Below are 56,566 nucleotides of genomic sequence, written 5' to 3' on the forward strand. Positions count from 1 at the left end.
CTCGTTGAAGGAACTCCATCGTCCGCCACCGCCTCCGCGGGACCAAACCTCAGCGCACGCGCGCTACCTCACCGCAAACTCCACTGCCGCGCAGCGGCTTCGTGCATTGGGCGCGAGCCGACCGACCGCTTTCGCGCCCGATAGCCGCCGTTCCGCTTTTGGGCGAGAGCGTGATGCGGCGGGCACCTAAACGGCGATAAGTGGTGGAAAGGGCCCAGTCTGCTTTTGCACCAAATCGTTTGAAACCAGACGTTGCTCGGCGTGCGTTAATGAGATGAATATCCGTCCCGGATCGATTGCGCTTGGCCCGCAATTGACGTCTACCTCCACGACACATCGCTGACTTCGCGCGCGGGTATTCCCACCGCCAAGCGATGCGCGCCGATGTCCCGCGTTACGATCGACCCCGCGCCGATCACCGCACCATCCCCGATCGTCACGCCCTTGAGCACGGTGACACCCGCGCCGATCCAAACGCTCGCACCGATGTGGATCGGCTGCGGCGCACTGTCGCGCCCGTCGATGCTATGCTGGTCCCAATCCATCGCGCGAAAATTCTCGCCGATGAACGTGCCGTCGCCGATCGTGATGGCGGAATAGCATTGCAGCCTCCCGCCAACGTTGATGTACCCGCTACCCAACGTCAACGCCGCACCCCGATACACGTCGATCCGGCAACCGGACAGGATGCTGAAGTTCCCTTCAAGCCGACACATCGCGTTGTCGTGCAGGATGAAATGGCCGGCGACGCTGGGGCTGTTTGGCAAGTTCGCCCCGATGTGGACACGTCCAGGCCCGTCGAACTGCGAACCGCTCGCCCGCATCGCGGTGCGTCGATAGGGAATGATCGAAAGGTTGCCGCGCCGGAGTGCAAGGTAAGCAGCCTTCGGCAAAGACACTGCTCCAACTAAGCCGAGCAGCCTACGAAGTTTCGGCTTTATGATGTCCTGCTGTAACACGCTTTCGACCAAACGCTTTCAGCGGCGTCACGATCCCGGATAGCGAGCCATAACGTCTATCAAATTCGCGGAAGCTGATGAAGCAAGGTTGACCGGCTACCTTCCGCACACTTGGAGATCATTTCGAATATGAGCGCGGCCCTGTCCGCTAAGCAGCGTGGTGGCAGCTTTCAGGTTTCGGCGGACGGACACGTGAACCTCTGAAAGTGGGCGCTTTCTGCCTGTCCGCTTTCCCCACGAATAGCTGCTGGTCGGCCTCCCCTGAAGAGGAGGAGGCAAACGTCCGGGTCACCGCTCTACAACCTACTTCGTAAACCCCACCGTCAAATCAAACCGGATCTTCACCCACGCCCCGATCATCGGCTTCCCCCCGATCCGCGGCGGGCGCACGCGGAATTGCCACGCCGCCAGCCGCAGCGCGCGCGACAGGCCACCACCCGGCGGCGATTCCTCGATCGAGCGGCAATTCTCGACGCGGAAATCGGGCGCGGTCTTGCACGCGATCAGCGCCCAGCCCGTCCCCTTGGCATAATCCTTCAGATACGGGGCCAGCTCGGCATCGCGCGGCTCGCGATACCATTCGGCATTGTACAGCGCGCCGCCGCCCGGCCCCTGCCCCGGCCCGTACGCGGCGACGCTGTCGCGGCCGGTTCCCTCGCCGTCGCCCTCACCCTGCGCCGACGGGATCTTGCCGATGTCGGACGCGGCAAAGTCCTGCGGGCTGAGCTGGATCAGCTTGGTCGGCGGTGCCTTGACCGGCGCTATCGGCGGCGCGACGGGCGGCGGCGGTGCCGCCGACGCGGTCTTGACCGGGTTGCGCTTGCTCGCGACCTTGGCCTTCTGCGCTTCCTTGGCGATCGGCGGGCCGACCGGGCGGACATCGAAGGTGCTCAGCCGCGGCTGCTTCACGACTTTCGTGAACATCCCGCTGCCCAGCGTCGTCAACAGCAGCAAAATCAGGCCTTCGACGATCAGCGCAAGCACGATCCCGCGCCAGCGCGGCCGGTCCGATGCGGAACTATACGAATCGGCGCTCATCGCCGGCTTGCCTAGGGCGCGCCGTGCCGCGCTGCAACAGACACGCGATGCCGCAATCGTGACCTTTTGTTCACGTCACCCGATTTCGGCCGATGCCGTGGTCCACCCCAGCGCCGGGACGGTGACCGAGCGCTTGCCCGCCAAGTCGATTCGCGTGACCAGCAGCCCACGCCCCTCGATATAGCCGAGCACACGCCGCGCCCGGCCGATCGACGACGTGCCATAGGTCCGCGCGAGTTCTGCATCGCTCGGGCACGGCTCCGCTTCGCGCGCGGCGCGGGCGACCAGCAGGAAGCAGCCGAGCATTTCGTCGGGCAGATCCTGCGCCGCTGCGATCACCTCGGCCCAATCGGTGTCGAGCCCATCGAAAATCCCCGCGCGCGCCGCCGCCAGCCGCCGCGAGAAGCCCGACGGATCGAGCGGCGCGGGATGCACCCCGACCATCCGGCAGCGCACCTGAAAGTCCTGATACAGCACCGCTGCCGGGCGCGCCGCGGCATCGGGATCGGCGACGATCGCGTGGAGCACGTCGCCGATCACCTGCGCCAGCTGCGCGGCGTCATAGCGTGGCTCGGGGGCTGCGCGATCGGGCGCGGCCACCGTTTCGATCCGGTCGAGCAGGTGCTCGGCCAGCGGCGGGCGCGGCGGCGGCGGTGGCGCGGGGCGCACCGGCTCCTCCATTTCGGCGAACAGAAATTGCCGCATTTCGCCCGCTTCCTGCTGCGGCAGCGGGGTCAGCGTCGGCCCGCCGCCGCGCGATCCCGTTTCGACCGGCCCGATCCGGATCGCCACCGGTCGCCGCGACACGGCCGGCCCGAGCGCGAGGAAGGTGCCGCGCGCCAGATCGCGGATTTGTTCGGCCTGGCGCCGCTCCATCCCGAGCAGATCGGCCGCACGCGCCATGTCGATGTCGAGGAAGGTCCGACCCATCAGGAAATTGGAGGCTTCGGCGGCGACGTTCTTGGCGAGCTTGGCAAGCCGCTGCGTTGCGATGATCCCGGCCAGACCACGCTTGCGCCCGCGGCACATCAGGTTGGTCATCGCGCCCAGCGACGCGCGCCGCACCTCCTCGGTCACTTCCGCGCCCATCGATGGCGCGAAGATTTGCGCTTCGTCGACCACGACGAGCGCGGGATACCAATGTTCGCGCGGGGCATCGAACAGCGCCGACAGAAACGCGGCGGCGCAGCGCATCTGCCCCTCCATTTCGAGGCCCTCCAAATCGAGCACGACCGAGGTGCGATGTTCGCGGATTCTGGCACCGAATTTTGCAACTTCGGCGATCGAATACTCCATTGCCGAAATCGCGATATGGCCATAGGCGTCGCCCAAAGTCACGAAATCGCCCTCGGGATCGATGATGATCTGCTGCACTTGCCCCGCGCTGCGTTCGAGCAAGCGCCTGAGAAGATGCGATTTTCCCGAGCCCGAATTGCCCTGGACGAGCAACCGCGTCGCGAGCAATTCCGCCAGATCGATCGGCACGGACTGGCCCGCGCCGTCGAGCCCCATGTCGACCTGAAACGTCATCCGGAGCGCATGAACGATGCCGGGGGCCGGGGGCAAGGGATAACGATATCCGGGGTCCTGGCATCGGCGCGGCTAGGTAGATTCCGGTCCTCCCGCGTGCCGTCATCGCTTGGTATTTCGACGATCATGCACGCACCGAGCCATCATCTCACCACCCGCACCGGGTTCGCGTTTCATGTCCGTCCGGCCCGACCCGAGGATGAGGGAACGGTTGCCGAGTTCTTCACCCACGTCACGCGCGAGGACCTGCGCTTCCGCTTCCTGACCGGCCTGTCCGAGGTCGGGCACGACCAGATCGTCGCGCTGACGCATGTCGATCATCGCTGGTCGGAGAATTTCCTCGCCTTCACCGGCGATGGATCGACGATGATCGCGACCGCGATGCTCGCCTGCGATGCGACGTTCGAGCATGGCGAGGTCGCGATCGCGCTGTCGAAGGATTACAAGCGCCACGGCATCGGCTGGGAATTGCTGGCGCATGTCGCGCGCTTTGCCGAGACCAAGGGTGTGCGTGTGCTCGAGGCGATCGAATCGCGCGAGAATCACGCCGCAATCGAACTGGAACGCGACATGGGCTTCACGGTCGAACCCTATCCGGGCGACCCGACCTTGCTGCTGGTCAGCCGCAAGCTGATGGCCGATGGCTTGCCGCCTGGAGCGCGTCCGCGCCCGATGTAAGGGCGGCGACGTGCTGCGCGATCTGCTGGCCCTCCTGCGAAGGCATGGTCCGCGAGACGATGGGACCCGCGAAACTCAGATCGGCACAGATCGCGGCGCGCACGACCGCGTCATGCTCGCCAATGCCGCCAGTAAAGACGATCAGATCGGCGCCCCCCAGCGTCGCCAGCATCCCCGCAATTGCCTTGGCAACGGAGCGACAGAAGATGCGGATCGCCAGATCAGCAGCGGCATCGCCGGCGGCATGCAGCGCCCGCAGATCCGCCGAGCGCCCCGACAGGCCGAGCAGCCCGGATTGCCGGTCGATCAGCGCCTCGAGCGCGACCGCGTCCATGCCGCGCTCGCGCAGCAGATAGAGCAGCACGCCGGGATCGATATCGCCGGTGCGCGTGCCCATCACCACCCCGCCCGACGGGGTCAGCCCCATGCTCGTATCAACCGAACGCCCGCCGCGCACCGCTGTCACGCTCGCACCATTGCCGAGATGCGCGATGATCAACCGATCGGGCACCGCATCGCCGAGCTGCGCCAGAATCGACTCGCACGACAGTCCGTGAAAGCCGTAGCGGTGGATCCCTTCCGCGCGCATCGAAGCGGGTAGCGGCAGGACCGCCGCCACATCGGGCATATCGGCGTGAAAGCCGGTATCGAAACACGCCACATGCGGCACGTCGGGATAGCGCGCCTGCGCGGCCGCGATCATCGCCAGCGCCGCCGGCCCATGGAGCGGCGCAAAGGCGCTCGCATGCTCCAGGCGGACAAGGATCGCTGGGTCGATCAGTACCGGCGCGAACAGATCGATGCCGCCGTGCACGATGCGGTGGCCGATCGCATCGGGGTGAACGTCGCCAATGCGGTCGAACAGGTCGGCGTCAATCCCGGCATGTTCGACCTCGCCCGCCGAGACCTCGACCACCGCTTCGCCTACGTCATACACGCCGAACTTCACCGACGACGACCCGCCGTTGAGCGCCAGCACGCGCATCACCGCGCCCATTGCCAATCGCGCACCTCGGGCAAATCCTCACCATGTTCGGCGATGTAGAGCTTGTGGCGCTCGATCGCGGTCCAATAGACCGCGCGGGCATTGGGGACCATGTGCGCCAGGCGCGGGATGCGCTCGATCGCATCGAGCGCGAGGCGATAGCGATCGAGATCGTTGAGCACGACCATGTCGAACGGCGTGGTCGTCGTCCCCTCCTCCTTATAGCCGCGCACATGGAAATTATCGTGGTTGGGCCGCCGATAGGTCAGCCGGTGGACCAAGGTCGGATAGCCGTGGAACGCGAACACCACGGGCTTGTCGGCGGTGAACAGCGCGCCGAACGCGCGGTCGTCGAGGCCGTGCGGATGCTCGCTCTGCGGTTGCAGCACCATCAAATCGACGACGTTCACCACCCGGATGCGGATATCGGGCACCTGTTCGCGCAGCAGCGTCACCGCCGCCATCGTCTCCAGCGTCGGCACATCGCCCGCGCACGCCATTACCACATCTGGCTCGCCCGCATCGCTGGCGAATTCCCAAATCCCTGCCCCGGTCGTGCAATGCCGCACCGCATCGTCCACGCCGAGCCACTGCCACTCGGGCTGCTTGCCCGCGACGATGACGTTCACATAGCCGCGGCTGCGCAGGCAGTGATCCGCCACCGACAACAGGCAGTTCGCATCGGCCGGCAGATAAATGCGCGCGATCTCGGCCTTCTTGTTGGCGACGTGGTCGAGAAACCCCGGATCCTGATGCGACAGGCCATTATGGTCCTGCCGCCAGACATGCGATGTGAGCAGGTAATTGAGCGACGCAATCGGCCGCCGCCACGGGATGCCGCGCGTCACCTTGAGCCACTTCGCATGCTGATTGACCATCGAATCGACGATGTGGACGAACGCTTCGTAGCAACTGAACAGCCCGTGCCGCCCGGTCAGCAAATAGCCCTCGAGCCAGCCCTGGCAGAGATGCTCGCTCAGCACCTCCATCACGCGACCGTCGCGGTCGAGATGCTCGTCGACCGCCTCGGTTTCTGCCATCCACGCCTTGCCGGTCACCTCATACACCGCCTGCAAGCGGTTCGAGGCGGTCTCGTCGGGGCCGAACAGGCGGAAATTGGCGGTGGCCAGGTTGAGCGCCATCACGTCGCGCAAGTAATGACCAAGCGTCGCGGTCGCCGCCGCCTTCACCGCGCCGGGGACGGGCACGGCGATAGCATGGTCGCGGAAATCGGGCAGGACGAGTGGCTTGAGCAGCTCGCCGCCATTGGCGTGCGGATTGGCGCCCATGCGCCGGTGGCCGGTGGGGCTGAGCGACGCATACTCCTCGCGGAATTTGCCGGTCTCGTCGAACAGTTCGTGCGCATCATAGCTTTTGAGCCACGCCTCGAGCTGGACGAGATGCTCGGGGTCCGTGAAATCGGCGATCGGCACTTGATGCGCGCGCCACGTGCCCTCGACGGGCTTGCCATCGACGATCTTCGGACCGGTCCAACCCTTGGGCGTCTGCAGTACGATCATCGGCCAGCGGCGCCGCGCCGGATCGCTCGCGCCACCCCGCGCCTCGGCCTGGATCGCCTGTATTTCCGTCAGCACACGGTCCATCGTCGCGGCGAGCGCTTGGTGCACCACCGCCGGATCGTCGCCGACCACGAAATGCGGCTCATGGCCGTAACCGCGCAGCAGGTCCGTCAACTCTTCGCGCCCGATCCGCGCGAGCACGGTCGGATTGGCGATCTTGAAGCCGTTGAGATGCAGGATCGGCAACACCGCGCCATCGCGCGCGGGGTTGAGGAACTTGTTGCTGTGCCAGCTCGTGGCGAGCGCGCCGGTCTCGGCCTCGCCATCACCGACCACGCACGCGACGATCAAGTCGGGATTGTCGAATACCGCACCGTAAGCATGGGCCAGCGCATAGCCGAGTTCGCCACCCTCATGGATCGACCCCGGCGTCTCGGGCGCGACATGGCTGGGGATGCCGCCCGGCCAGGAGAATTGCCGGAACAGCCGGTCCATCCCGCCCGTGCTGCGTTCGATCGCGGGATAGCGCTCGGTATAGGAGCCTTCGAGATAGGTATTGGCGACCAACCCCGGTCCGCCATGCCCCGGCCCGATCACCGCGATCATGTTGAGATCATGCTGCACGATCAGCCGGTTGAGGTGGACGTAGAGCAAGTTCAGCCCCGGTGTCGTGCCCCAATGCCCGAGCAAACGGGTCTTCACGTCGGCAAGCGTGAGGGGGCGATCGAGCAACGGATTGGACCGCAGATAGATTTGCCCGACCGACAGATAATTCGCCGCGCGCCAATAGCCGTGCATCCGCCGCAGCATCTCGGGCGACAGCGTTTCCGGCGGGAGCGGAGCGTCCGCTGGCAAGGCGGAAGCAATCGGTTCGGGCATGGGAATTCCTGTCACCGCGGGCGTGTCTATCCCATGCCCGCGAACGTTGGCGCGCGGGAGCATCGGAAACTACGCACGCCGCAGAGGGCAGTTGGCAGCGCGCGCAGTATGAGACGTCGGTTCAGCGCTTCGGCTTGATGAACCGGATCGTCATGCGGTCACTTTCCCCGATCGCGGCATATTTGGCGCGGTCGACATCGCCCAATTGATAGGTTGGGGGCAAGGTCCACACACCCTCGGCATAATCCGCTTTGTCTTTGGGATTCGCGTTGATTTCCGACATGGCCGCGACTTGGAAACCGGCCCGCTTGGCGAAGGCCACCACGCTCGACACCTTCATATAGCCGCTCTTTTCCTCGGCGGCGGCATCGCGTGCCTCGGGCAAGCGGTGCTCGACGATGCCCAGCGTCCCACCGGGCTTAAGCATGCGGTACATTTCGGCAAAGGCGGCCTGGGTCCGGTCGACCCCGGCAAAGCGCAGATTGTGGATATTGCGGAAGGTCAGGACCACATCGGCGCTGCCCGCCGGCACGACGGGTTCGCCGGCCGCCGCCGGAAAGGCGGCAAGTTTGACCTTGCCGTACACCGCAGGCTTGGCCGCCTGGAGCCGCTTGATTCCGTCGAGCCCCTTGGCCCAGCCGCCCGCCGCATAATAACTGCCGCGCGCGTTCAGATAGGGCGCCAGAATTTCGGTGTACCACCCGCCACCGGGGATGAGTTCGACGACGGTATCGGTCGGCTTCACCCCGAAAAAGGCCAGCGTCTGCGCCGGGTGGCGCGCAGGATCGCGCGCAACGTTGGCGGGCGTGCGTGAAGGTGCCGCGACCGCCTTGGCGAGATGGCTCGGCGCGGTGATCGCCTGGCCGACCGCGACGCTGGAGACGGCGATGGCAACCGCACCGACAGCAACCTTAATGATCCTCATATGCACCGCATCTCTTCTGGAAATTGATGACCGAACAGTGCGAGGCAATGCCGTCCGATGCAAGCGGGTTACGGTCATCGTGGGACGGTCGCGGGACCGGACCGCACCGATCGATCAACCGGCACGCGATCGACGATCCGGGCAAGCGTTGCCCGCAGCGCCGCAAACGCCGGCGTATCGTCCTGCGTCTTGCCCAGCCGCACCAGCACCATCCGCTGATCGGGCGAGGCGATGACGAATTGCCCGAGATGACCGAGGCACGATACGAGCGTATCGGGCCCGTGCCCGGGAAACAGCGCTGGCACCCGATCGGCCCCGCCCGCACGATTGAGCCATAGCTGACCGCCATATTCGCGATTGGTGGGGGACGGCGTCTTCATGAAGGCAAGCCAGTCGGGATCGACGATGCGTTGCCCGTCGCGACCCCGACCGTCGAGCAGCACGTGCCCCAAACGTCCATAATCATCGAGCGTCATATAGATCAGCGACCCGCCGATCTGCGTCCCGATCCCGTCGAAATCCAGCATCGCGCTCGTGATGCCGGCCGGACCGAACAAGCGACGCTGGGCGAAGGCGCGATAGCTCCGCGCGCGCTCCTTGGGGTCAGCGCTCGCGGTCAGCGTCCGGGTGATGATCTCACTCAGGATGAGTGTGGTCAGCGAGCTATATTCGAACGTCTTGCCCGGTTGCGCCTCGAGCGGAACGCCGATCGCACGCTGCGCCATTGCCTGCGTACCGCTGACGAACAGGACCTGATTGGTGTCCGATGCCTCGACCGGATCGCCGACTTCGGTATGCCGCAAACCCGATGACATGTTGAGCAGCATCCTGAGCGTGATCGCACGGCGCGGATCATTCGCGCCGTGCCATTCCGCGACGGGCGCGGGCGCGTCGAGCGACAGCTTTCGATCGGCGACGAGTGCGCCGACGAGCAGCGCAGTGACCGTCTTGGCCATCGACCAACTGACGAAGCGGTTCGCATCCGAATAGCCGGGTTCGTACACTTTCGCGACCACCCGCCCGTCGCGGATCATCAGCGCAGCCCGCGTCTCGCCCACGCCAGCGGAGAAGAGCGAATCCAGCGGCGCAGGGGTGGTGGCAGCGGGTGCGCTGCCCGCAACAAGCATGGCGGCGAGCATCATCCAATGGCTGTTCTTTTGCATGCACCAAGCCTAGGCTTGGCGGTGATGAATGCAAGGCACACCCTCTTCACCGCGATGATCGGCGCTGCGCTCGTAGCGGGCGGCGCGGGCTTCGTTTGGGTGGCCGCGCACCGTGCGCAACTGGAACTCGGCGTGGGCTATGCCGCGCGGGTGGCGTGCGGGTGCCGTTATGTCGATGGACGGTCGCTGGGCGATTGCCACAAGGATTTCGAACCCGGCATGGAGCCGATCCGGCTTTCGGAAAACCCCGCGACCAAGGTCGTTACGGCATCGGTCCCGCTGATCGCCAGCCGCAGCGTACGCTACGATCCCGTGCTCGGCTGCCAGCCCGAGCCGTTTCGGGGAACCGCGCTGATCGTCAAACACTGACGATCCGCCGCACCGCTTAACGGCGCAACGCCGCGCTTTTGTCGCGGATCGCCTTGAATTCCGAGGTCGGTTTCCAGCTCGGCCACGCCGCGGAATTCGCCACCTCGCGGCCGATCGTCAGCATCACGTCGATATCCTGCTTGGCGCCCGCCAAATTCCAGTCGGGCGACCAGGCATCGCACGTCTGGTGGTAGCATTTGCCGGTATAAGCATCGATCCACGCTTGCCCGGCCGCCACGCCGCCTGTCTCCAGATCGGAGGCCCCGGCGATTCCCATTTGCAGCAAAACGGGCACGCCACGCTTGGCCAGGCTGAAATGGTCGGCGCGGTAGAACAGCCCGCGCTCGGGCAGGCCCTCGGGCGTCACCCGCCGCCCCTGCGTCGCGGCGATCCGCGCCATATCGTCCTGCAGACTGTCTTGCCCGACGCCAACGAGGATCACGTCCTTCGCGCGCCCGGCGGTTTGCAGAATGTCGATCGTCAGGTTGGCCGCCGTCGTCTCGAGCGGATAGACCGGGTGCGTCGCATAATATTCCGACCCGAGCAGCCCGCGCTCCTCGGCAGTCCATACCGCGAAAGCAATCGTGCGCCGGGGGGCGGGTTCGGCCTTCAGAAGGCGCGCGATGTCGAGCAGCGCGGCGACGCCCAGGCCATCGTCATTGGCACCGGGGCGGATCGTCTTGCCGTCCTTATCGGCCGGGCCGACCCCGTACGCATCCCAATGCGCGCCGAACATCACCGTCTCACCGGGGGCGCCGGTGCCGGGGATTTTGGCAAGCACATTGTGGCTCTCGACCACTTCATGGCTGACCGGGATCGCGGCGGAGAAGGTTGCGCCCTGCAGCACCACCGGCTTGAAGCCGCTTTGCCGCGCGGCAGTGCGCAGCGTGGCAAGATCGAGCCCCGCGCCCATGAACAAAGCGGTCGCGGCATCGCCGTTCAGCCAGCCTTGCAAGCGCAGGCTGGTGATCTGCCCGGCCGGGCGCACGATGTCATAGGCTTCGCCCTGCCCGGAAACCACGACGTTCCAGCCATAGCCAGCACCCGGCGTATCGTGGATGATCAGCGCGCCAATCGCGCCGCGCCGCGCCATTTCTTCGAACTTATAGGTCCAGCGGCCATAATAGGTCATCGTCCGGCCGCCGAATTTGCCAAAGGCGGAATCGCCTTGCACCGCTTCGAAATCGGGATCGTTGACCAGGATGACCGCGACCTTGCCGTGCAGGTCGACGCCCTTGAAATCGTCCCAGCCGCGCTCGGGCGCGCTGACGCCATAGCCGACGAAGACCAGCGGCGCGTTCGCGATCACGGCCTTGTCGCTGGGTTGCAACGACCAGGCATAGGCTTGCGCGCCGCGCGTCCATGCCTGCCACGCGCCCTTGACCGAAACGCCGAATTTTTCGGGCTCCCCAAGTTTGGTGTGGAGCAGCGGCACCGTCTGCGTCCATGTCCCGTCCGGCCCACCCGGCTGCAGGCCGAGCGCCGCGAAGCGCTTGGTGAGATAGTCGATCGTCACGGCTTCACCGGGCCCGCCCGGCGCGCGGCCATGGAAGGCGTCGGATGATATGTCCTGCACGGTCTTGGTGATTGCGGCGGTATCGACGCCCTGCGCGAGAGCGGGTGTCGCGACGGCGAGCAAAGCGAGCGGGATCATGTGTTTCAGCATGGCCGCCACTTTAGCGTCAGGGGATCAACCGACAAGTCGTTGATCGCGTGCCGTTCTGCCTTATGGTCGACGCAGACCGATCCAGCCCCGGAGCCTGCCCGATGAAACATCCGTTCCTGCTCGCCGCCTCCATGGCGCTGCTCGCCGCGCCGATCGCCGCGCAGCAGACGTCGTTTCCCCCGAGCGACATCCCGAAGAGCTTCGCCACGCCGATCGAAGCGCGCGATTATGTGAAGCGCGAAGTGATGATCCCGATGCGCGACGGGACCAAGCTCTACACCGTCATCGTCTTTCCCAAGGGGCTTACCAACGCGCCGATCGTGCTGACGCGGACGCCCTACAACGCGAAGGCGCGCGCCAAGCGGATGGACAGCCCGTCGATCCTGTCGACGCTGCCGCTGGCCGACGAAATCTTCGTCAAGGGCGGCTATATCCGCGTCTATCAGGACATTCGCGGCAAATACGGGTCGGAGGGCGATTACATCGTCACGCGCCCGGTCCGCGGGCCGCTGAACGCAACCACGACCGATCATGTCACCGACGCCTACGACACGATCGACTGGCTGGTGAACAAGGCCAATCTGCCCGAATCGAACGGCCGCGTCGGGATGATCGGGTCGTCCTACGAAGGTTTCACCGTGGTGATGGCGCTGCTCGCGCCGCATCCCGCGCTGAAGGTCGCGGTGCCCGAAAGCCCGATGATCGACGGGTGGATGGGCGACGACTGGTTCCATTACGGCGCGTTCCGGCTTGCCAACATCGGCTGGGTCGGATCGCAGACCGGCTACAAAGGCGAGGGCAGCGAACCCGCCACCGGCATCTACGACAATTATGAGGAGTTTCGCCGGCTCGGCGGTGCGAACGAATGGGCCAAGAAATCGGGCTTCGATCAGCTCCCCGCATGGCAGAAAATGGTCGCGCACCCCGCTTACGACGGCTTCTGGCAAGGCCAGGCGCTCGACAAGATGCTCGCCGCCAACCCCTCCAACGTGCCGACGCTATGGGAACAGGGGCTGTGGGATCAGGAGGATATGTACGGCGCGATCACATCGTGGGAAGCGCTCAAGGCCAAGGGCAAGATCGGCAACAACTTCCTCGTGATGGGGCCGTGGCGGCACAGCCAGGTCAATCGCGACGGGCGCGAGCTCGGGCCGCTGAAGTGGGACGGCGATACCGCCGCGCAGTTCCGCGAAAAGATGGTCCTGCCGCTGTTCGATCAATATCTGAAGGATGGCCCCGCCGCCAATCTCCCCGCCGCCACGATCTACAATACCGGCGAGAATAAATGGGACCGCTTCGCCAACTGGCCGCTCGCGTGTGAGCAGGGCTGCGCCGCGCCGCTCAAGCCGCTGTATCTGCAGGCCGATGGCGGTCTGGGCTTCGACAAAGGCGCGGTCGGGGGCGACTCCTATGTCTCCAATCCCGCCAAGCCCGTCCCGCATTTGCCGCGCCCGGTGAATTTCGGCGACGGACGCTGGCCCGATTGGCTGGTCAGCGACCAGCGCCACGCCGATGGCCGCCCCGATGTGGAAACCTATGTCACCGATGTACTGACCGCGCCGATGCGCCTCGCGGGCGCGCCGATCGCCGACATCTACGCCAAGACGACCGGCAGCGACGGCGATTTCGTGGTCAAGCTGATCGACGTCTATCCCGACGAAGTCGCGGGCGATGCCAAGATGGGCGGCTATCAGCTCGCGATCAGTCTCGACATCTTCCGGGGCCGTTACCGCGACAGCTTCGATAAACCCAGCGCGATCCCCTCCGGCAAGACGCAGCGCTATCGTTTCCGCTTGCCGACGGTGAACCACGTCTTCCAGCCCGGCCACCGGGTGATGGTGCAGGTCCAGTCGAGCCTGTTCCCGCTTTACGATCGCAACCCGCAGACATTCGTGCCCAACATCTTCCTGGCGAAGAAGGCCGATTACCAGAAGGCGACCGTTACGATCGAACGCGGCGGCGCGAGCGCAAGCGCGGTGTGGCTGCCGCTGGTGCCGGCGGGGAAGTGAGCGCTTAGCTTGGTGCCAGCAAAAGGCGTTCAAGATCAGCCGGTGTGTTGACGTTCGGAATGGGCCGCGGGAGGGCGATCGGGACGGCTCCGATCGCCGCGATCCAGCCGCGCATCGACCGGCGCGGGTCGGTTGCGAGGTGCGCGATCAGCGCGTCGAACAGGTCAGCAGGCCAATAACCGATGATCGGCGCGTCGGTCACGAACGTCGCGCGTTCAGACTTGCCCAAGCGGGATAGCAGATCGGGATCGAGGATCGGCGTGTCGCAACCGACCGAGAGCACCCCGGCATAGTGGTGCCGTTGCGCATAGTGCAGCGCTCCGGCGAGTCCGCCGAGCGGCCCGAGCTCAGTACGCGGCACATCCGCGACGCTTTTCATCCCCGGCGGCGGTGCGCGATGGCCGCACACGACGAGTCCATCCACAAAGGGTCCAAGCGCGTCGGCCACGCGCACGATCATCGGCTGACCGCCCAGATCGGCAAACGCCTTGTCGCTGCCGAAGCGGCGCGATTGCCCGCCCGCCAGGATCGCGCCGAGGATCACGCCGTAACCGTCAGGATCGCATCGGGCCGCGCCAGTACCACCAGCGTCAACCCGCACGCTTTCGCGCGGGCGATGGCCAGGTCGGTCGCCGCCGAGATCGTCACCAGCGTCGCGCACCCCGCCAACGCGGCTTTCTCGACCAGCTCATAGCTGCAGCGCGACGACAGCAAGGCGAAGCCGCCGTCCCACGCCACGCCCGCGCGGGCCGTCGCGCCGATCAATTTGTCGAAGGCGTTGTGCCGTCCGACATCTTCGCGCACGGCGAGAATCTGCCCGTCCTGCGAACAGCGCGCAGCGGCGTGAACGGCCCCGGTGCTGCGATTGAGCGGCTGATGGTCGCGCAGTTCGGCCAGCGCGCGAAAGATCGCGTCGGCGGCGATCGGCGGCTGCGCGGGCACCGCCGGCAAAGGCCGCAGCGCCTGTCCGAGATTTTCGATCCCGCACAAGCCGCAGGACGAATCCGAGGTACGGTGCCGCACGCGCTCGAACAAAGCGGGCGCGCGGTCTGCGGACAGCGTCACCCGCACGATCTCGCCTCGCTCGGTCGTGTGGCACTCCACATCGACGATCTCGTCGCGGTGCGACACCAGCCGCTCGCTCAGCGCGAAACCGACCGCGAAATCTCGCAAGTCGCATGGCGTCGCCATCATCACGGCATAGCCCAAGCCGTTGAACTCAAGCGCGAGCGGCCGTTCGAGCGGGACGCTGCGCGCAATCGGCTCGGCCGACCCGTCGCGCGCGGTTCGGACGAAAGCGACGCGCGTCTCCCCGTTCACGCCCCGGCTCAAACCGAGTCCGCGACGATCCGCACCGGCACCGATTTCGACGCCGGCGTCTTCGACAGATCGTCATGCAGCCCAATCGGAACCAGCACGTTGCACTCCGGGTAGTAAGACGCGATCGTCCCGCGCGGCAGGCGATACCCGGTCAGCTTCAGACCGCCGAGCTGCCGGTCCACGCCATCGTCGGTGTCGGTGATCATCCGCACCATCTGGCCTTCGTGCAAACCCGCTTCGGCAATGTCGTCGGGGTTCATCAGCACAACGTCGCGCGTGCCTTCGATCCCGTGGAAGCGATCGGAATAGCCATAAATCGTCGTGTTGAATTGATCGTTCGAGCGGATCGTCATCAGCCGGTAGCGCCCCGGCGCATCCTGGAAACCGACCGAATTGAGCGCGCCCGGCGTGGTGAACACCGCCTTGCCGCTTTCGGTCTTCCAGATCCGCTGGTGCGCACCATTGCCGCGGTAGAAACCGCCGGGTTCGAACATGCGAGCATTATAGTCGCGGAAATCCTCCGGATAGGTCCGTTCGATCAAGTCGCGGACAAGGCCGTAATCGGCAGTCCAGTCATCCCAGCGCAGCTTGTCGTTCGGCGCGACCGCCGCCTTGGCAATGCCGGTCACGATCGCCAATTCGCTTTTCACGCTATCCGAAACCGGCGCGCGCTTGCCGACCGATCCGTTGATCATCGAGAAACTGTCTTCGGTCGTGACCACCTGATTGCCGCCCGCCTGCGCGTCGATCTCGTAGCGGCCAAGGCAGGGCAGAATATAGGCCTGCTTGCCCGGGAACAGGTGGCTGCGATTAAGCTTGGTCGAGACCATGACGGTCAGGTCCTGCGCGCCCCACGCTTGCTCCAGCCGCTGCTGATCAGGCACCGCACGCAGCAAATTCCCGCCGAGGCAGACGAAGGCGCGGACCTTGCCCGCAAACAGCCCCTCAGTCGCTTCGACGATGTTCATGCCATCGTCGCGCGGTGAGGTGATGTCGAACAAAGCGTCGATCGTGTCGAGCGGAACGAGATGCGCCTTTTCGGCAATGCCGACGGTGCGCTGCCCCTGCACATTGCTATGCCCGCGCACCGGACAGCAGCCCGCGCCGGGCCTGCCGATATTCCCGCGCAGCAGCAGCAGGTTGACCAGCATCGCCACGTTGAGCGAGCCATGCGCATGCTGCGTCAGGCCCATGCCGTACACGCCGATTACGCGTTCGGCCTCGATATAAACCTGCGCGGCATCGCGGATCGCCGCTTCGGTGAGGCCGCTTTCATGCGCAATCTCGGCCCAGTCGGCAGCGCGGCATTGCGCGATGAAGGCGTCGAAGCCGGTGGTGTGCTCCGCGACGAAGGCGTGATCTATGATTTCGGCTTGGCCCGCTGTGGTCGCCGCGTCATCGGCCTCGACCACGCATTTGCACATGCCGAGCAACACCGCGATGTCGCCACCGGCCTTTAGCTGGTGATATTGGTCGGAGATCTTGGTCGCCTTGCCGGTCAGCATCGCGGCCGGACTTTGCGGATCGACGAACGACACCAGACCCTGTTCGATGATCGGGTTGAAAGTGACGATCTTTGCGCCGCGCTCCTTCGCCTCCTTCAGCGGGTGGAGGAACCGCGGGCTGTTGGTGCCAGGATTCTGCCCGAAGAAGAAGAACGCATCGGCCTTGGCCAGATCGTCCCAGACGATCGTCCCGACCGGTGACCCGATCACCTTGGTCAGCCCGACAGACGTCGTCTCGTGGCACATGTTCGAGCTTTGCGGCAGATTGTTGGTGCCGAACGCGCGCGCCAGCAGCGCATAAAGATACGACGCCTCGAGCCCGGCATGACCCGACGCGTAGAAGACGGCGTCGTTCGGTTCGAGCGGCTTGAGCGCCGCGCCGATGCCCGCAAAGGCTTCGTCCCACGTGACTTCAACATAGCGATCGCTTGCCGCGTCATAGCGCAGCGGGTGCGTCAGCCGTCCGGTCTTTTCGAGATCGTGATCGGCCCAGTCGCGCAACGCGGTGACGGTATGGCGCTCGTCCGCCCAGAAGGCGGGCGTGCTGCGCGCGCTGGTCAATTCCCACAGCGTCGCCTTCGCGCCATTCTCGCAAAATTCGAATGCCGCGTAATTCGCTGGCTTGGGCCAGGCGCACGACACACACATCACGCCCTTGGGCTTGTTGAGCTGGCCCAGCGTGGCAAGCGACGCAGGGGAAGACCAGCTTTCGCCGAAAATCCGGGCGATGCCCTTGAGCGATCCCCAACCCCCGGCGGGGCCAGGCGAATGCGGCAAATCACGCTGATCGGTCATGGTCTTCTTTCGCTGGAACGCTCGAACCTTAGCCGTAACGCCTAGGCCTGCGGAAGGGTGCTTATGCGCCTTACAAGTCGCGCAACGCTTCGGCCGGGCGCGCCCGCAAAGCGGGCAGGCTGCCCGCGACCCCAGCGCCAAGCGTCATTACCGCAGCGCTCGCCAGCGTCACCGCGACGATGTCCCAGCGTGGTGCCCAGGCGATGTCGAACACCTGCCGCACGACAAACCACCCCGCCCCCGCACCGATCGTCAACGCGACGACCGCGAGGATCGCCGACAGGATCGCATATTCGATCGCCTGCGCGCCGAGCACTTGGCGACTGCTCCCGCCCAGCAATTTCAGGATCACCGCATCGTAGCGCCGCGCCCGCCCCGACGCCGACACCGCGCCGATCAGCACCGCGATCCCTGCCGCCACCGTCACCGCCGCCGCCGCGCGGATCGCGAGCGCGACTTGCCCCAGCACCGCGCCGACTTGCCCAATCACATCGCCGACGCGGATCAGCGTCACCGACGGCAGTGCCTCGGCGACGCGTCGGGCGATCGCGCCGTCTTGGCTTGGCGGCGCGTAGACGCTGGCGAGCAGGCCGTGCGGCGCTTCCTCGATATAACCGGGCGAGAAAACGATCGCGAAGTTCAACCCAAGCCCGCCCCAGTCGATCGTCCTGAGCGCCGCGATTCGCGCAGGCACCTCAACCCCGAGCACCGACACCGTGATACTGTCGCCGACTTTCAGGCCGAGCGCAGCGGCGGCCTTGTCCTCCAGCGAGACCAGCGGGGGTCCGCGATAGTCAGTCGGCCACCACTTCCCCGCCGCAACCACATTGCGCGGCGGCAGTTGCGCCGAATAGGTGATCGTCCGGTCGCCGCGCAGCACCCATGCCCCCGCGGGCAGCGTCTTCATGTCGGCGACGCGCTGCCCACGCAGCGCGACGATCGCACCGCGCAGCGATGGCAGTGATTCGATTCGCGCGTCGGGGGCGGCACCGCTCACTGCGCTGGCGAAGGTCGCCGCATCTCCGGGCTGAAGGTCGATCGCGAAGAAACGCGGGGCCTTGGTCGGGGCAGCATTGCGCAATTCCGACGACAGGCTCGAATCGATCACCGCCAGCGCGACGAACAGCGAGAAGCCAAGGCCGAGCGCCACCACCAGCCGATCGGTTTGCGCGCCGGGGCGGTGCAGATTGGCGATCGCGAGGCGCAGCAGCGGCGTGCGGGCGCGTGGCACGCGCGCGGCGGCGAAGCGGACGGCGATGCCGATCACCCACAACACGCCGATCACCGCCGACACTGCGCCGACAAAGCCGAGCGCCAGCAACTGGTTCGACGCCGTCAGCACGGCGAGCGCGACGAGCGCCGCGACCAGCACCGCCATCACCGCCAGCACGCCCGGTGCGGGCCAGCGGCGTGGCGCGAGCGCATCGCGCAGCAAAGTGGCAGCGGGCACGTCGCGCGCACGGGCCAGCGCAGGCACCGCGAACAGGAGCGCGACGAGCAAGGCAAGCAGCGCGGCGGTCGCCAACGGCACCGGATACAAAGCGAGGCGTGGCGGCACCGGCAGCGCCGCGCCGACGAAAGCGGTCACGATCCACGGCACCGCCGCGCCGACCAGCAAGCCAGCGGCGATCCCACCCGCCGCGACGAGCCCGAGCTGTGCGAGGAAGATCGCGGCGATCGTCCGCGAGGTCGCACCCAGCACTTTCAGCGTCGCGATGATCTTTGCCTTGCCCGCAAGATAGGCCGCGACTCCGCTGCCAACGCCCACCCCGGCGATCGCCAGCGCGGCGAGCCCGACCAGCAACAGGAACTGGCCGAACTGGTCGATCCCGGTCCGCAGCCCTCCCGCCGCCCGGTCGCTCGTCTTGGCGGTCCAGCCCGCGCCGCGGAGCCGTACGAGCAGGCGCTCGCGTACCGTGACCGCGCTGGCGGCACGCGGTAGCACGATGCGATAGTGGCTCTCATACAGGCTGCCGGGCTGCACCAAGGCGGTCGCCTCCAGTCCGGCAAAATCGACCAGCACCGGCGGCCCCAAGGTAAAGCCGGCGCCGAGGCGATCGGGTTCCTCGGCAATGATGCCGATCACGCGCAGCCGCGCCATACCCAGCCGCAGCATGTCGCCGGATTTCACGCGCAGCCGTTCGGCAAGCGCAGGCGCGATCGCGATTTCGCGCCCGCGTGGCCGGTCCGCCAGCGCGCCGGGCGCGAGCCGGAAGCGCCCGACCAGCGGCCATGCCGCATCGGTCCCACGCAAATCCACCAAGGTCGCAGGGCCGCCGGCATCGGCCATCCCGCGCATCGACACCGTCTCGGCAACGCGTCCAGCCTGGGTGAAGACCGCAAGCTCCTCAACGGTCGCGCGGCGTTGCGACACGCTGAACTCGACGTCGCCGCCGAGAATTTGCCGTCCGTTCGCGTCGAGCGCGGCAATCATGCTCGCGGCGAGGCTTCCGATCCCGGCAAGCGCCGCCGTCCCGAGAAAGAGGCACGCGGCAAGCAACAGCAGCCCGCGACCGCCCCGTCGCAAATCCCTGAACGCAAGCCGCCAGACAATGCTCAAGCGCTAACCCGATCGGCCACGATCCGGCCATCGGCCAGATCAATCACACGCGCACACCGCGCCGCAAGCGCCGGGTCGTGCGTGATGACGAACAGTGTCGTCCCGCTCGCCGCGTGCCGTTCGAAGAGCAAATCCATGATCGCCGCCCCCGTCGCGGTATCGAGATTGCCGGTCGGCTCGTCGGCGAAGATCAAGGCGGGTCGCGCCACCAAAGCCCGGGCGATGGCAACGCGCTGCTGCTCGCCGCCCGACAATTGCGCGGGATAATGGCCAGTGCGGTGGCCAAGGCCGACGGCGGCAAGCTCGGTCGCGGCGCGCGCGAAGGCGTCGCGCTCCCCCGCCAGCTCGAGCGGGACCGCAACATTTTCGAGCGCGGTCATGGTGGGAAGCAAATGAAATGCCTGCAGCACGATCCCGATCCGTCCGCGCCGCGCAACGGCGAGCGCGTCCTCGTCGAGCGCAGTGAAATCCAGCCCCGCAACTTCGACCGTCCCGCCGCTCGGCTGTTCCAGTCCCGACAACACCGCCATCAGCGACGATTTGCCCGATCCCGAGGGTCCAAGCAGCGCGACGCTCTCCCCGGCGGCGACGCTCAGGTCGATCCCGCGCAGGATTTCGACGCGCGACGGCGCCCGGCCAAGCGAGAGGGAGACATTGCGCGCGGAGATCAGCGCGCTATTTGGGGGGGATGCTATGGTCACGTCTCAAGCGATATGGATGGTCGCGACGAATTGTCCATCTCGTGCTGCTGTTCTTTGTCGTAATTTCCCCCGCTGCCGACGCGGCACCGCGCGCACCGTTGATCTGGGCGTTCGGCGATAGTTTAACCGCGGGCTATGGCTTGCCGCCCGCCGCCGGATTCACCGCGCGGTTACAGGTGGCGCTGCGAAAAGCCGGTGTCGCCGCAACGGTTCGCAACGGTGGGGTATCAGGGGACACCGCCGCGCAGGCGCGCGCGCGGCTGCGCTGGGGCTTGCGCGGGCTTGGTGCGACGCCCGATCTGGTGATCGTCGAACTCGGCGCGAACGACATGCTGCGCGGGCTTCCCGTGCCGCAGGCTAAGGCCAATCTCGATGCGATCCTGACCGAATTGCACAACCGGCGCATCCCGGTACTGCTCGCGGGGATGCGCGCCGCGCCCAATCTCGGGGCCGATTATGTCCGCGCGTTTGACGGCATGTACCCGGCGCTCGCCAAGAAGCATCAGGTCGCGCGCTATCCCTTCTTCCTCGATGGCGTCGCGGGCAACCGGCGGTTGCTCCAGAGCGATGGCCTGCATCCCAATCCGCGCGGCGTCGATATCATCGTCGCGCGCCTGCTACCGAGCCTACGGCAAGCGTTGCAGGGCCGATAGTCCGTGGAACTCGACGACCAATTCCGCAGCTATTTCGGCACGAGCGACCTCGCCACGCTGACCCCGGCGGCGCTCGCGGCGGGGACCGAACATATGCGCGTCGCCTTCGGGCTGGAAAAGGACCGCAATCGCCGCTTTGCGTTATGGACGCTGATGCACATGCTCGGCGTCGCGCCGGATCTCGACGTTGCCTTTGCCGCGCCCGAGGATCGCGACGCCGCCCGCCGCTTCATGGAAATCACCGAGCGCGCCGACCAAGTCTGACCGCGCTACGCCGATGCCGCTTCGAACAGCTGCGGTTCGTCCACTGTCGACGCGGCATGCTCGAAGTTCGACACCGTCACCCCGACAAGCCGGATCGCCTTCTCCGCCGGCAGCACCGATCGAATCAGCTCGAGGCTGACATCGCGCAGCTCGGCATAAGACGCGATCGGCTCGGCCCTGCTGCGGCTGCGGGTGATTTGACGGAAATCGGCATATTTGACCTTCACTGTCGCGGTCCGGCCAAACGCCTGCCGCGTCTCGCACCAGCCCCACACATCGTCGACCATCCGCAGCACGCCCGCCTCGATCGCCGCATTTTCCGTCAAATCCGCGCGGAAGGTCGTCTCCGATCCCGATGATTTGCGCACGCGATCAGGGTTGACCGGCCGGTGATCCTGCCCGCGTGCAATCGCATAATACCATTCCGCCGAACTGCCGAAGTGGCGCTGCAGGAAATCGAGCGGCTTGGCGCGGAGATCGCCGCCGGTTTCGATGCCGAGCCGCTGCATCTTCGCCGCCGTCACCGGCCCCACCCCGTGAAACCGCGACACCGGCAGCGTCTGGACCCACGCTTCGCCCATGTCGGGTGTCACCGCGAACTGCCCATTGGGCTTGCGATGGTCCGATGCGAGCTTTGCCAGAAACTTGTTGTACGATATGCCCGCAGAAGCGGTCAGCCCGGTTTCCGCCAGGATGCGCGCGCGGATTTCCTTGGCGGTCAGCCAGGCCGTCGCGATCCCGCGCCGGTTCGCGGTGACGTCCAGATACGCCTCGTCGAGCGACAGCGGCTGGATGAGATCGGTATAATCGGCAAAGATCGCGTGGATTTGCTGCGAAACGGCGCGGTACACCTCGAAGCGTGGCCGCACGAACACCAGATCGGGGCAGCGCCTGAGCGCGGTGACCGAGGGGAGCGCGGACTTCACCCCGAAGGTGCGCGCCTCGTAACTCGCCGCCGCCACCACCCCGCGCGCGGCACCATGCCCGACCGCAACGGGCTTGCCGCGCAAGGTCGGATCGTCGCGCTGCTCCACCGAGGCGAAGAACGCGTCCATGTCGACGTGAAGGACCTTCCTGACGGGGGAGTCGGCAAGCATGGGTTGGCCCTAGCACGACGTGAACATAGAAAGAACAGCGATCGACCACGTTATCCTTGGTTAGGATGTTGCGCCCGATCATGGTAGCGCCGCATCGCGCCATGACATTGACCGACGAGACGTTGCACGAACTGGGCTGGACCGCCTTTTTCAGCAACCAGCTTTCCCAGGAGGAAACGCAAGCCTGTCACCCCGTCCGGGTGATGACGGTGCATCGCGGCCAGATTACGGTCGCAGGCGCGGGCGCGCCCTTTTCGGTTTCGCCATACATCCCCGGCGCTACGCCCACCGACGACCATCCGACCGTCGGCGACTGGCTGCTGGTCGACGCCGCCACGCAGCAGCCGACGCGCGTGCTGCGGCGGCGCAACCTGTTCAAGCGGCGCGCGCCGGGCGATCCGCGCCGCGAGCAAATGATCGCCGCCAATATCGACACGCTCTTCATCGTCGCCTCGTGCAATCAGGATTTCAGCGTCGCCCGGCTCGAGCGCTATCTGGTGCTCGCGCGCGAAGTCGGGGTGGACCCTGTCGTGGTCCTGACCAAGACCGACTTGACCGACACGCCGCAAGATTTCGCCGCGGCGGTGCGCGCGATCGAACCCGACTTGCGGGTGGAACTGGTCGATGGCCGCGATCCCGCCAGCGCGGCCGGCCTCGCGGCCTATTGCGGCACCGGCCAGACCGTCGCGCTGCTGGGCTCCTCGGGCGTCGGCAAGTCGACGCTGGTCAATACGTTGCGTGGGTCAGACAGCATCGCGACCCAGGCGATCCGCGAAAGCGATGATACCGGGCGCCACACCACCACGGCGCGCGCCATGCACCGGCTCGCCGGTGGCGGCTGGCTGCTCGACACGCCGGGCATGCGCGAACTGCAACTATCAGACGCAACCGCTGGTATCGCGGAGGTTTTCGATGATTTTGTCGAAATCGCGCAGCGCTGCCGTTTCTCGGACTGTGCGCATGGCGGCGAACCCGGCTGCGCGATACGCGCCGCGATCGACGCGGGCGTGCTGACGGTCGAGCGATTCGATCGCTGGCGCCGATTGGCCGCCGAGGACAGCCCCATGCCCGCCTATCACGGAAAACGCCGCCGGTAACTTGACCAGAACACAGGGCACCGGCTTGGGCGACAATGCTCGTTTTCGCCGGAGACCGTTGTCGACCGACGAACCCTCACGCGATGACGAACGGCGCCTATGGTCGGTGGTCGCCGTCGATCACGCTAACGCATTCGGCGATGCCGTCGTACAAACGGTCGAGGTCGGCGTCCTGAATACAATAGGGTGGCATGACGTAGATCGTTGTGCCGAGCGGTCGAAGCAACAGATCCCGGTCGAGGAAATGGGCGAGCAGCCGTGGTGCCAGCTGCGAGAGGTAGCCGCTGCGCGATGGATCCGGCAGGTCGATTGCTGTGATCGTACCGAGCTGTCGCGCGTTTGTGATGAAGGGAAGTTCCGCAAGCTTCGCCAGTTTTTGCTGCTGACGCGCCGCAAGATCAGCGATCCGCTCCAGCACCGGTTCTTCGCGCCATATCGCGAGATTGGCGTTGGCAGCGGCGCACGCGATCGGGTTGGCGGTGTAGCTCGACGAATGATAAAACATGCGGGCGCGGTCATCCGACAGATGCGCTGCATAAATCTCCTCGGTCGCCATCGTCACGGCGAGCGGCACGGCACCACCCGTGAGGCCCTTTGACAGACAAAGGATATCGGGTACCACGTCCGCTTGCGCGCATGCCAGCAATGTACCGGTGCGGCCCCAGCCGGTCATCACTTCGTCCGCAATGAACAAGACGCCGTGGCGCGCACAGATCGCGCGCATTTCGGCGAGGACCCATGCCGGGTATAGCAACATGCCGCCGGCCCCCAGGATCAGCGGCTCGACGATCAATGCAGCGGGCGCATCGCGGCACGCACGCTCCAAGGCTTCGAGCGTCCGCTGTTCGGCGCCCGCTGACGGGAACGGCACGGTGCCGACATCGAACAGCAACGGCGCATAGGCCTGATTGAACACACCGCGTGCGCCCACCGACATCGCGCCGATCGTATCGCCATGATAGCTGTTCTGCAGCACCAGAATGCGATCGCGGGGCGCCCCGCGATTGCTCCAATAACCAAGCGCCATCTTGAGCGCGACCTCGACGCTGGTCGAACCCGAATCGGAAAAAAACACGCGGGACAGCGCCGACGGCATGATCGCGACCAGGCCGCGCGCCAGTGTTTCGGCCGGCTCGTGCGTCCATCCTGCGAAGATGATCTGATCAAGCTTGGCGGTCTGCGCGGCGATCGCGGCCATGATCCGCGGGTGACAATGGCCGTGCGTCGTGACCCACCAGGACGATATCCCGTCGACGATGCGCCGGCCGTCATCGGTGAAGAGCGCGGCGCCTTCGGCATGGGTCACAAGCGGGATCGCTTCGTCCAGGCCGTGCTGCGTGAAGGGATGCCAGATGGGCGATGGAATCATCGGAAATCATCCAGATCAAACTGCGCTGCGAACATGGCAGCAAGCGTGGGCGCATCGAGCGGATCGATCAGCGGCAGGCGGCCGAGCCGTCTGACCCCGCCAATCCGCGCGATCGTCGCCTCGCTGTCAGCTTGCTCTTCCCCGATGAACGCGATGCCATGAACGGGCACGGCGCGCTGTCGCAGCGCCTCAATCGACAACAGGCTGTGGTTGATCGTGCCCAGCGTCGTGCGCGCGACCAGCACCACCGGAACCGCCCACCGCGCGAACAGATCGGCGAACAGCAAATCGTGCGTGATCGGCACCAGCACGCCGCCCGCGCCTTCGACCACCAGCGGACCAGCGTGGTGCGGCAGCAGCAGACGATCGAGCTCGATCGTCACCCCGTCGATGGCGGCAGCGCGGTGCGGGGAGCACGGCGTGGCCAGGCGATACGCCTCGGGCACGATCTTCTCGGGCGAAAGGCCGGAGAGCGTCGCCACGGTTTGTGCATCGCTGCGGGGATCGGTCCCGGCTTGCACCGGCTTCCAGTAGTTCGCACCGAGCGCCCCGGCGAGGGCGGCGGCGAACACGGTTTTCCCGACATCGGTGTCGGTTCCGGTGACGACGAACGTCAGCCCGCGCATCAGACCAAGCTCGCCATCGTCGTGGCGAGCGCCGCGATGTCCGCCTCGGTGACGTTCAGCGTGAGCGAGATACGCAACCGCGCCGTCCCCACGGGCACTGTCGGCGGACGGATGCCGCGTACGTCGAAGCCAGCGTCCTGCAAAGCTTCGGCCAGCCGCATCGTCGCCACATCGTCGCCGATCAGCAGCGGGAGGATCTGCGATCCGGTCGGAACGACCCCGCAGGGTGCGAGCGACCGTTCGGCAAACGCGACCAACGCCATCAGTTGAGACCGCCGCGCGGGCTCGTCGGTGAGAATGCGCAGGCTCTCGCGCACTGCGCTCGCGATCAACGGCGAGGGTGCCGTCGAAAAGATGAAACCGCGCGCCCGATTGACCAGGAAGTCGCGCGCGACCCGCGGGCCGCACAGCAAAGCGCCTTCGCAGCCCAGGGCCTTGCCGCAGGTATGCAGGGAAATAACATTCTCGCGATCTTCAAGCTCGGCCGCCAGCCCGCGTCCGTGCTCCCCGAAAACGCCGGTCGCATGAGCCTCATCGACCAGCACAATCGCGTCATGACGACGCGCCACCGCCATCACATCGGTGAGCGGCGCGCGATCGCCATCCATGCTGTAGAGGCTTTCGACCGCAATCCAGGCGCGCCCCGTCGCCCCGCCGGACCGCCACGCTGCGATCGTCGTGTCGATGGCGTCAACGTCGTTATGCGCGGCGGCGGTGCACGTCGCGCGGCCAAGCCGCATGCCCTCATGCGCGCTGGCATGGATCAGCGCGTCGTAAACCACGAGGTCACCGCGCTGCGGCAGCGTCGAAAACAACGCGCTATTGGCGGCGTAACCACTTGAGAAAAACAGTGCCGCCTCACTACCGAAAAACGCTGCCGCCTCCGCTTCCAGCGCGTCATGCTCGGGATCGTTGCCGCGCAACAACCGCGACCCGCCGGAGCCAAGCGCCACCCCGCGCGACAGAGCTTCCTGAACGGCGGCGCGCAGTCGCGCCGACTTGGCGAGACCGAGATAATCATTGGAAGCGAAATCGCGCCCAACGCGGGGCTGCAGAGCACGCAATCGGCCGCGTGCGCGCAAGTCCGTCAAATCTTCGCTTTGGGCGCACAATGGCATCATGCGGCGCGGTATAACCACGCCCGCCGGCAATGCACACCAGCGATGTCGTCGTCTCTTTGCAGTCGCTTGATCCACGCGAAAAGGTGGAAGCCGCCGCGTCGCCAGCTGCGTTGGTGCCGTCAGCGGGCGCGAAATTTCCCGCAATGATGGGCTAGAAAGCGCCCTGGTTGGCCAATCCGCCAAACCCTTATTCGGGGCTAGCCTCGGCTGCGTCCATGGCACGACCCGGCAGGCGATCGCGCATGCGATTCCTGGTCAGAGCTACCGGACTTTGCATGGATGCAAACGCTGTGGCATCGCTCAAACGGAAGAAATGGTGGGCGATGACGGGCTCGAACCGCCGACATTCTCGGTGTAAACGAGACGCTCTACCAACTGAGCTAATCGCCCCTCTTTCGGGAGCCCGCGTCTTAGCGTGCTTTTCAAATCGGGCAAGCCTGCACGTCACCCAGCCGCAACCGCCCCGCTGGCTAAGCGATCGCCATCCCGCTTCGCCCCACCGCGGCGACGTAATTGCGCATACCAAGACTCGCCCGGTCGGACAGGCCGAGGAAAGCGCGACGGCGATCAAACGGATCGGGCTGGCGCTCGAACAGGCCGGCCTCGGTCATCCGTGCAATCCAGCGTAGCGCCGTGGTCGGCGCGAGCGCGGCAGCGATGCACAGGCTCGATACCGAGACTTGCGCGCGCTCCAGCTCGGCCGCGAACAGATCGAGCATCATATCCCAGGCCGGATCCTCGAACAGGCCGTTCCCGAAATATTGATCGCGCAAGCGCCGCGCACGGATCGTTTCGCGAATGTCGCGAGCGGTCACCTCCGCCGCATCCGAGGCAGGCGGCGGCGCGCGATAGCCCTGGATCGGTTCACCGACCCCGCCGTTGCGACGATCGACGCGGCGGGTGTCGCCGTCGCCGCGCGTGAGCCGCGCCAGCGTCTCGGCGATCCGTGCGACTTCCTGGTTGAGACGCTGCAAGCGCACCGCCTCGGCGTTGCGGCTGACGTCGTGGACGCGGTCGCCGCTGCGTAAGCCCGCAAGGCACAACGCCGCGACCCGTTCGACATCGCTCGGCGCGCACAGCAATTCGATTCCGGGTCCGCACAAGCTCGCGGCCAGCACATCAATCTGTTCGAAATCGAGCGTCACCACGATCCGCGTATCGCCCTGCCGCCCGATCGCATCGAGCAGCGGCAGCACGGGGGTGAGCGCGGCGTCGCTGGCCCCGCGCGCTTCAGCGAGAACCACTGCCAACGGGCCCTGTCGTTCGAGTCGTTCTCTGGCGTCGTGCCAGCTGACCCGACCCCGAACATGACCGCCCGCCGCCGTGACGGCATGCTCGGGGAAATATCCCGCTTCGGCGTCCGCGATGACGAGCGTTGCCGGCGTCGCGTCCGAGGGAGCGCTACCCCAGCCTTGTATTGCCTCGCCGATACCGCTGTCCATCATGGCATCCCCTTCGGTCGACCAGCCAATGGCCCGACGCGAACATGGAAATTACGCATTGCACCAAATCGGGGTAGTCGAACTGTCGCCGCTTTGGTGGCAATCTGCTCCACCGTTCCGAGCTCTGTCGCAGTTTCGTTCGAAACGGAGATAGTTGCCGTGCGTATCATGCGTAGCGCACGCCGACGCTGCGTCAGTCGAGCGACTTCACAATCTCTTCGACCATCTTCTTGGCGTCGCCGAGCAGCATCATCGTATTATCCATATAGAACACGTCGTTATCGACCCCGGCATAGCCGACCCCGCCCATCGAGCGCTTGATGAACAGCACGGTCTTGGCCTTTTCGACGTCGAGCACGGGCATGCCGTAGATCGGTGAGGTCTTGTCGGTCTTGGCGGCTGGATTAGTCACGTCGTTTGCGCCGATCACGAAAGCAATGTCGGTCTGCGCGAATTCCGAGTTGATGTCTTCCAGCTCGAACACGTCGTCATATGGCACGTTCGCTTCGGCGAGCAGGACGTTCATGTGCCCCGGCATGCGCCCGGCGACGGGGTGGATCGCGTATTTCACGCGCACGCCGTGTGCCTTCAGTTTGTCGCCCATTTCGCGCAGCGTGTGCTGCGCCTGGCTGACCGCCATGCCGTAGCCGGGGACGATGATGACCTGTTCGGCTTGTCCCAGCAGGAAGGCCGCGTCCTCGGCGCTGCCACGCTTCCACGGGCGTTGTTCCTTGGCTTCACCACTCGCTGCCGCGCTGTCGCCGCCGAAGCCGCCCGCGATCACCGAGATGAAGCTGCGGTTCATCGCCTTGCACATGATGTAGCTGAGGATCGCGCCCGACGACCCGACCAGCGCGCCGGTGATGATCATCGCGGTGTTGTGCAGCGTGAAACCCATCGCCGCCGCCGCCCAGCCCGAATAGGAATTGAGCATCGACACCACGACGGGCATATCCGCGCCGCCGATCGGGATGATCAGCAGGAAGCCGATCGCAAAAGAGAGGATCGTGACGGTCCAGAAGATCCACGGACTCTGGTCCTGCGTGAAATAGGCGATCAGCCCGAGGATCGCCGCGAGCACGCCGAGATTGATGACGTGACGGCCGGGCAGCATGATCGGCTTGCCGCCCATATTGCCGTTGAGTTTCAAGAACGCGATGACCGAGCCGCTGAACGTGATCGCGCCGATCGCGATGCCCAAGCCCATTTCGATGCGGGACTGCACGAAGATCACGCCATTCTCGGCGATGCCGAAGGCTTGCGGATTGAGAAACGCCGCTGCCGCCACGAGCACCGCCGCCATGCCGACGAGCGAGTGGAACGCCGCGACGAGCTGCGGCATGTCGGTCATCGCGATCTTCCGCGCGGTGACGATGCCGATCGCGGCACCGATGCCGATCGCGGCGAGGATTTCGACGATCGTGACGGCATCGAGCGCGCCCGCATCGAGCGTCGGCACATGCGTTACCAGGGTCGTCACCACCGCGATGGTCATGCCGATGATGCCCATCCGGTTGCCGCGCTGGCTCGTCGCCGGGCTCGACAGGCCGCGCAACGCCAGGATGAAGCACACCCCCGCGACGAGATACGCCAGCGAAGCGAAGGGATTGACCGTTAAATGTTCCACTTGTCTTCCCCTAATCGTCGTCACCCCGGACTTGGTCCGGGGTCCCGCTGTCGCCCACGCTCGAAAAAGCGAGACCCCGGCTCAAGGCCGGGGTGACGCTCGTTACTTCGCCGCTGCGGGCTTTTCCTTCTTCTTATACATTGCCAGCATCCGCGCCGTCACCGCAAAGCCGCCGAAGATATTGATGCTCGCCAGCACCACCGCGAGCAGCCCGAGCCATTTCGACACGGCACCGCCGCTGCCGAGCGCAACCGCTGCGCTCGCAATCAGCGCGCCGACGATGATGACGCTCGAAATCGCATTGGTCACCGCCATCAACGGCGTGTGCAACGCGGGCGTGACCGACCACACCACATAATAACCGACGAAGCACGCCATCACGAAGATGGAAAGGATCGAGATGAAGTCCATGGTCTTTCCTTAATCCTCCCCGGCACGGGGAGGGGGACCATCCGAAGGATGGTGGAGGGGGCGGGCTACGTGCGCGACGATCGCATCTGCCGCCGCGTCCGGGTCTTTCAGAATGCGCTGCGCCGCAACGTGCACGACGCGAAAGCCATTTTGCGCGATGAAGGCATCGCGCGATGTATCGCGCTCTGGCCGGTCGGCGCAGCTATGCGCTTCGCCATCGATCTCGGTAACCGTTTTGAGGGCCGCGCAGTAGAAATCCACAACGTACGGGCCGATCGGATGCTGACGGCGGAACTTGAGGCCAGCTTGCTTGCCGCGCAAGCGCTGCCACAGGAGCGCTTCGGGCAAGCTCAGATCGCGGCGGAGTTTGCGCGCGGTCGCGACTTCCGGACGGAGCATTTGCCGCACGCCCCCTCCACCGTTCGCTGAATGCTCACGGTCCCCCTCCCCGTTCCGGGGAGGATTGGAGAGCGCGCTCTCAATCACCCTAGCAACCGCGCGTTCACGACCTTGCCACCCTGTGTCAGCCGGATCGCATCGCCGATTTCGGCGTCGAGCACCGGTTTGCCTGATTCCTTGTCCCAGAAGGCGCTGAGAAAATTGAACAAGTTCCGCGAGAACAACGCCGAGGCATCCGCCGCCAGCCGCGAGGGCACGTTGCGGTGCCCCACGATCGACACGCCGTTCACCACGACTGTCTCGCCCGCAACCGCGCCTTCGACATTGCCGCCCGCCTCGACGGCGAGATCGACGATCACCGAGCCCGGCCGCATGCTCGCCACTTGCGCCGCCGAGATGAGGCGCGGGGCGGGACGGCCGGGGATCAGCGCGGTCGTGATGACGATGTCCTGCTTGGCGATATGCCCCGAGACCAGCTCGGCCTGCGCCGCCTGATATTCGGGGCTCATCTCACCGGCATAGCCACCCGAGCCTTCGCCTTCGATGCCCTTGACGTTCTCGACGAAGATCGGCTTCGCGCCGAGCGACTGGATCTGTTCCTTGGTGGCCGAGCGCACGTCGGTCGCTGAAACCTGCGCACCCAAGCGCCGCGCGGTGGCGATTGCCTGAAGCCCGGCGACACCCACGCCCATCACGAACACGCGCGCGGCCGAAACCGTGCCCGCCGCGGTCATCATCATCGGAAAGGCGCGGCCATAGGTGGCGGCGGCATCGAGCACCGCCTTGTAGCCGGACAGATTCGACTGTGACGACAGGATATCCATCGATTGCGCGCGCGTGATGCGCGGCATGAATTCCATCGCCAGCGCCTCGAGGCCCGCTGCGGCATAACCCTCGATCCGCGCACGATCGGCAAACGGATTGAGCGACGCCACCAGCCACGCACCCGGCGCGACACCGGCCAACGCCGCCGCATCCGGCCCTTGCACGCCCAGCACGATGTCCGCGCCCGCCAGCGTCGCGGCGCGATCCGCCACGCTCGCGCCAGCAGCGGCATAATCGGCATCGGCGATCGAGGCGGTCCCGCCCGCGCCTGCCTCGACCGCAACGGTCGCGCCCAGCGCGATGAATTTTTTCGCCGTTTCGGGTGTCGCGGCGACGCGGCGCTCGCCCTCGGCGGTTTCGCGCAGGACGGCGATCTTCATCCTACTTCCGCGTGATCACGAAGATCACCGCCGCGGCGATCACCGCCACGATAATCGCGCCATATTTCATCCAGCCAATCACCTTGTGATAGGTTGCCTGGTGGACCTGCATGTCGTTTTCGGCAGCCATCGTTTCGTCCCTCGAATGCGTTTCGCGTCGCCTGCTTAGCGGCCACGTGCGCGCCCCTCAACCCCCTCGGTTCGCGTAGCGGTTATCGGGGAGTCATCACGGAGTCACGTCCCACCTGTCTCTTTGCGGGGCGTTTAAGGCCGTTTTCATACCTTATGCCTATGGTTAGCGGCTGAACCTGGGACGAAATGGGGTACCGCATGACGCGCAACGGACAGCGCCTGCTGATGCTGATCGACGACGAACCCGCGCAACGCCGCCTCGTCGCGGCGATCGCGGCGCGGCGCGGCTGGCGCGCGATCTTCGCCGCCGATGGCGAAATGGCGATTGCGATGCTCGGCACGCAAGACGGGATGCAGCTCGACGCTGTCCTGCTCGACCAATGGGCGCCGGATGCCGATCCGACCGTGCTGATCGCCGAACTGCGCAGCCGTCGCCCGGCGCTGCCGCTTTTGCTGCTGACTGCCAATGGTTCGGTCGCGCAAGCCGTCTCCGCAATGCGCAGCGGGGCGACCGATTTCCTGGTCAAGCCGCTCGCCCCGGAACGGCTGCTCAGCGCGCTCGATGCCGCAGTGGCGGGCAAATCCGCCGGCGAATTGCGGCCGCTGACCGAGAAAATCCCGGCCTTGCTCGCGTTCGACGAGATCGTCGGCTCGGCACCCGAGTTCCGCTCAGCGCTCGCCATCGCCGCCAAGGCGGCGCGCGCGCGCGTGCCGGTGCTGCTCGAAGGCGAAAGCGGCGTCGGCAAGGAAGTCGTCGCCGAGGCGATCCACGCCGCCTCCCCGCGCGGCAAGAAGGCGATGGTCGCGGTGAATTGCGGCGCGCTGCCGCCCAATCTGGTCGAATCCGAACTGTTCGGGCATGAGAAAGGCGCGTTCACCGGCGCGTTCGAACGCAAGATCGGGCGCTTTCAGGAGGCTGATGGCGGGACGCTCTTTCTCGACGAGATCGGCGAAATGCCACTGGAGGCGCAAGTCAAATTGCTGCGCGTGCTGCAATCGGGCGAGATTCAGCCGATCGGCGCACGCCACACCAAGGAAGTCGATGTCCGCGTCATCGCCGCCACCAACAAGCGGCTGATCGAAGAGGTCGAGGCCGGGCGGTTCCGCGAGGATCTCTATTACCGGCTCAACGTCGTGCAGGTCACCATTCCGCCGCTGCGCGAACGCACCGGCGATATCCCAGCGCTCGCGCGGCATTTGCTGGCACGGATCGCGCAGCAACCGGGGCTGCGGCCGCTCGGCATCACCGACGATGCGCTCGCTTTGCTTGGCCATTATGATTGGCCGGGGAACGTGCGCCAGTTGCAGAACGCGCTCTTCCGCGCGGCCGTGCTGTGCGATGGCGCGGCACTGACCCGCACCGATTTCCCGCAGATCGCCGCCCTTGGCGGACAGCGCCATACCACGCCGACGCCCATGCCGATGGCGACCAGCGGCGGGGTGACGCTGTTCCATGCCGACGGCAATTTGCGCGCGCTGGAGGAGATCGAAGCCGATGTCATCCGCCTCGCGATCGGCCATTATCGCGGCCGGATGACGGAGGTTGCGCGGCGGCTCGGGATCGGGCGCTCGACGCTGTATCGCAAGCTTGGCGAATTGGGGATCGACAACGCCGCGGCGTAGCGCAGGCGCGGCAACGTCCGCGCCGGTGCGCAAGGCGCAGCGCAAGCCCGGACGGCGGACGGCCTAGCCGATCCGACCGACGACGGCTTTGCCGACGTCGCGCCTCTACCGCCCAACCAAAGCGCGGTCGCGCAAGCCACGCCACACGCGCACCGCCTGTACCGTCTCCGCGACATCGTGGACGCGGAGCATCTGGGCGCCCGAAGCAATCCCAGCCATCGCCAGCGCAATCGACCCGCCGAGCCGCTCGCCGACCGGGGCCTCGTTCGACAGCGCGCCGATCATCCGCTTGCGGCTCGCGCCGAGCAGGATCGGGCAGCCGAGTCCGTGGAACAGCGCCAATCCGTTGATGAGCGCGAGATTGTCCGACAGCGATTTGCCGAAGCCGATGCCGGGATCAACGATGATCCGGGCCCGATCGACCCCGCCTGCGACCACTGCCGCAATGCGGTCCGCGAGCCAGTCGAACACCTCGACCACGACATCCTGATAGCCCGTACCACCATGCGGCCCCTTGCTCGGCTCGGGCGAGTGCATCAGCACGACCGGGCAGCCCGCCTTTGCCACCACCGCGAGCGCGCGATCGTCCCATAGCAACGCCGAGACGTCGTTGACGATCGCTGCCCCCGCCCCCAGCGCCGCCTCCATTACGCTCGCCTTGCGCGTGTCGATCGAGACGAGCGTGCCGCTGCGCGCGAGCCGTTCGATCACGGGCACGACGCGGGTGATCTCGTCGCCTTCCCACACGGTCGCCGCGTTTGGCCTGGTCGATTCGCCGCCGACATCGATCAGCGCGGCACCCGCCGCCGCCAGCGCGACGCCGGCACTCGCCGCCGAAGCCGGATCGTCGTGCAATGCTCCGCCGTCAGAGAAGCTGTCGGGCGTCACGTTGAGGATGCCCGCAACGCTCGGCTGGTCGAAGCGGAGCGTGCGCGCGCCCAGCACCAGCGGCGCACGTGGCGCGGTGATGGCGGCGTGGAGCTTCGCTGCGCGCTCATCCGAGAGCAGTGCGTCGAGGTCGTCGATCGCGACGGTGCGTCGCCGGTCGTCCTCGATCACCTCATAGGCGGAGAACCACAGCATTCCCCCGGCGAGTCGCGCGACCGCTCCGTCGCGACCGATGGGGGTATCGACGAACTGGATCGGGCGGAGATGGAGCGAGGTCGTGCTCATGCGGCGCATCCGGGAAACAGCAAAGGTACCGAAGGTGCCGCACTGTCGATTTTAGCACGCGGCGAAGCGGTGCCGCGAAACGACGAACTGAGGGAGGAGCTGAGGGCGCGGACGATCATCGCTTTGCTCTGCCAGAAGGCGGGCAAGTAGGACAGAGCGCCCGCGTGCCGGTCAGATTTGCGTAGCCAGCAAATAGGTCTGCCGCAGCGTATCGATCGGCTTCAGCCCATCGGGGGTTTCGTGATGCCAGAAGGTCCAGCCGTTGCACGCCGGGGCGTTCTGCAGCAGCGAACCGAGTTTGTGAATCGACCCCGTCTGCCCGCACACACTCTCAAGGCTGCCATCGGCGCGGACGAGCGCGCGGTGCTTGCGCTTGGCGTCGCACAGCACGCGGCCGGCGGTAAGATAGCCATTCTCGACCAGCACCCCAAACGCGACCTTCGGCGCGGTCTTGGGGCTTTGCATCGTCTTCAGCGCCGATTCGTCGAGCGGCAGGGCGGCGGCGATCCGCTCCTCGGCCGCCGCGATATAGTCCGCCTCGCGCTCGATCCCGATCCAGCGCCGCCCGAGCCGCTTGGCGACCGCGCCGGTCGTGCCGGTGCCGAAAAACGGGTCGAGCACAACGTCGCCGGGCTTGGTGCACGCCAGCAGGATGCGGTAGATCAGCGCCTCGGGCTTTTGCGTCGGATGGACCTTGACCCCGTCCTTCTTCAACCGCTCGGGCCCGCCGCAGACCGGGAACTCCCAGTCGCTGCGCATCTGCAATTCGTCGTTGAGCGTTTTCATGCTGCGATAGTTGAAGGTGTAGCGCGCCTTCTCGCCCATCGACGCCCAAATCAACGTTTCGTGCGCGTTGGTGAAGCGCGTGCCCTTGAAATTGGGCATCGGGTTCGATTTACGCCAGACGATGTCGTTGAGGATCCAATAGCCGAGATCCTGGATCGCCGAGCCGACTTTGAAGATGTTGTGATAGCTGCCGATCACCCAGATTGCGCCATTGTCCTTCAGGATGCGCTTGGCCTCGAACAGCCATTCGCGGGTGAAGCGGTCATAGATTTCGAGGCTGGCGAACTTGTCCCATTCGTCAGTGACGGCATCGACATGGCTGCCGTCGGGGCGCGCCAGATCGCCGCCGAGCTGGAGGTTATAGGGCGGATCGGCGAAGATCAGATCGACCGATTTGGCGGGAAGCGCGCGCATCGTCGCGATGCAGTCGCCGCGCAGGATCTGATCGAGCGGCAGGACGACCGGCAGGGCAAGCGACGGGGCGATAACCGCCGCCTTCGCTGGCCTGATCTTCTCCAAAACGCCCATCGTACCGCCCCCATTCGTCTTCGTGGCGCGCATCCCTGCGAATGTCGGACTCTACGTCAAGCAAACATTGGTTAACGAAAAACCCTGACAAGTGGTTAACCAGGCGGAACATTTCGGGAAGCAAACCAGATGTTGAGTCGGGACTTATCCACAGGCTCAACCAATGGTGTGTGGCGCAAAAGACTCGGTTGCGGCGAAAGCTTCGGCAACGGGCCGGAAACTGCGGCGGTGGAGCGGCGACGGCCCATGTTCGCGCAACGCGCGCAAGTGATCGGGCGAGCCATAGCCCTTGTTGCGGTGCCATCCGTAGTGCGGATGCGCCTCGGCGTGCGCGGCCATGATCGTGTCGCGGGTATGCTTGGCGACGATCGAGGCAGCGGCGATCGACAGGCTGATCGCATCGCCGCCGATGATCGGGGTGGCGGCGAAACTCCATTTGGGCAAGCGGTTGCCATCGACCAGCACATGCCCGACGCGCGCCCCAAGGCAGCGTTCGAGGGCCTCGACCGCCAGCGTCATCGCCTTCATCGTCGCCCAATAGATGTTGAGCGTATCGATTTCGTCGGCCTCGACCACGCCGATCCCGACGCACGCGCGGCTGTGGAGCAGGCCGCACAGCCGCGCGCGTTCGGCGGCGGGCAGTTTCTTCGAATCGTTGAGACCACGCGGGATTCCCTTGGACGGCAGGATCACGGCGGCAGCGACCACGGGCCCGGCGAGCGGACCGCGTCCGGCTTCATCGACGCCGGCGACGGGAGCGAGGCAAAGCTTTTCGTGTTTGAGGTTAGGCATTTGGGAGCCGCCACGGCGGGTAACGCCGGTTCTCGCCCGCTTGATAGAGACAGATCGTGTTGCCCGCCGGATCGGTCAGCCGCGCCTCGCGCCACAGCCATTCCCGCTCGATCGGCAGATGATCGAACACCAGCCCCGCCGCCTGCAACCGCGCGACTTCGGCGTCGAGATCGTTGCATTCGAAGAAGACCGTCGGTGCGGCACCGTGTTCGATCGACAGCGTTGCGCCGCCGGGGGCCTCGAAGCGCGCATAATGATCGGGGCTATCGACGATCTGCTTCAGCCCGAGCGTGCGGTAGAATTCGCGCGATGCGGCATAGTCCGTGCAACCCACCGTCACTTGATTGAGGCGTACTTCCGGCCCGAGATCGAGCCGAACCATCTGGTGCCCCATCGGCCCCTGCCCGCCACCGAGGCCGGGCGCATCGTGCAGCGCAAGGCGGACGAATTGGCGGGCGCGAACGATCGCCGATTTCCAAAGCGTTCCATAGGCCAGATACGTTGCGATGGCCGAGGCCAGCGTACAGCCGGTGCCATGTGACTGATCCGTATCGATGCGGTCATGCCGCCAGCGCGTCCAGTTACCATCGGGCTCCGCCAGCCAATCGACAATTTGATCCCCGGGACCATGCCCGCCTTTGGCAAGAACCGGCGTCCCGACCCGCGCCGCGTAATCGATCGCCGCGAGCTTCACTGCGTCGGGACCAGATGTCAGGCCAGACAAGGTTGCCAGCTCCGCGAGGTTCGGCGTCACCAAGGTTGCGACACTCGCTATCCGTTCGAACGCCGCGATCGTATCGACATCGGCCAGCACATCGCCGCTGGTCGCGACCATCACAGGATCGAAGACGATCGGGAGTGTCCCCGTTTCACTTCTCCGGCGAAGGCCGGGGCCCAGTAGCAAGCCATTGGAAGGTCGGGCGCTGCGCTTCGTTACCTCGACTTGCGTGACTGGGCCCCGGCCTTCGCCGGGGAAGGGCGGGGTGGAGCGATGAACCTCCAGCCAATCCGCCACTGCATGTGCCGTCTCTGCCGACCCCAGCATCCCGATCTTCACCGCATCGACCCCGATATCGGACACGCACGATTCGATTTGCGCGATCACCATCTCGGTCGGCACGGGCATCACCGCCTGAACGCCGAGCGTATTTTGCGCGGTGATCGCGGTGATCGCGGTCATGGCGTGGCCGCCAAGCATCGTGACGGTCTTGATATCGGCCTGGATACCCGCGCCGCCGCCCGAATCGGATCCGGCGATGATGAGGATGCGCGGGGTCATGGGTTCCTGTCCCTGCGGAAGTTTAGGCTAAGTTTAGGCATAAACGCATCGCTGCACGGCGACCCGGTCTGGACGCACGTCGGAGCGGGCGATCGGCTGTGGCGGGCGAAAAGCGTCATCATTAGGCGGCGATCCTGGCACGAAGTGCGCGGTGTAGGACACCCTTCACCTGCGATAGCGCCGCTGCGTGCTGGCGGGATGGCGCAGCAGATTGTCGTCGACCCGCGCGGGCCGGTCCATCAATTCACCGCCGCAATTGGGGCAGCGATCGTCGAGCTTTTCCGCGCAGTCGGCGCAGAAGGTACATTCGAACGAGCAAATGAACGCGCCCGCTTCATCGGCGGGGAGATCGGTGCCGCAGCGTTCGCAATCGGGGCGCATTTCTAGCATCTTTTTTCCTTTCTTCCCCTCTCCCGTTGGGAGAGGGGCAAGCCGCGAAGCGGCGCGGGGTGAGGGTCGGTCGCGGAACCGCCCTGCCCTCACCCTTCCGTCGCTTCGCTCCTCCCTCCCTCTCCCAAAGGGAGAGGGAATTTACCCCGCCGCGACCTTCACCGCGGCGCAAATCCGGTCAACCACCGCCTCGACCTGCGCCGGATCGTCGCCTTCGGCCATCACGCGAATGACCGGTTCAGTGCCCGAGGGACGGATCACCAGGCGGCCCTTACCCTTCAATTCGGCCTCGGCTTCAGCGATCACGGCTTTGACGGCTTCGTCGTCGAGTGGCTTGCCGCCAGCGAAGCGGACATTCTTCAACAGCTGCGGTAGTGGCTCAAAACGGTGGAGCAATTCGCTCGCCGGAGCCCCCGCCCAGACCAGCTCGGCCAGAATTTGCAAGGCGGCAACCAGCCCGTCCCCGGTCGTCGCATAATCCGACAGGATGATGTGGCCGGATTGCTCGCCGCCGACATTATAGCCTTGCGCGCGCATCGCCTCGAGCACGTGGCGATCGCCGACCGCAGTGCGGACCAGCCCGATGCCCTGCGCCGCGAGATGCCGCTCGAGCCCGAGATTCGACATGACGGTGGCGACCAGCCCGCCATTCTTCAGCCGTCCGCTGCGCGCCCAGCCGCTCGCGATCGTCGCCATCAACTGATCGCCGTCGATGATCTGGCCCTTTTCGTCGACCACGATCAAACGGTCGGCATCGCCATCAAGCGCGATGCCGAGTTGCGCGCCGCTCGCCACCACCGTTTCGCACAGCAGACCCGGCGCGGTCGATCCGACGCCGTCATTGATGTTCTTACCGTTCGGTGTGACCCCGATCGCGACGACATCGGCACCCAATTCCCACAAGGCCGTCGGCGCGACGCGGTACGATGCGCCGTTTGCGCAATCGACCACGATGCGCATCCCGTCGAGCCGCAGATCTTCCGGAAAGGTCGATTTGGCGAAGTGGATATAGCGCCCCTGCGCATCGTCGACGCGCCGCGCACGGCCGATTTCGGGCGCGGGCGACAGCGCGATGTCGCTCTCGATCAGCGCCTCGATCGCGGCCTCGTCGGCATCGGACAGCTTATAGCCATCGGGGCCGAACAATTTGATGCCATTGTCGAAATACGGGTTGTGGCTGGCCGAGATCATCACGCCCAAATCGGCACGCATCGATTGCGTCAGCATCGCGACCGCCGGCGTCGGCATCGGCCCGAGCAGCACCACGTCCATCCCGACGCTGGTGAAGCCTGCAACCATCGCCGATTCGAGCATATAACCCGACAGGCGCGTATCCTTGCCGATCACGACGCGATGCTTGTGGTCGCCGCGCCGGAAATGCGCACCCGCCGCCATCCCGACCTGCATCGCCATTGCGGCGGTCATCGGCGCTTTGTTGGTGAGGCCACGAATCCCATCGGTGCCGAAATATTTTCTTGCCATTCGTGCGCGTCCGTTCGGTTATGCCGTGTGGTTTCAGGGGCGTGATAGCGCCGTGCAGCAATAAGGGCGAGTATGTCGCGAAGCTTCAATTCTCCGTCGACCCGGATTCTCGGCGCGCTCGTGCTCGGCTTGCTGCTCGGGGTCGCGCTCGCCGCGTCGAACCCGGGCGCGGTGCCGGGCGTAGTGGGGGTGGCGCAGCCGATCGGCACGGCCTGGCTCAATGCCTTGCAGATGACGGTGATCCCGCTGGTGTTCTCGCTGCTCGTCACCGGCATCGCCGCCACCGCCGAAGCGGCGCGCAGCGGCGCGGTGGCGGCGCGCGCGATCGCGGTGATCCTGACGATCATGGTGGCGAGCGCGGTGGCCGCCGCGATCCTGACGCCGCTGTTTCTGGGGTTTGCGCCGATGCCCGCCGCTTCGGCCGCGGCGTTGCGCGGCGCGCTCGCCGATGTCGCCCCGGCCGGGCCGGTCCCGCCGCTCGGCGAATTCATGGCGGGGATGGTGCCGAGCAACGTTGTCGCCGCCGCCGCCAATGGCGCGTTTTTGTCGCTGATCCTGTTCGCGCTCATCTTCGCGTTCGCGCTCACCCGAATCGACCGCGCAGGGCGCGAGACGCTGACCGGCGTCTTCGCCGCGATCCGCGACACGATGCTGGTGATGATCGGCTGGATCATCTGGATCGCGCCGGTCGGCGTGTTCGCGCTCGCGCTGACGGTGGCGGCGAGAACAGGCACTGCGGCGGTCGGCGCGTTGCTGCATTATATCGTGACGGTGTCGTCGGTCGGCGTGGCGGTCAGCCTGTTCGCGCTGCCGCTGGCGCTGTGGGGCGGGCGCGTCGCATTCGGGCGCTTCCTGCGCGAATCGGCCCCGGCGCTGGCGGTCGCGCTCAGCACCCAATCCTCGCTCGCGAGTCTGCCGGCGATGCTCAAGGGGTCGGAGGCGCTGGGCGTGCCGGTGGCGACCTCGGGCGTGGCGCTGCCGCTGTGCGTCGCGATGCTGCGCGCGACGGGGCCGGCGATGAACCTTGCGGTCGCGATCTATGTCGCGGCGTGGTTCGGCGTGCCGCTGACCTTCGCGACGCTCGGCGCGGCGACCGCGATTGCGGTGCTGACCTCGCTCGGTTCGGTAAGCCTGCCGGGACAAGTCAGCTTCATCAGCGCGATTTCGCCGATTGCGGTGACGCTCGGCGTGCCGCTCGCCCCGCTCGGATTGCTGCTCGCGGTCGAGACGCTGCCCGACATTTTCCGCACGCTCGGCAATGTGATCTTCGACCTGGCGGTAACGGTGACCGTCGCCGCGCGGAGCGACCCGGCGGAGCTTACCGCTGCCGACGCGCTGCTAAGCGAGCCCGCTCAGCCGTAGATCCAGCGCCACACACCCGCCGCCACCCCGGCGATCGGGATATGCGCCCAAGTCCCCGCGAGCCAGATCACCACGCCGCCGGCAATGTCGTGCGGGCGGAACCCGCCGAACTTCGCGCGGCCTTGCGCGATGGCGAGGAACGGCCAGTAGCTCGTCTTCGCCTCCCATGCGCGCCAGCTCTCGCCTTGCAGCGCTTCCTTCTTGGCGTCCTGGAGCCGCGCGCCGACCAGAGCGAGGATGACGATCGCAACCGACACGACGATGTTCGCCGCGATCGGATAGACCGCGATGTGGCACAGCCCCCACAAAGCGAAAGACCACATCATGGGATGCCGCGTGATCGCGAAGACGCCCTTGGCGACCGCAGGCGTCGGCTGCCCCGGCGACCCGGGCAAGGCCGGATTGCCGATCAGCGAACCGACCAGCAGCACGCTCGCCACCAGCATGACCAACGTCACCGGACCCCAGATGCCCTCACCCACCGCCCACAGCGGCGTGGTGGCGGGCGACGCCTGATAGACATGCGCCAGCCAGCCGAGCGTGGCGAAGGCAACGAGCACATACACGCCCATGAACCCGCCCGGTCCGAGCGCCTTTACCAAGGGCGCACGCAAGGGGTGCGACAGCAGGAAATGCGTACCGACGAACGCTGCGGCGGCGATCGCTACCTGAGTCGTGCTGTCCATTTGCGGTCCCCCTTATTTGACGCCGTGCATCCACTTCTTGAGCGGCCAGGAGAGGCCTAGCAGAATGATGCCGAGCACGATCGCGATTTCGGAAATCGTGGTGAACACGCCGACATAGGTGTCCAGGCTGACCTTGAGGTTGGTCACTTGGCCGCCCACCGTTTCAACACTGGCGAACTGCGCGACAATGCCCGCGACATATTGTGCGACGGCGATGGAGAGGAACCAGACGCCCATCATCAGCCCCACGATCCGCGCGATCGACAGCTTTGTGATCATCGAAAGGCCAACGGGCGAAATGCACAGCTCGGCCATGGAATGGATCAGGTACAACCCCGCCAGCCACCACAGACCAACCTTATAGTCGGCACCGGCAAAGTGCGATCCCCATACAAGAAACAGAAAGCCCAGCCCGACGCTGACCAGCGCGACGCCAAACTTGATCGGGATCGTCGGCTCCACCCCACGCTTCGCCATGGCGTTCCACATGATGCTGAACACGGGCGCGAGCAGGACGATGAACAGCGCGTTGAAAAACTGCGTCTGCCCCGCGGAGATCGAGAACCAGCCGAACACCGACAAATCGGTATTGCGATCGGCAAACAGCGTCAGCGACGAACCCGCTTGTTCGAACAGCGTCCAGAAAACGGTGTTGAACGTGATCAGCACCATCGCCGCCAGCATCATCTGAAATTCCTCGCGCGATCCCTTGACATAGGACCAGCCGAGAATGCCGGGTACGCTGACCAGAAACGTGCCGAACATGATCTTGCCCATGACCGGCAAGCCCAGAAAATAGCCGACGATCCCCGATCCTGCAGCAGGCGGCACATAGTTCATCAGGTTCGTGAACAGGAACCAGACGACCGGGATCATCACTATGGCACCGGCATAGATGAAAACGTCACGGTTGGTTGGTGCATCGACGGGGCGATCGCCGATTCCGTCCAGCTTGCCGCCATCGAACTGGATCAGCAGCCACGAAATCATCATGCCAACCGCGGCAAGCGCAAATCCCGCCCACCAGCCCAGGCCGCCCCAGCTACCCATGCCCACCGCGAGAAGCGGGCACAGAATTTGCGAAAACAAGGAGCCGAGATTGATGCCCATGTAGAAAATCGTGAACCCCGCATCGCGCCGTCGATCGCCTTGTGCATAAAGCGCGCCGACCATCGTCGAGATGTTGGGCTTGAAGAAACCATTGCCGATCGTGACGAGCGCAAGTCCGATCAACAGCAGGAATACCGTCATCGGTGCGCGATCACCGCCCGCCTCAAAACCGCCAGCGCCAATCTTGCGCACTTCCTTGCCATCGGCCGCGAGCAGCGAGACCGTCTTGTCGTCATTACCCTTGATCAGCAATTGCTGTCCGCCGTCGCGCACGAATTGCTGCCGCGCCGATCCCGTGCCCTGCACGGTCACCTCGTAGCGCTGGCCATCAATGGTCGCGAACGGACGGGCCGCCTCGCCGCCGCCAAGGCATAAGGTGAGATAGCCGAGCGACATCAGGATCGCGCCGAATTTTACCGATCGTTTCGATCCGAGGAAGCGATCCGCCATCAATCCGCCGATCAGCGGTGTCAGATACACCAAGGCGGTGAAACCACCGTAGATGCCCGTGGTGGTCGTGTCGCTGAACAGGAAATGCTGCGCCAGATAGAGCGTCAGCAGCGCGCGCATGCCGTAATAGCCGAACCGCTCCATCGCTTCGGTCGAAAAGAGCCGCGCAAGCTGGCGTGGATGCCCGAACCAGGTCTCGCCCGCTGCCGGATTGACGTGGCTGATATCCGGCTCGCGCGGGGTATCCGCGGTCGGGGTGTCCACCATTGCATGCTCCCTGAGTGTCTTGGACGCCGTCGAATGCGGCACCGTTGGTTGCGCGCGAGACTAGCGGCAATCGCGGGTGTGTAAATATCTCTCGGTCCGCGGTACAGGGCAGCGCATGCTCAACGACCCCACCACTCCGCTTTCGCTCCTCGCCACGCGCCGCTCGGGCAAGCCCCGCGATCTGGTGGCACCAGGCCCCAATGCCGCTGAACTCGCGACGATCCTCGAGATCGCCGCGCGCGTGCCCGATCATGGCAAGATCGCCCCGTGGCGCTTCGTGATCGTCGAAGCCGAGCAGCGCGACGCGCTTTCGAAACGGATCACCGATGCGTACCGCGCCGAACGCCCGCAGGCAGCGGCGGCCGAGATCGCCGCGCTCGAGCAGTTCGCGCATCAAGCGCCGGCTTTGGTGGTCGTCCTGTTCACGCCGCGTACCGCGAGCCACATTCCGCTGTGGGAGCAACAACTCTCGGTCGGCGCGGCGTGCATGACCTTGCTAAACGCAACCCATGCGCTGGGCTTCGCAGGCGGCTGGCTGACGGGCTGGCCGAGCTATTCCGATGCGGTGCGCGATGCATTCGGCGCAGATCCGGAACGGATCGCCGGGTTCTTCTTCCTCGGCACACCCGCAAAGCAATTAGAGGAACGTCCACGTCCCGCGATGAGCACGATCGTTACGTATTTCACACCGTAAAAGACTGGACAGAATCGGCTATTGCTGTATTAAAGCAGCATGACAGCACTGAACAGCGAAGATAGCCCGGTCTATATCAAGCTGCGCGCGACGATTTCCGCCGCGATCCTGCGCGGCGAGTTTCGCGCCGGAGACCAGCTTCCCTCGGTCCGTGCGCTTGCCGCCGAACATGGCGCCAACCCACTGACCGTCGCCAAGGCCTATCAGAGCTTTCAGGATGACGGCTATGTCGAGGTGCGCCGCGGCGTCGGCATGTTCGTGCTGGCGGGTGCCGCCGAAAAACTGCGCGCCGCCGAACGCGAACATTTCATCAATACGAGCTGGCCGCGCATCGCGGCGCATATCGACTTGCTTGGTCTCGATGTGACGGATTTGCTCGAAGCGGCTAGCTAGAGCGCGATGACGTTTGACCGACTCCCTCCCCTGAAGGGGAGGGGCTAGCCGGATCAATGTAACGTCATCCGACTCTAAAACGTCCCGTTCAGGGTCCTTTCGAGCAATAAAGCCGACCGACGATCAGAACGGCGTCGGTCGCGGCCGCGCAGTTTTCAGCGCTTCGTCGCTGATCTGAATCCCGCGCTTGCTATGGTCGACCCGGAACAGCACGCTCGTCCCATCGCGCCAGATTTCGACCAGCCCTTGGTTGAATTTCGGGTCGTAAGCGGGTGGCCGGACCAGCCAGACATAATCGAACGCGTCGCGCGGGAAGCGTGCCATCGCCTTGCTGATCGGGCGCCACCATTCGCGCGGACATTGCGCGCTGGTGACGATTTGCGACGGATCATGCGCGAAGCGCCGTGCCGGCAGATAGCGCGCGGTCAACAATTGCGCGCCAGCCATCGACCATTGATCGTTCGAATAGGCCATTTTGCGTTCCAGCGCGATCGCCGGAATGTGCTCAAGCCGGCTCATCGTCCATGGCGCGCCGCATTGCGTGCCGATGAAAGTGACCAGCTTCGCCCCGACCGGAACATGATCGAGCGCCTTCAATTCGCGGTCATAATCGTTCGCGAACATCCAGTAACTCGCCGTGCCGGCACCGATCCGCACCAGGAAAAAGGCCAGGCCCACCACCGCCAGCGTCGCGCTGCCCCGGATCGAGAGGCCGCGTTTGGCGCGAACGGCGATGATCGCGATGCCGAACACGAAGGGCACGAGACGCATATCGGCATACGCCGATCCGAACACGATCCGCGGCAACAGCAAAAACACGACGAGCAGAAACAGCGCCGAAAGGCCGAGATTGCGCGAATATTCGACATTCGGATCGCGAAAGCCGCGGAACAGGATCACCAGCAGCGCCGCGACCGAGGCCATGTCGAACGCCATCCAGCGATCACGCAACGCCATCGTCGCATAGCCGATCTTGGCGCGCCAATTGAACCAGTCGGCGGTCTGCCCAGTGACATGCTCGCCACTACGCCACGCGATCATCAACAGGATCGGCACGGCGAGCGGGAGGCAGCCGAGCCCGGCGCGGACCCACGCCTTCCCCCAGCTGACAGGCCCGCGATCGGTGCGCGCGTCATGCTGGCGAATCATTTCGCCCGAGAAAGCGAGAACCCCGAGCACACCCCAGCCAAAGGTGTGACACACCCACAAGGCGCACGACAGCGGCAGGAAGATCGCCGCGCGCAGCCGAAACCGCTGCAACCGCGCGAGCCGCAGCCACAGCGCGAAGGCATTGAGCGCGATCGCCATCGCCAGCGCGAAATTTACGAACCCGAACTGGAACGGATAACTGTACGCCAGCGGCAGCGCGAACAAGGCCGTCGGCGGAATCCGCCCATGCACTTCGCGCGCAATCCACAGGAACCCCGTGACCATCAACGCCGGGATCGCCATGACGATCAGCTTGACCGCCAGTTCCAGCCCAAACAGCTTGGCGAGCGGAATGACGAGCAAGTCAATCCCGAGATTGCCGATCAGCTGCCAGTTGAAATTGTACCAGTCGAGCAGCCAGGGATATTGATCGTGCGAGAGCTGGACGCGGTAGCGCCCCATATGCCCGGGCAAATCGACCAGCGGCGGAATATCGGGACGCAGCAAAGGCACGATCGCGACGAGCGCCATAATCGCAACGAACGTACGCGTCTGCCACCAGTGCAGCGCTGCGCCGCCGCCAGCACGATCCGACCCCTCAATGTCCACCCCGTTCATCCGCGGCTCTTACCGCGCGGCGGGTTCCGGAAACAAGTCGGGTTCGACGGCGAATAGGATGAGCGCACGATTGCGGGGGCCAAGCGGCGTCAACCAGCGCGGGACAGACCCGCGTCGCAACGCCTGCGCGAGCGATCCGGCAGGCGCATCGGCAAAGGCATCGGCACACAGCGCGACATAGCGTACGCGCCAGCGTCGCGCGATCGCGCCGCCCTGCGCCGGCGCGCCGAGGAAGAAGCGATAGACGGCGAGGTTGCCGGCATTGTTGCGGTGATACGGCGCGCCGACCACGCTCATACGCGTAGCGCCGACCGCATAGGCGCCGAGATCGAGCGGGGCGAGCAAGCGCGCGGGCGGCAGCGTGGCGAGATCGCCCAGCGCATCGCGATCGGTGCACCTGCCCTGAACTTGTCCGAGCGTCATCGGCCGCGGCACATCGGCCACAACGGCATGCGCCGCAATCGGGTAGAGCATGCCGGCCGAGGCGACCCATGCGCTCGCCAGCCAGACCGACCCGCGCGCGCGTGCCGCCGCGATTCCCCCCGCCAGGCCGGGGGCCGCTAGGATCGCCCCGGCATAGGCACCACGCAGCTGCACGCACGTCAACGCCAGCGCCGCCAGCTGCAGGATCAGCAACGCCCCCCAGCGACCGTCGCGCGTTGCCTGAAGCCGCCACGCGCTTGCCGCGATGCCGGTCATCATCACGCCCGCATAGCCGATCGCGGTCGCGCGCGGGGCCGCGAACAGCGGCTGCGCCTCGCCCACCTTGCCCAACCACAACCGCACCAGCAACGGATCGACCACGCCGTACGGTGTGAGGCATTCGGGCGCGACCAAGACGATGCCGACGCCGACCACTGCCGCGATCATCGCCCCGAGCACGGCGCGCGTCACCGGTTTGGCGATGTCACGCGCGGCGAGCGCCATACTCATCGGCGCGAACGCCGCAATCACGCCCGCACGCCACGCGATCATCGTAAAACCATCGCATCCGGCATAGCCCCAGCTGTTGGTGCGGAACACGATCGATGCCGCGAGCAGGCCAGCGCCCATCCCGATCCCGAACCCCATCATTCGGTCATCGGCGCCGGGCCGCGCGCGCAACCATTCGAGCGTCATCGCCACGCCCGCTGCGACGATCAGCGGCACGGTTTCCATCCCGATGACGAGGCTCGCCGCCGCCGCCAGCCCCGCCGCCAGACCCGGCTCCATCGCCGGGCGCGAGACGAGCGAGCGCACCACGATCAACAGCAGCACGATCTGCAGCCCGTGATGATCGATCCGGCCCGGCAGGAAGATCGTCGTTGCCGGAAAGGCGACCGCCGCCACCACGATTGCGGTGCGCGCGATCGGCGCACCGCCGAGCACGCGCGCGATCCGCGCGGTCAAGGTCAGCGCGACAGCGAACAGCAGCGTCGGCCACACGATCACAGCGGTGAGCTCGGCCGAATGGCTCCCGATCAGCGGGGCAAGCGCGCGGATCATCGCGCCCGGCACCAGATCGGGCAGCCGCGACCAGTGCATCGCCAGCCCGGGGGCTGCGCCCAAACGGTGCTGCGACAGATCGGCAAAGCCCTGCCCGCCAATCCAGTCGCGGATTTGCTGGAGCCGCATCACATCGTCGGTATCGGGCAGCCTGAGCGCCGACAGCGCCGCCCAGTCGCGCCACGTCCACACTACAGCCAGCACGACCGCCAGCGCGAACGCACAGAGCGCGTCGCCCAGCCGGGTGCGGCGGAGATCGTGCAGGTTCATGCGGCGGACGGTAGCGCGCGGTGGTTAAAACGGGGTTAGACCGCGCTTTCGTCACCCCGGCCCTGTGCCGGGGTCCACCAGGCGGCTTGGTGAAACCTTGCCGAAAACGACGCAGCGTTACCGGCGCGGTGGACCCCGGCACAGGGCCGGGGTGACGTATTGTTACTGGTCCCGCCGCCCGAGCAGCCGCAGCCGCAACGCCTGCAATTTGATGAACCCGGCGGCATCGCGCTGATCGTACGCGCCCTGATCGTCCTCGAAGGTCACGACCTTCTCCGAATATAGCGAGTAGGGCGATTTGCGCCCCGTCACGTTGACCGAGCCCTTGTAGAGCTTGAGCCGGACCGTGCCGGTGACCTTGGTCTGGCTATGGTCGATCGCCGCCTGCAGCATCTCGCGCTCGGGACTGAACCAGAAGCCGTTATAGATCAGCTCGGCATAGCGCGGCGCGAGTTCGTCCTTCAAATGCGCGGCCCCCCGGTCGAGCGTCAATTGCTCGATCCCGCGATGCGCGAGGTGATAGATCGTGCCGCCCGGCGTTTCGTACATCCCGCGCGACTTCATGCCGACGAAGCGATTCTCGACCAAATCGAGCCGGCCGATGCCGTGGCGGCGGCCCATGTCGTTGAGCGTTTCGAGCAAGGTCGCTGGCGACATGCCAACGCCGTTGACCGCCACGCCGTCGCCACCCTCGAAATCAACCGTGATCACCTCGGGCTCGTTCGGCGCGTCCTCGGGATTGACCGTGCGCGAATAGACGTAATCGGGGACCTCATCCCACGGATCCTCGAGCACTTTGCCCTCGCTCGACGTGTGCAGCATGTTGGCGTCGGTCGAGAAGGGTGCCTCGCCGCGCTTGTCCTTGCTCACCGGGATTTGATGTTGTTCGGCGAATTCGATCAGCTTGGTACGGCTGGTCAAATCCCATTCGCGCCACGGCGCGATCACCTTGATGTCGGGTGCCAGCGCATAATAGCCGAGTTCGAAGCGGACCTGGTCATTGCCCTTGCCGGTCGCGCCGTGGCTGACCGCATCGGCATTGAGCATCCGCGCGATCTCAATCTGGCGCTTGGCGATCAGCGGCCGCGCGATCGAGGTGCCAAGCAGATACAGGCCCTCGTAGAGCGCGTTGGCGCGCATCATCGGGAAGACGTAGTCACGCACGAATTCCTCGCGCAGATCGTCGATGAAGATATGCTCGGGCTTGACCCCGGCGGCCTCGGCCTTCTTGCGCGCGGGTTCGAGTTCCTCGCCCTGACCGAGATCGGCGGTGAAGGTGACGACCTCGCACTGGTAGGTTTGTTGCAGCCATTTCAGGATAACGGAGGTGTCGAGCCCGCCCGAATAGGCGAGAACCACTCGATTGATCTGGTCGGTCATGGCATACTCCTGAGGAACGGCGGCGGCGGCGCGCTTTAGGGGCGGGAGGCCCGATCGCGCAAGCGACTCGGGGAGTGCAGATGGCGGCAAGCAACAAGACTGTCGAGAGCGACGCGAGCGTCGACGTCTTTCTGGCGCGCGTGGAACCGGCTGAGCGCGCCGCCGATGCCCGCGCGTTGATCGATCTGATGCGTCAGGTGTCGAGGCTGGATCCCAAAATGTGGGGCCCGTCGATCATCGGCTTCGGCAGCGTGCACTATCGTTATGAGAGCGGCCGCGAGGGCGACACGGTCGCGATCGGCTTTTCCCCGCGCAAGGCCGAGTTTGCGCTTTATGTCGGGGCGAGCACGCCCAATATCGCGGCGCTGTTACCGGGCCTTGGCAAGCACCGCACCGGCAAGGGGTGCCTGTACGTCAAGCGATTGGCAGACGTGAATCATGCGGTGCTGGCCGAAATCGTGCGAACCGCGTGGGACAATCGGCTCGCCAGCGCGGTCTAACCGCGCATCGCGCGTTCGCCCTCCAGCATGTAATCGCGCGTGATCGGCAAGGTGTGGCGGTTCTTGGCGAACTGGACCTGATAATTGACCATCCCGCCGAAATGGAACGCGGCACCCGCGCCCGCCAGATAGAATTGCCACATGCGGTAGAAGCGCTCGTCATACAAAGCGATGATCTGCGCGCGCGCGGCCAGCACCCGGTCGTACCACGCATCGAGCGTGTAGCCGTAATGCAGCCGCAGCACTTCGACATCGGTGACCATGAAGCGCAGGCCTTCATTGGCTGAAATAATCTCCGACAAAGCTGGATTATAGCCGCCAGGGAAAATGTACTGCGTCGTCCATTTGTCGGTGACGCCGGGCCCACCGGCACGGCCGATCGTGTGGAGCAGCATCACGCCGTCGTCGCTCAGCAGATCGCGGCATTGCCGGAAGAAGGTCGTGTAATGCGCTGGCCCGACATGTTCGAACATGCCGACCGAGACGATCCGGTCGAAGGTGCCCGTCACGTGGCGGTAATCGATCAGTTCGAACTTCACCTTGTCGGCGACGCCGGCCGCCGCCGCGCGTTCGCGCGCGACCTTCAATTGTTCCTCCGACAGCGTGACACCGAGCACTTCGGCCCCGGTATGCTGATGGAGGTACAGCGCCATCCCGCCCCAGCCACAGCCGATGTCGAGCACCGTCATGCCGGGCTTCAGCGCCAATTTGGCGGCGATATGCGCTTTCTTGTCGTCCTGCGCGCGTTCGAGGCTGTTGGCGGGATCGGTATAATACGCACAACTATATTGCCGGTCGGCATCAAGAAACAAATCGTAGAGCCGGTCGGACAGATCGTAATGATGCGCGACGTTACGTTTCGAGCGGCGCGCCATGTTGATCCGCCCGATGCGGTGGGTGACCGATTGCACCGCACGACGCGAGGGCGAAGCGGCGAGACCGTTGGCACCCGCTTCCCACGAATCGTTCATCGTCAGCAGCCGGACGAGATCGCGCACGTCGCCCTGCTCGACCACCAACCGACCGTTCATATAGGCCTCGCCCGCGCCGAGGCCGGGATCGCGCAGGATCGCCGTCGCGGCACCGGCATCGGTGAAGCGGATCGTCACGTCGGGAAACCCAGCGGCAGGCGTGCCGAAGTTGAGGGTCTTGCCATCGGCATGGTGAACGGTGAGCGTGCCATTGGTCACACGCCGGGCGAGGAACAGATCGATCAGGGCCATAGTCTGCCCCTAAAGTCGTGACACGAGCGCCGCAATGGGGTCGATCGATTCCGGCACCGATGCGGGACTGACCTCAGATTCCGGCATACCAGTCGTAATCGATCGCATCTTCCCAATAGCCGCCTTTGCCCTTGCCAATCTTGCTGAGCGAATCGACCGCGTCGATCTGCATGACATATTTGGCGTTCTTATAGCCGAGTTGACGCTCGACCCGCAGCCGGATCGGCGCGCCATGTGCGACACTCAGGATCGCGTCGTTCATCGCCCAGGCGAGGATCGTCTGCGGGTGGAACGCATCGATCAAATCGATTGATTCGTAATAATTATGCCCCGAATAAAGGTCGGCGCAGGTGAACACGACATAGCGCGCGGTGGTGCGCACATCCGCCGCCTTCAGGATCGTACCGAGCATCGGGCCGTGCCATTTGCCGATCGCGCTCCACCCCTCGACGCAATCGTGCCGCGTGATTTGCGTGCGCGCGGGCATCGCCAGCAATTGCTGATGCGAGATATCGAGCGGACGGTTGACCAGCCCGCCGACCTTCAGCCGCCAATTGGCGAACTTCTCCGCCACCATCGCATTGTAGGTCGGGGTGTTGGGGTTGGCGGTGCCGTTGACGCGGAACAGCGGCGACATCTGATCGGGGCGATATTCCTTGGCGAGCGAATCGCGGTTGGTGAGCGCGCGCGCCAGGCCGTAATTGATCTGTTCGCCGGCAAACAGGATCGGACGGGTCGCGGCACCGTTCTGAAACTTGTCGCAGCCGCTGAGCAACGCGCCCGCGCCCAGCGCACCCGTCGTCAGCACTGCGCGCCGCGTGATGATGCCGCTCATGCTCCATGCTCCTGCGTAGGCGCGCCATGATCGTCGGGCACCGTCCACCAGCCGGTGATCATCGATTTCACTTCACCGAACGCACCCGCGAGAATCACCAGCACGACGTGGACGATGATGAAGATCACCAGCCCCGACGCCGCGAGGAAATGCACCGACCGCGCCGAGGCGCGCCCGCCGACGATGTCGAGCACCCATGGCCACGCCGCCGACATCGTCGGCGACAAAGCGAGACCCGACACGATCATCGCCGGGATCAGCACGAAGATCGCCGCGACATAGGCCAGCTTCTGGAAGATATTACGCGCATTGGGGTTTTTCGGATCGTGGAAGCGCAGCGCGGCATGTTCCTTGGCATCGAACCACAGATGCGCCGGGGCGAGCTCCTTCAGCCGGATGCGCAAATCTTTCTGGAAATGCGCGTTGAGCACGCTCGAAATCATGAAGAACAGCAACCCGAAGGCGAACACCAATGCGAAGGTCAGATGCCAGCGCCGCGCGAGCGCGAGATTATAGCCCGCCGGGATCGTCAGATAGGAGGGCGCATGTGGCGTGTTGAACCACGGATGATCGGGATTCGCGCCGAATTCCCCCCAATAGAGATGCGGATGCGCGTTCAAAATCGTCAGCCCGCTGCCGATCATGATGAAGATCGTCACGACATTGACCCAATGCCAGATGCGCGTGGTCAGCCGGTGGCGATAGATTGGCGTGCCGGGCGCGTTGGCCGCGGGCAGGGGCGCAGACGGGGGCGCAGACGGGGGCACGGCCACCGGAATGGCGGAATCGGGCGATGCGGAGAGGCTTGCTTCGGTCATGCAGGTCCCTATTCGTCCAGGATCGGACTATGGTTACGCCAATCATGGGGTGTAGGCCAATAGGGCGGACGCAACACCGCCAAATCACCGACAGGAACCGTTCCGGGATGCTACAGCACCATTTCTACGAACCACGCGACGGCCACAAAGGCGTCCCCGGCCTCGCGCATGATCCGCTGAACGCGATCATCGCGCCGCGCCCGATCGGCTGGATCAGCACGCTCGGGGCAAACGGCACGCGCAACCTCGCGCCGTACAGCTTCTTCAACCTGTTCAATTATCGCCCGCCGATCATCGGGTTCGCGTCGATCGGCTGGAAGGACAGCGCCGCCAATATCGCCGCGACGGGCGCGTTTGTGTGGAATCTCGCCACGCGCGATCTGGCCGAGGCGATGAATGCGAGTTCGGCGACGGTCGCGTCGGATGTGGACGAATTCACGCTTGCCGGGCTGGCGGCGGCACCCGCGCGGCTCGTCGCGCCTCCACGCGTCGCCGCCAGCCCGGTCGCGTTCGAATGCCGCCACACCCAGACGCTGCGGCTGACCGACCAGGCCGGGGCGGAGCTCGACACCTGGCTGATCCTCGGCGAAGTGATCGGCATCCACATCGCGCCCGATCTGATCACCGACGGAAGCTATCGCACTTCCGCCGCCCACCCGATCCTGCGCGGCGGCGGGCCCGGCGACTATTTCGAGGTGGGGGAGGAAGCGCTGTTCCGAATGGGGCGGCCGGAATAGTCAGAACCGTCACCCCGGCCTTGAGCCGGGGCCTATCCCTCGGCGCGTGCTCCGTGCGATTTCTGGCGGCTTGCCAGCGGCACGATGGGCCCCGGCTCAAGGCCGGGGTGACGAGGGTTACCGCGTCGGGACCGGCTCCGCGCCCGAATAATCGTAGAACCCCCGCCCGGTCTTGCGGCCGAACCAGCCCGCTTCGACATATTTCACCAGCAGCGGTGCTGGCCGGAATTTGGGATCACCCGTTCCCTCGAACAGCACGCGCGTAATTTCGAGGCACGTGTCGAGCCCGATGAAATCGGCGAGCGTCAGCGGGCCCATCGGGTGGTTGAGGCCAAGCTGACAGCCGAGATCGATATCGCGCACACTCGCCACGCCTTCGCCCAGCGCAAAGCACGCTTCGTTGAGCATCGGCATCAACACGCGGTTGACGATGAAGCCCGGCGCATCGTTGGCCCGCACCACTTGCTTGCCGAGCGTGCCGACATAGGCTTCGACCGCATCGACCGTCGCATCGCTGGTGGCGAGGCCGCGGATCAGTTCAACCAGGCCCATGACCGGCACGGGATTGAAGAAATGCACGCCCATGAAGCGCGCCGGATCGGGGGCGGCCTGCGCCAGCCGCGTAATCGGGATCGACGAGGTGTTGCTCGCGAGGATCGCGGTGTCGGACAGCACTTTGCCGACTTCACCGAAGATCGCGCGTTTGATTTCCTCACGCTCGGTCGCCGCTTCAATCACTAGGAACGCCGGGGCCATTGCGGCAACGCTTTCGACCGGTTCGATGCGGGCCAGCGCAGCATCGCGCGCCGCGGCGGTGATCTTTTCCTTGGTCACGGCGCGGTCGAGCTGCTTGGCGATTCCCGCCTTGCCCGCCTCGGCGCGGTCGCGCGACATGTCCGACAGCAGCACATGGTATCCCGCCTGCGCCGAGACCTGAGCGATCCCCGCCCCCATCTGGCCTGCGCCGATCACGCCGATGCTGTCCATGGTGCTGCTTTCCTTGACGATTGAAAGCGTGCTCCCTCGCATTTCACCCGCGTCGTGTCATCCCCACGCGCCTCTGGTTAACCGGTTGAACACCAAATCGGGTTTAAGCCCAGCGCACAGCGGTCCATCGGACCCGCGCATCGCAGGGGCAAATCGCACGCCATGTTTCCCATTATAGGCCTTGTCGTCCTGCTGGTGATGATCTTCGGTGGTTTTGCGATCACCGGTGGCGCGCTCGGCCCCGTGATGGAGGCGATCCCGCACGAAATGCTGATCATCGGCGGCGCCGCGGTCGGCGCGCTGATCATCGGCAATTCGATGAAGGAGCTGAAGGCGCTCGGCGGCGGCGTCATGAAGGTCTTCAAGGGCCCAAAGTACAAGAAGCAAGACTATCTCGACGTCATCTTCCTGGTCAGCAAGCTGATGAAGATGTTGCGGACCGATGGCCCGATCGCGCTTGAGCCGCATGTCGAGGATCCGAAATCCTCGGCCGTCTTCGCCGACTATCCGCGCCTGCTGGCGGACCATACGTTGATCAATTTGATCGCCGATACGCTGCGCCTGGTCGTCGTGTCATCGGGTACGCTCGACGTCCATGCGGTCGAGGATGTGATGGATAACATGATCAAGACGCATCATCACGAAGTCGAGGGGCCGCACGGGACGATCGCGTCGCTGGCCGATGCGCTGCCGGCGCTGGGCATCGTCGCCGCCGTGCTTGGCGTGGTCAAGACGATGGGATCGATCGACAAGCCGCCTGCAATTCTGGGCGCGATGATCGGATCGGCGCTGGTCGGCACCTTCATGGGCGTGTTGCTGGCCTATGGCATCGTCGCGCCACTCGCCAACCGGCTGAAACAGGTGATCGAGGCCGATGCGGCGATCTATCACGTGGTCAAGCAAATCATCATCGCCTCGCTCCACGGCCACCCGCAACCGCTGGTGATCGAGGCAGCGCGGTCGGGCATCGCACATTCGAACCAGCCGGGCTTCGCCGAAGTGTTCGACGGGCTGCGGGGGCGGTGAGCGCGGTGTTGCCATATTTTCAGTCTTGGTCTCCTGCGACAGCAGGAGCCCAGGGTCGCGGGCGATACGCCTGTAACTTTGGGCTCCTGCGGTCGCAGGAGCCCAGGGGCCGCTGAGGCATGGCCGCGCGTGCGCCGCACGGCGCCAATGTGCCGCCCAAGATCATCTACAAGAAGATCTATATCGAAGGCCATGGCGGCCATCACGGCGGCGCGTGGAAGGTCGCTTATGCCGATTTCGTGACCGCGATGATGGCGTTCTTCCTGCTGATGTGGCTGCTCGGCGCGACCAATGAGAAGCAGCGCAAGGCGCTCGCCGACTATTTTTCGCCGACGCTCGTCCAGCTTAAGGAAAACAGCGCAGGGTCGAACGGCATTTTCGGCGGCGATTCGATCACGTCGAAGGACAATTACGCGCACCGCGCCTCGCAAACCGGAACGCGGTCGATGACGGTGCCGGTCGAGGCGATCGGCGGCGA

At 65.4% G+C, this 56,566-nt stretch carries 52 protein-coding genes and 1 tRNA gene (1 of these 53 cut by a window edge); 14 read left to right on the forward strand and 39 right to left on the reverse strand.

The genetic code is table 11. From position 1 onward, the window contains the following. Positions 1-320 precede the first annotated feature (320 nt). From IEV62_RS18395 to IEV62_RS14225, 3 genes are all read right to left on the reverse strand, one after another. The gene (locus IEV62_RS18395) at positions 321-767 is read right to left on the reverse strand and encodes an acyltransferase (RefSeq protein ID WP_308511142.1); all 447 of its coding nucleotides are present in this window, start codon (positions 765-767) and stop codon (positions 321-323) included. A gap of 495 nt (positions 768-1,262) precedes the next feature. Further along, positions 1,263-1,997, reverse strand: a complete 735-nt coding sequence (locus IEV62_RS14220; RefSeq protein WP_188448633.1) for a hypothetical protein — start codon at positions 1,995-1,997, stop codon at positions 1,263-1,265. Between the two features lie 75 nt (positions 1,998-2,072). Continuing rightward, positions 2,073-3,527, reverse strand: coding sequence for a helicase HerA domain-containing protein (locus IEV62_RS14225; protein WP_188448738.1), 1,455 nt, complete (start codon positions 3,525-3,527; stop codon positions 2,073-2,075). Positions 3,528-3,653: 126 nt separating this feature from the next. Here IEV62_RS14225 and IEV62_RS14230 point away from each other — a divergent pair, with 126 nt between their 5' ends. Then, positions 3,654-4,205, forward strand: coding sequence for a GNAT family N-acetyltransferase (locus IEV62_RS14230; RefSeq protein ID WP_188448634.1), 552 nt, complete (start codon positions 3,654-3,656; stop codon positions 4,203-4,205). On the opposite strand, the gene IEV62_RS14235 is transcribed toward IEV62_RS14230, so the two are convergent. From IEV62_RS14235 to IEV62_RS14250, 4 genes are all read right to left on the reverse strand, one after another. After that, positions 4,147-5,190 carry an acetate/propionate family kinase gene (locus IEV62_RS14235; protein ID WP_188448636.1) on the reverse strand — a complete coding sequence of 348 codons (1,044 nt, stop codon included), beginning with the start codon at positions 5,188-5,190 and terminating at the stop codon, positions 4,147-4,149. The genes IEV62_RS14230 and IEV62_RS14235 overlap by 59 nt on opposite strands. Continuing rightward, positions 5,190-7,589, reverse strand: coding sequence for a phosphoketolase family protein (locus IEV62_RS14240; RefSeq protein WP_188448638.1), 2,400 nt, complete (start codon positions 7,587-7,589; stop codon positions 5,190-5,192). Before IEV62_RS14240 ends, IEV62_RS14235 begins: the two co-directional genes overlap by 1 nt. A 121-nt stretch (positions 7,590-7,710) precedes the next feature. After that, on the reverse strand, positions 7,711-8,514 hold the full coding sequence (locus IEV62_RS14245) for a class I SAM-dependent methyltransferase (protein WP_188448640.1): 804 nt from the start codon (positions 8,512-8,514) through the stop codon (positions 7,711-7,713). Between the two features lie 74 nt (positions 8,515-8,588). Continuing rightward, entirely contained in the window at positions 8,589-9,677 is a 1,089-nt protein-coding gene (locus tag IEV62_RS14250) for a serine hydrolase domain-containing protein (protein ID WP_188448642.1), read from the reverse strand. 24 nt (positions 9,678-9,701) lie between these two features. Between IEV62_RS14250 and IEV62_RS14255 the strand changes: the two genes are divergently transcribed. After that, positions 9,702-10,046, forward strand: coding sequence for a hypothetical protein (locus IEV62_RS14255; protein ID WP_188448644.1), 345 nt, complete (start codon positions 9,702-9,704; stop codon positions 10,044-10,046). Positions 10,047-10,062: 16 nt separating this feature from the next. Here IEV62_RS14255 and IEV62_RS14260 read toward each other — a convergent pair whose 3' ends face one another. Further along, positions 10,063-11,712 carry a M20/M25/M40 family metallo-hydrolase gene (locus IEV62_RS14260; protein WP_188448646.1) on the reverse strand — a complete coding sequence of 550 codons (1,650 nt, stop codon included), beginning with the start codon at positions 11,710-11,712 and terminating at the stop codon, positions 10,063-10,065. A 101-nt stretch (positions 11,713-11,813) separates the two neighbouring features. On the opposite strand from IEV62_RS14260, the gene IEV62_RS14265 reads away from it, so the two are divergent. Next, positions 11,814-13,721 carry a CocE/NonD family hydrolase gene (locus IEV62_RS14265; protein WP_188448648.1) on the forward strand — a complete coding sequence of 636 codons (1,908 nt, stop codon included), beginning with the start codon at positions 11,814-11,816 and terminating at the stop codon, positions 13,719-13,721. A gap of 4 nt (positions 13,722-13,725) precedes the next feature. Here the strand turns inward: IEV62_RS14265 and mobA are convergent, their stop codons facing one another. The 5 genes from mobA to IEV62_RS14290 all read right to left on the reverse strand — a co-directional run bounded on the left by mobA (position 13,726) and on the right by IEV62_RS14290 (position 20,602). Further along, a complete protein-coding gene (mobA, locus tag IEV62_RS14270; protein ID WP_188448650.1) occupies positions 13,726-14,265 on the reverse strand; it encodes a molybdenum cofactor guanylyltransferase in 540 nt (179 codons plus the stop codon). Then, on the reverse strand, positions 14,262-15,041 hold the full coding sequence (fdhD, locus tag IEV62_RS14275; RefSeq protein ID WP_188448652.1) for a formate dehydrogenase accessory sulfurtransferase FdhD: 780 nt from the start codon (positions 15,039-15,041) through the stop codon (positions 14,262-14,264). Before fdhD ends, mobA begins: the two co-directional genes overlap by 4 nt. An 8-nt stretch (positions 15,042-15,049) precedes the next feature. After that, the gene (locus tag IEV62_RS14280; RefSeq protein ID WP_188448654.1) at positions 15,050-17,341 is read right to left on the reverse strand and encodes an FdhF/YdeP family oxidoreductase; all 2,292 of its coding nucleotides are present in this window, start codon (positions 17,339-17,341) and stop codon (positions 15,050-15,052) included. 70 nt (positions 17,342-17,411) lie between these two features. Beyond that, positions 17,412-19,901 carry an ABC transporter permease gene (locus IEV62_RS14285; RefSeq protein WP_188448656.1) on the reverse strand — a complete coding sequence of 830 codons (2,490 nt, stop codon included), beginning with the start codon at positions 19,899-19,901 and terminating at the stop codon, positions 17,412-17,414. Further along, positions 19,898-20,602, reverse strand: coding sequence for an ABC transporter ATP-binding protein (locus IEV62_RS14290; RefSeq protein WP_188448658.1), 705 nt, complete (start codon positions 20,600-20,602; stop codon positions 19,898-19,900). Before IEV62_RS14290 ends, IEV62_RS14285 begins: the two co-directional genes overlap by 4 nt. A 41-nt stretch (positions 20,603-20,643) precedes the next feature. On the opposite strand from IEV62_RS14290, the gene IEV62_RS14295 reads away from it, so the two are divergent. After that, positions 20,644-21,255, forward strand: a complete 612-nt coding sequence (locus IEV62_RS14295) for an arylesterase (RefSeq protein WP_229733189.1) — start codon at positions 20,644-20,646, stop codon at positions 21,253-21,255. 3 nt (positions 21,256-21,258) lie between these two features. Further along, entirely contained in the window at positions 21,259-21,519 is a 261-nt protein-coding gene (locus IEV62_RS14300) for a hypothetical protein (RefSeq protein ID WP_188448662.1), read from the forward strand. A gap of 5 nt (positions 21,520-21,524) precedes the next feature. Here IEV62_RS14300 and dinB read toward each other — a convergent pair whose 3' ends face one another. Further along, complete coding sequence (gene dinB, locus IEV62_RS14305; RefSeq protein ID WP_188448664.1) at positions 21,525-22,616, reverse strand: DNA polymerase IV; 1,092 nt, start codon at positions 22,614-22,616, stop codon at positions 21,525-21,527. 101 nt (positions 22,617-22,717) lie between these two features. Between dinB and rsgA the strand changes: the two genes are divergently transcribed. Then, positions 22,718-23,713, forward strand: coding sequence for a ribosome small subunit-dependent GTPase A (rsgA, locus tag IEV62_RS14310; RefSeq protein WP_188448666.1), 996 nt, complete (start codon positions 22,718-22,720; stop codon positions 23,711-23,713). Between the two features lie 97 nt (positions 23,714-23,810). Here the strand turns inward: rsgA and IEV62_RS14315 are convergent, their stop codons facing one another. The 10 genes from IEV62_RS14315 to IEV62_RS14360 all read right to left on the reverse strand — a co-directional run bounded on the left by IEV62_RS14315 (position 23,811) and on the right by IEV62_RS14360 (position 32,043). Next, positions 23,811-25,082: an adenosylmethionine--8-amino-7-oxononanoate transaminase gene (locus IEV62_RS14315; protein ID WP_188448668.1), complete on the reverse strand. Its 1,272-nt coding sequence runs from the start codon at positions 25,080-25,082 to the stop codon at positions 23,811-23,813. Then, positions 25,079-25,708 (reverse strand): dethiobiotin synthase, encoded by a 630-nt coding sequence (gene bioD, locus IEV62_RS14320; RefSeq protein ID WP_188448670.1) that lies wholly within the window; start codon positions 25,706-25,708, stop codon positions 25,079-25,081. Before bioD ends, IEV62_RS14315 begins: the two co-directional genes overlap by 4 nt. Then, positions 25,708-26,829, reverse strand: a complete 1,122-nt coding sequence (locus IEV62_RS14325; protein ID WP_188448672.1) for an 8-amino-7-oxononanoate synthase — start codon at positions 26,827-26,829, stop codon at positions 25,708-25,710. The genes bioD and IEV62_RS14325 overlap by 1 nt, the downstream gene beginning before the upstream one ends. A 314-nt stretch (positions 26,830-27,143) precedes the next feature. Beyond that, positions 27,144-27,219: transfer RNA gene (locus IEV62_RS14330), tRNA-Val, on the reverse strand. Between the two features lie 80 nt (positions 27,220-27,299). Then, the gene (locus IEV62_RS14335; RefSeq protein ID WP_188448674.1) at positions 27,300-28,274 is read right to left on the reverse strand and encodes a hypothetical protein; all 975 of its coding nucleotides are present in this window, start codon (positions 28,272-28,274) and stop codon (positions 27,300-27,302) included. A 190-nt stretch (positions 28,275-28,464) separates the two neighbouring features. Then, entirely contained in the window at positions 28,465-29,898 is a 1,434-nt protein-coding gene (locus tag IEV62_RS14340; protein ID WP_188448676.1) for an NAD(P)(+) transhydrogenase (Re/Si-specific) subunit beta, read from the reverse strand. A gap of 102 nt (positions 29,899-30,000) precedes the next feature. Further along, a complete protein-coding gene (locus IEV62_RS14345) occupies positions 30,001-30,309 on the reverse strand; it encodes a proton-translocating transhydrogenase family protein (RefSeq protein WP_188448678.1) in 309 nt (102 codons plus the stop codon). Between the two features lie 9 nt (positions 30,310-30,318). Continuing rightward, positions 30,319-30,708 carry an endonuclease domain-containing protein gene (locus IEV62_RS14350; RefSeq protein ID WP_188448740.1) on the reverse strand — a complete coding sequence of 130 codons (390 nt, stop codon included), beginning with the start codon at positions 30,706-30,708 and terminating at the stop codon, positions 30,319-30,321. A gap of 83 nt (positions 30,709-30,791) precedes the next feature. After that, entirely contained in the window at positions 30,792-31,913 is a 1,122-nt protein-coding gene (locus IEV62_RS14355) for an NAD(P) transhydrogenase subunit alpha (RefSeq protein WP_188448679.1), read from the reverse strand. Between the two features lies 1 nt (position 31,914). Beyond that, positions 31,915-32,043, reverse strand: a complete 129-nt coding sequence (locus IEV62_RS14360; protein WP_188448681.1) for an aa3-type cytochrome c oxidase subunit IV — start codon at positions 32,041-32,043, stop codon at positions 31,915-31,917. Between the two features lie 200 nt (positions 32,044-32,243). Here IEV62_RS14360 and IEV62_RS14365 point away from each other — a divergent pair, with 200 nt between their 5' ends. After that, positions 32,244-33,668 (forward strand): sigma-54-dependent transcriptional regulator, encoded by a 1,425-nt coding sequence (locus IEV62_RS14365; RefSeq protein WP_188448683.1) that lies wholly within the window; start codon positions 32,244-32,246, stop codon positions 33,666-33,668. A gap of 105 nt (positions 33,669-33,773) precedes the next feature. Here IEV62_RS14365 and folP read toward each other — a convergent pair whose 3' ends face one another. The 6 genes from folP to glmM form a co-directional block, all read right to left on the reverse strand. Beyond that, positions 33,774-34,841, reverse strand: a complete 1,068-nt coding sequence (folP, locus tag IEV62_RS14370; protein ID WP_188448685.1) for a dihydropteroate synthase — start codon at positions 34,839-34,841, stop codon at positions 33,774-33,776. A gap of 171 nt (positions 34,842-35,012) precedes the next feature. Beyond that, positions 35,013-36,155, reverse strand: coding sequence for a site-specific DNA-methyltransferase (locus tag IEV62_RS14375; protein ID WP_308511165.1), 1,143 nt, complete (start codon positions 36,153-36,155; stop codon positions 35,013-35,015). Positions 36,156-36,311: 156 nt separating this feature from the next. Continuing rightward, positions 36,312-36,947, reverse strand: coding sequence for a ribonuclease HII (gene rnhB / locus IEV62_RS14380; protein WP_188448687.1), 636 nt, complete (start codon positions 36,945-36,947; stop codon positions 36,312-36,314). Further along, positions 36,940-38,226 (reverse strand): bifunctional hydroxymethylpyrimidine kinase/phosphomethylpyrimidine kinase, encoded by a 1,287-nt coding sequence (locus tag IEV62_RS14385; RefSeq protein WP_229733191.1) that lies wholly within the window; start codon positions 38,224-38,226, stop codon positions 36,940-36,942. Before IEV62_RS14385 ends, rnhB begins: the two co-directional genes overlap by 8 nt. A 165-nt stretch (positions 38,227-38,391) precedes the next feature. Next, complete coding sequence (locus IEV62_RS14390; RefSeq protein WP_188448689.1) at positions 38,392-38,616, reverse strand: DUF1272 domain-containing protein; 225 nt, start codon at positions 38,614-38,616, stop codon at positions 38,392-38,394. A gap of 141 nt (positions 38,617-38,757) precedes the next feature. Next, positions 38,758-40,098: a phosphoglucosamine mutase gene (glmM, locus tag IEV62_RS14395; RefSeq protein WP_188448691.1), complete on the reverse strand. Its 1,341-nt coding sequence runs from the start codon at positions 40,096-40,098 to the stop codon at positions 38,758-38,760. Positions 40,099-40,170: 72 nt separating this feature from the next. Here glmM and IEV62_RS14400 point away from each other — a divergent pair, with 72 nt between their 5' ends. Next, positions 40,171-41,460: a dicarboxylate/amino acid:cation symporter gene (locus IEV62_RS14400; protein ID WP_188448692.1), complete on the forward strand. Its 1,290-nt coding sequence runs from the start codon at positions 40,171-40,173 to the stop codon at positions 41,458-41,460. Here IEV62_RS14400 and IEV62_RS14405 read toward each other — a convergent pair. Together IEV62_RS14405 and IEV62_RS14410 are read right to left on the reverse strand one after the other, a co-directional pair. Next, positions 41,451-42,146 (reverse strand): NnrU family protein, encoded by a 696-nt coding sequence (locus tag IEV62_RS14405; RefSeq protein ID WP_188448694.1) that lies wholly within the window; start codon positions 42,144-42,146, stop codon positions 41,451-41,453. The genes IEV62_RS14400 and IEV62_RS14405 overlap by 10 nt on opposite strands. Before the next feature lie 12 nt (positions 42,147-42,158). Further along, complete coding sequence (locus IEV62_RS14410) at positions 42,159-43,973, reverse strand: peptide MFS transporter (protein ID WP_188448696.1); 1,815 nt, start codon at positions 43,971-43,973, stop codon at positions 42,159-42,161. A gap of 115 nt (positions 43,974-44,088) precedes the next feature. Between IEV62_RS14410 and IEV62_RS14415 the strand changes: the two genes are divergently transcribed. Continuing rightward, positions 44,089-44,667, forward strand: coding sequence for a nitroreductase family protein (locus IEV62_RS14415; RefSeq protein WP_188448698.1), 579 nt, complete (start codon positions 44,089-44,091; stop codon positions 44,665-44,667). A 39-nt stretch (positions 44,668-44,706) separates the two neighbouring features. Beyond that, a complete protein-coding gene (locus IEV62_RS14420; protein ID WP_188448700.1) occupies positions 44,707-45,060 on the forward strand; it encodes a GntR family transcriptional regulator in 354 nt (117 codons plus the stop codon). A 123-nt stretch (positions 45,061-45,183) separates the two neighbouring features. On the opposite strand, the gene IEV62_RS14425 is transcribed toward IEV62_RS14420, so the two are convergent. The 3 genes from IEV62_RS14425 to IEV62_RS14435 all read right to left on the reverse strand — a co-directional run bounded on the left by IEV62_RS14425 (position 45,184) and on the right by IEV62_RS14435 (position 49,962). Further along, complete coding sequence (locus IEV62_RS14425; protein WP_188448702.1) at positions 45,184-46,827, reverse strand: hypothetical protein; 1,644 nt, start codon at positions 46,825-46,827, stop codon at positions 45,184-45,186. Positions 46,828-46,836: 9 nt separating this feature from the next. Continuing rightward, positions 46,837-48,582: a hypothetical protein gene (locus tag IEV62_RS14430; protein ID WP_188448704.1), complete on the reverse strand. Its 1,746-nt coding sequence runs from the start codon at positions 48,580-48,582 to the stop codon at positions 46,837-46,839. A gap of 162 nt (positions 48,583-48,744) precedes the next feature. Next, the gene (locus IEV62_RS14435) at positions 48,745-49,962 is read right to left on the reverse strand and encodes an argininosuccinate synthase (protein ID WP_188448706.1); all 1,218 of its coding nucleotides are present in this window, start codon (positions 49,960-49,962) and stop codon (positions 48,745-48,747) included. 80 nt (positions 49,963-50,042) lie between these two features. On the opposite strand from IEV62_RS14435, the gene IEV62_RS14440 reads away from it, so the two are divergent. Further along, on the forward strand, positions 50,043-50,462 hold the full coding sequence (locus tag IEV62_RS14440; protein ID WP_188448707.1) for a DUF1801 domain-containing protein: 420 nt from the start codon (positions 50,043-50,045) through the stop codon (positions 50,460-50,462). On the opposite strand, the gene IEV62_RS14445 is transcribed toward IEV62_RS14440, so the two are convergent. The 3 genes from IEV62_RS14445 to IEV62_RS14455 form a co-directional block, all read right to left on the reverse strand. Then, the gene (locus IEV62_RS14445) at positions 50,459-51,685 is read right to left on the reverse strand and encodes an SAM-dependent methyltransferase (RefSeq protein WP_188448709.1); all 1,227 of its coding nucleotides are present in this window, start codon (positions 51,683-51,685) and stop codon (positions 50,459-50,461) included. The two genes, IEV62_RS14440 and IEV62_RS14445, sit on opposite strands and share 4 nt — an antisense overlap. 73 nt (positions 51,686-51,758) lie before the next feature. Beyond that, positions 51,759-52,520, reverse strand: coding sequence for a molybdopterin-dependent oxidoreductase (locus IEV62_RS14450; RefSeq protein WP_188448711.1), 762 nt, complete (start codon positions 52,518-52,520; stop codon positions 51,759-51,761). After that, positions 52,517-53,338 carry a cytochrome b/b6 domain-containing protein gene (locus IEV62_RS14455; protein ID WP_188448713.1) on the reverse strand — a complete coding sequence of 274 codons (822 nt, stop codon included), beginning with the start codon at positions 53,336-53,338 and terminating at the stop codon, positions 52,517-52,519. Before IEV62_RS14455 ends, IEV62_RS14450 begins: the two co-directional genes overlap by 4 nt. 107 nt (positions 53,339-53,445) lie before the next feature. Here IEV62_RS14455 and IEV62_RS14460 point away from each other — a divergent pair, with 107 nt between their 5' ends. Further along, positions 53,446-54,075, forward strand: a complete 630-nt coding sequence (locus IEV62_RS14460) for a flavin reductase family protein (protein WP_188448714.1) — start codon at positions 53,446-53,448, stop codon at positions 54,073-54,075. Between the two features lie 117 nt (positions 54,076-54,192). On the opposite strand, the gene IEV62_RS14465 is transcribed toward IEV62_RS14460, so the two are convergent. Next, positions 54,193-55,062, reverse strand: coding sequence for a 3-hydroxybutyryl-CoA dehydrogenase (locus IEV62_RS14465; RefSeq protein WP_188448716.1), 870 nt, complete (start codon positions 55,060-55,062; stop codon positions 54,193-54,195). 162 nt (positions 55,063-55,224) lie between these two features. Between IEV62_RS14465 and motA the strand changes: the two genes are divergently transcribed. Then, positions 55,225-56,088: a flagellar motor stator protein MotA gene (gene motA / locus IEV62_RS14470; protein ID WP_188448718.1), complete on the forward strand. Its 864-nt coding sequence runs from the start codon at positions 55,225-55,227 to the stop codon at positions 56,086-56,088. 119 nt (positions 56,089-56,207) lie between these two features. Beyond that, positions 56,208-56,566 carry the beginning of a flagellar motor protein MotB gene (locus IEV62_RS14475; protein ID WP_188448720.1) on the forward strand. Its footprint extends 547 nt past the window's final position, so 359 of the gene's 906 nt are visible here — the first part of the coding sequence; its start codon is at positions 56,208-56,210; its stop codon lies beyond the right edge, outside the window.

Source organism: Sphingomonas psychrolutea (assembly GCF_014636175.1).
Classification (GTDB): domain Bacteria; phylum Pseudomonadota; class Alphaproteobacteria; order Sphingomonadales; family Sphingomonadaceae; genus Sphingomonas; species Sphingomonas psychrolutea.

Excerpts from the sequence above, each read along its gene's own strand:
- IEV62_RS14450 (WP_188448711.1), bottom strand. The coding sequence starts at position 52,520 with ATGAGCGGCATCATCACGCGGCGCGCAGTGCTGACGACGGGTGCGCTG.
- IEV62_RS14385 (WP_229733191.1), bottom strand. The coding sequence starts at position 38,226 with ATGACCCCGCGCATCCTCATCATCGCCGGATCCGATTCGGGCGGCGGC.
- IEV62_RS14265 (WP_188448648.1), top strand. The coding sequence starts at position 11,814 with ATGAAACATCCGTTCCTGCTCGCCGCCTCCATGGCGCTGCTCGCCGCG.
- IEV62_RS14225 (WP_188448738.1), bottom strand. The coding sequence starts at position 3,527 with ATGACGTTTCAGGTCGACATGGGGCTCGACGGCGCGGGCCAGTCCGTG.
- IEV62_RS14435 (WP_188448706.1), bottom strand. The coding sequence starts at position 49,962 with ATGACCGACCAGATCAATCGAGTGGTTCTCGCCTATTCGGGCGGGCTC.
- IEV62_RS14350 (WP_188448740.1), bottom strand. The coding sequence starts at position 30,708 with ATGCTCCGTCCGGAAGTCGCGACCGCGCGCAAACTCCGCCGCGATCTG.
- IEV62_RS14240 (WP_188448638.1), bottom strand. The coding sequence starts at position 7,589 with ATGCCCGAACCGATTGCTTCCGCCTTGCCAGCGGACGCTCCGCTCCCG.
- IEV62_RS14360 (WP_188448681.1), bottom strand. The coding sequence starts at position 32,043 with ATGGCTGCCGAAAACGACATGCAGGTCCACCAGGCAACCTATCACAAG.
- IEV62_RS14400 (WP_188448692.1), top strand. The coding sequence starts at position 40,171 with ATGTCGCGAAGCTTCAATTCTCCGTCGACCCGGATTCTCGGCGCGCTC.
- IEV62_RS14405 (WP_188448694.1), bottom strand. The coding sequence starts at position 42,146 with ATGGACAGCACGACTCAGGTAGCGATCGCCGCCGCAGCGTTCGTCGGT.
- IEV62_RS14440 (WP_188448707.1), top strand. The coding sequence starts at position 50,043 with ATGGCGGCAAGCAACAAGACTGTCGAGAGCGACGCGAGCGTCGACGTC.
- IEV62_RS14280 (WP_188448654.1), bottom strand. The coding sequence starts at position 17,341 with ATGACCGATCAGCGTGATTTGCCGCATTCGCCTGGCCCCGCCGGGGGT.
- rnhB (WP_188448687.1), bottom strand. The coding sequence starts at position 36,947 with ATGCCTAACCTCAAACACGAAAAGCTTTGCCTCGCTCCCGTCGCCGGC.
- IEV62_RS14390 (WP_188448689.1), bottom strand. The coding sequence starts at position 38,616 with ATGCTAGAAATGCGCCCCGATTGCGAACGCTGCGGCACCGATCTCCCC.
- IEV62_RS14255 (WP_188448644.1), top strand. The coding sequence starts at position 9,702 with ATGAATGCAAGGCACACCCTCTTCACCGCGATGATCGGCGCTGCGCTC.
- IEV62_RS14430 (WP_188448704.1), bottom strand. The coding sequence starts at position 48,582 with ATGAACCTGCACGATCTCCGCCGCACCCGGCTGGGCGACGCGCTCTGT.
- IEV62_RS14425 (WP_188448702.1), bottom strand. The coding sequence starts at position 46,827 with ATGAACGGGGTGGACATTGAGGGGTCGGATCGTGCTGGCGGCGGCGCA.
- IEV62_RS14410 (WP_188448696.1), bottom strand. The coding sequence starts at position 43,973 with ATGGTGGACACCCCGACCGCGGATACCCCGCGCGAGCCGGATATCAGC.
- IEV62_RS14345 (WP_188448678.1), bottom strand. The coding sequence starts at position 30,309 with ATGGACTTCATCTCGATCCTTTCCATCTTCGTGATGGCGTGCTTCGTC.
- IEV62_RS14365 (WP_188448683.1), top strand. The coding sequence starts at position 32,244 with ATGACGCGCAACGGACAGCGCCTGCTGATGCTGATCGACGACGAACCC.
- rsgA (WP_188448666.1), top strand. The coding sequence starts at position 22,718 with ATGACATTGACCGACGAGACGTTGCACGAACTGGGCTGGACCGCCTTT.
- bioD (WP_188448670.1), bottom strand. The coding sequence starts at position 25,708 with ATGCGCGGGCTGACGTTCGTCGTCACCGGAACCGACACCGATGTCGGG.
- IEV62_RS14235 (WP_188448636.1), bottom strand. The coding sequence starts at position 5,190 with ATGCGCGTGCTGGCGCTCAACGGCGGGTCGTCGTCGGTGAAGTTCGGC.
- IEV62_RS14220 (WP_188448633.1), bottom strand. The coding sequence starts at position 1,997 with ATGAGCGCCGATTCGTATAGTTCCGCATCGGACCGGCCGCGCTGGCGC.
- IEV62_RS14355 (WP_188448679.1), bottom strand. The coding sequence starts at position 31,913 with ATGAAGATCGCCGTCCTGCGCGAAACCGCCGAGGGCGAGCGCCGCGTC.
- IEV62_RS14455 (WP_188448713.1), bottom strand. The coding sequence starts at position 53,338 with ATGACCGAAGCAAGCCTCTCCGCATCGCCCGATTCCGCCATTCCGGTG.
- IEV62_RS14230 (WP_188448634.1), top strand. The coding sequence starts at position 3,654 with ATGCACGCACCGAGCCATCATCTCACCACCCGCACCGGGTTCGCGTTT.
- IEV62_RS14375 (WP_308511165.1), bottom strand. The coding sequence starts at position 36,155 with ATGGGCGTTTTGGAGAAGATCAGGCCAGCGAAGGCGGCGGTTATCGCC.
- IEV62_RS14315 (WP_188448668.1), bottom strand. The coding sequence starts at position 25,082 with ATGATTCCATCGCCCATCTGGCATCCCTTCACGCAGCACGGCCTGGAC.
- IEV62_RS14460 (WP_188448714.1), top strand. The coding sequence starts at position 53,446 with ATGCTACAGCACCATTTCTACGAACCACGCGACGGCCACAAAGGCGTC.
- IEV62_RS14325 (WP_188448672.1), bottom strand. The coding sequence starts at position 26,829 with ATGATGCCATTGTGCGCCCAAAGCGAAGATTTGACGGACTTGCGCGCA.
- IEV62_RS14445 (WP_188448709.1), bottom strand. The coding sequence starts at position 51,685 with ATGGCCCTGATCGATCTGTTCCTCGCCCGGCGTGTGACCAATGGCACG.
- IEV62_RS14250 (WP_188448642.1), bottom strand. The coding sequence starts at position 9,677 with ATGCAAAAGAACAGCCATTGGATGATGCTCGCCGCCATGCTTGTTGCG.
- motA (WP_188448718.1), top strand. The coding sequence starts at position 55,225 with ATGTTTCCCATTATAGGCCTTGTCGTCCTGCTGGTGATGATCTTCGGT.
- folP (WP_188448685.1), bottom strand. The coding sequence starts at position 34,841 with ATGAGCACGACCTCGCTCCATCTCCGCCCGATCCAGTTCGTCGATACC.
- IEV62_RS14465 (WP_188448716.1), bottom strand. The coding sequence starts at position 55,062 with ATGGACAGCATCGGCGTGATCGGCGCAGGCCAGATGGGGGCGGGGATC.
- IEV62_RS14415 (WP_188448698.1), top strand. The coding sequence starts at position 44,089 with ATGCTCAACGACCCCACCACTCCGCTTTCGCTCCTCGCCACGCGCCGC.
- IEV62_RS14335 (WP_188448674.1), bottom strand. The coding sequence starts at position 28,274 with ATGATGGACAGCGGTATCGGCGAGGCAATACAAGGCTGGGGTAGCGCT.
- IEV62_RS14420 (WP_188448700.1), top strand. The coding sequence starts at position 44,707 with ATGACAGCACTGAACAGCGAAGATAGCCCGGTCTATATCAAGCTGCGC.
- glmM (WP_188448691.1), bottom strand. The coding sequence starts at position 40,098 with ATGGCAAGAAAATATTTCGGCACCGATGGGATTCGTGGCCTCACCAAC.
- IEV62_RS14245 (WP_188448640.1), bottom strand. The coding sequence starts at position 8,514 with ATGAGGATCATTAAGGTTGCTGTCGGTGCGGTTGCCATCGCCGTCTCC.
- IEV62_RS14260 (WP_188448646.1), bottom strand. The coding sequence starts at position 11,712 with ATGCTGAAACACATGATCCCGCTCGCTTTGCTCGCCGTCGCGACACCC.
- dinB (WP_188448664.1), bottom strand. The coding sequence starts at position 22,616 with ATGCTTGCCGACTCCCCCGTCAGGAAGGTCCTTCACGTCGACATGGAC.